Source organism: Streptomyces sp. NPDC001933 (genome assembly GCF_042890955.1).
GTDB lineage: Bacteria > Actinomycetota > Actinomycetes > Streptomycetales > Streptomycetaceae > Streptomyces.
This window is the reverse complement of sequence record NZ_JBIASS010000020.1, coordinates 115,344-171,852: the sequence shown is the minus strand read 5'-3', so window position 1 is coordinate 171,852 and position 56,509 is coordinate 115,344. Positions and strand designations below refer to the sequence as shown.

At 70.0% G+C, this 56,509-nt stretch carries 48 protein-coding genes, 5 tRNA genes and 3 pseudogenes (2 of these 56 only partly in view); 37 read left to right on the top strand and 19 right to left on the bottom strand.

Annotated elements, in window-relative coordinates; genetic code table 11:
• Positions 1-1,573, top strand: partial view of a citramalate synthase gene (gene cimA, locus ACFYY7_RS36050; RefSeq protein ID WP_388667979.1) — the 3' portion only. The gene continues 35 nt to the left of window position 1, outside the view; 1,573 of the gene's 1,608 nt are visible here — the last part of the coding sequence; its start codon lies beyond the left edge, outside the window; the stop codon is at positions 1,571-1,573.
• 76 nt (positions 1,574-1,649) lie between these two features.
• Here cimA and ACFYY7_RS36045 read toward each other — a convergent pair whose 3' ends face one another.
• Positions 1,650-1,955, bottom strand: a complete 306-nt coding sequence (locus tag ACFYY7_RS36045) for a hypothetical protein (protein ID WP_388667978.1) — start codon at positions 1,953-1,955, stop codon at positions 1,650-1,652.
• Between the two features lie 652 nt (positions 1,956-2,607).
• Between ACFYY7_RS36045 and ACFYY7_RS36040 the strand changes: the two are divergent.
• From ACFYY7_RS36040 to ACFYY7_RS36025, 4 genes and pseudogenes are all read left to right on the top strand, one after another.
• Positions 2,608-3,444: pseudogene (locus ACFYY7_RS36040) on the top strand (glycoside hydrolase family 1 protein); the annotation flags it as partial.
• Positions 3,445-3,497: 53 nt separating this feature from the next.
• Complete coding sequence (locus ACFYY7_RS36035; RefSeq protein WP_388667977.1) at positions 3,498-4,880, top strand: hypothetical protein; 1,383 nt, start codon at positions 3,498-3,500, stop codon at positions 4,878-4,880.
• Between the two features lie 60 nt (positions 4,881-4,940).
• Entirely contained in the window at positions 4,941-7,730 is a 2,790-nt protein-coding gene (locus tag ACFYY7_RS36030; protein ID WP_388667976.1) for a SpoIIE family protein phosphatase, read from the top strand.
• Positions 7,731-7,838: 108 nt separating this feature from the next.
• On the top strand, positions 7,839-8,849 hold the full coding sequence (locus ACFYY7_RS36025) for an NAD(P)/FAD-dependent oxidoreductase (protein ID WP_388667995.1): 1,011 nt from the start codon (positions 7,839-7,841) through the stop codon (positions 8,847-8,849).
• Between the two features lie 177 nt (positions 8,850-9,026).
• On the opposite strand, the gene ACFYY7_RS36020 is transcribed toward ACFYY7_RS36025, so the two are convergent.
• On the bottom strand, positions 9,027-9,650 hold the full coding sequence (locus ACFYY7_RS36020) for a YceI family protein (RefSeq protein WP_388667975.1): 624 nt from the start codon (positions 9,648-9,650) through the stop codon (positions 9,027-9,029).
• A gap of 249 nt (positions 9,651-9,899) precedes the next feature.
• Between ACFYY7_RS36020 and ACFYY7_RS36015 the strand changes: the two genes are divergently transcribed.
• Positions 9,900-10,424 (top strand): hypothetical protein, encoded by a 525-nt coding sequence (locus tag ACFYY7_RS36015; RefSeq protein WP_351254722.1) that lies wholly within the window; start codon positions 9,900-9,902, stop codon positions 10,422-10,424.
• A 157-nt stretch (positions 10,425-10,581) separates the two neighbouring features.
• Positions 10,582-10,827, top strand: a complete 246-nt coding sequence (locus ACFYY7_RS36010) for a hypothetical protein (RefSeq protein ID WP_388667974.1) — start codon at positions 10,582-10,584, stop codon at positions 10,825-10,827.
• 1 nt (position 10,828) lies between these two features.
• On the opposite strand, the gene ACFYY7_RS36005 is transcribed toward ACFYY7_RS36010, so the two are convergent.
• Positions 10,829-11,116: a DUF1905 domain-containing protein gene (locus tag ACFYY7_RS36005; RefSeq protein ID WP_388667973.1), complete on the bottom strand. Its 288-nt coding sequence runs from the start codon at positions 11,114-11,116 to the stop codon at positions 10,829-10,831.
• 77 nt (positions 11,117-11,193) lie between these two features.
• On the opposite strand from ACFYY7_RS36005, the gene ACFYY7_RS36000 reads away from it, so the two are divergent.
• The 5 genes from ACFYY7_RS36000 to ACFYY7_RS35980 all read left to right on the top strand — a co-directional run bounded on the left by ACFYY7_RS36000 (position 11,194) and on the right by ACFYY7_RS35980 (position 14,690).
• Positions 11,194-11,589, top strand: a complete 396-nt coding sequence (locus tag ACFYY7_RS36000) for a VOC family protein (RefSeq protein WP_388667972.1) — start codon at positions 11,194-11,196, stop codon at positions 11,587-11,589.
• Positions 11,590-11,723: 134 nt separating this feature from the next.
• Positions 11,724-12,953, top strand: a complete 1,230-nt coding sequence (locus ACFYY7_RS35995) for a hypothetical protein (RefSeq protein ID WP_388667971.1) — start codon at positions 11,724-11,726, stop codon at positions 12,951-12,953.
• The gene (locus ACFYY7_RS35990; RefSeq protein ID WP_388667970.1) at positions 12,937-13,707 is read left to right on the top strand and encodes an alpha-ketoglutarate-dependent dioxygenase AlkB; all 771 of its coding nucleotides are present in this window, start codon (positions 12,937-12,939) and stop codon (positions 13,705-13,707) included. Before ACFYY7_RS35995 ends, ACFYY7_RS35990 begins: the two co-directional genes overlap by 17 nt.
• A gap of 115 nt (positions 13,708-13,822) precedes the next feature.
• On the top strand, positions 13,823-14,212 hold the full coding sequence (locus tag ACFYY7_RS35985; RefSeq protein ID WP_388667969.1) for a hypothetical protein: 390 nt from the start codon (positions 13,823-13,825) through the stop codon (positions 14,210-14,212).
• Between the two features lie 73 nt (positions 14,213-14,285).
• Positions 14,286-14,690 carry a hypothetical protein gene (locus ACFYY7_RS35980; protein WP_388667968.1) on the top strand — a complete coding sequence of 135 codons (405 nt, stop codon included), beginning with the start codon at positions 14,286-14,288 and terminating at the stop codon, positions 14,688-14,690.
• Positions 14,691-14,737: 47 nt separating this feature from the next.
• On the opposite strand, the pseudogene ACFYY7_RS35975 reads toward ACFYY7_RS35980, so the two are convergent.
• From ACFYY7_RS35975 to ACFYY7_RS35965, 3 genes and pseudogenes are all read right to left on the bottom strand, one after another.
• Positions 14,738-15,951 (bottom strand): annotated as a pseudogene (locus ACFYY7_RS35975) (glycoside hydrolase family 64 protein).
• Positions 15,952-16,123: 172 nt separating this feature from the next.
• Positions 16,124-16,327, bottom strand: coding sequence for a DUF397 domain-containing protein (locus ACFYY7_RS35970; RefSeq protein ID WP_388667967.1), 204 nt, complete (start codon positions 16,325-16,327; stop codon positions 16,124-16,126).
• Positions 16,324-17,148, bottom strand: a complete 825-nt coding sequence (locus ACFYY7_RS35965) for a helix-turn-helix domain-containing protein (RefSeq protein ID WP_388667966.1) — start codon at positions 17,146-17,148, stop codon at positions 16,324-16,326. Before ACFYY7_RS35965 ends, ACFYY7_RS35970 begins: the two co-directional genes overlap by 4 nt.
• 111 nt (positions 17,149-17,259) lie before the next feature.
• Here ACFYY7_RS35965 and ACFYY7_RS35960 point away from each other — a divergent pair.
• Positions 17,260-17,667 (top strand): annotated as a pseudogene (locus ACFYY7_RS35960) (ATP-binding protein); the annotation flags it as partial.
• Positions 17,668-17,762: 95 nt separating this feature from the next.
• Positions 17,763-18,635, top strand: a complete 873-nt coding sequence (locus ACFYY7_RS35955; RefSeq protein WP_388667965.1) for an MBL fold metallo-hydrolase — start codon at positions 17,763-17,765, stop codon at positions 18,633-18,635.
• On the opposite strand, the gene sigJ is transcribed toward ACFYY7_RS35955, so the two are convergent.
• A complete protein-coding gene (gene sigJ / locus ACFYY7_RS35950; protein WP_388667964.1) occupies positions 18,616-19,581 on the bottom strand; it encodes an RNA polymerase sigma factor SigJ in 966 nt (321 codons plus the stop codon). The two genes, ACFYY7_RS35955 and sigJ, sit on opposite strands and share 20 nt — an antisense overlap.
• A gap of 118 nt (positions 19,582-19,699) precedes the next feature.
• Between sigJ and ACFYY7_RS35945 the strand changes: the two genes are divergently transcribed.
• From ACFYY7_RS35945 to ACFYY7_RS35905, 9 genes are all read left to right on the top strand, one after another.
• The gene (locus ACFYY7_RS35945; protein WP_388667963.1) at positions 19,700-20,125 is read left to right on the top strand and encodes a hypothetical protein; all 426 of its coding nucleotides are present in this window, start codon (positions 19,700-19,702) and stop codon (positions 20,123-20,125) included.
• Positions 20,126-20,249: 124 nt separating this feature from the next.
• Positions 20,250-24,125, top strand: a complete 3,876-nt coding sequence (locus tag ACFYY7_RS35940) for an endo-alpha-N-acetylgalactosaminidase family protein (protein WP_388667962.1) — start codon at positions 20,250-20,252, stop codon at positions 24,123-24,125.
• A 185-nt stretch (positions 24,126-24,310) separates the two neighbouring features.
• Complete coding sequence (locus tag ACFYY7_RS35935) at positions 24,311-25,693, top strand: serine protease (RefSeq protein WP_388667961.1); 1,383 nt, start codon at positions 24,311-24,313, stop codon at positions 25,691-25,693.
• Positions 25,690-28,035, top strand: a complete 2,346-nt coding sequence (locus ACFYY7_RS35930) for a tetratricopeptide repeat protein (RefSeq protein ID WP_388667960.1) — start codon at positions 25,690-25,692, stop codon at positions 28,033-28,035. Before ACFYY7_RS35935 ends, ACFYY7_RS35930 begins: the two co-directional genes overlap by 4 nt.
• Positions 28,036-29,445 (top strand): hypothetical protein, encoded by a 1,410-nt coding sequence (locus tag ACFYY7_RS35925; protein ID WP_388667959.1) that lies wholly within the window; start codon positions 28,036-28,038, stop codon positions 29,443-29,445.
• Entirely contained in the window at positions 29,442-30,449 is a 1,008-nt protein-coding gene (locus tag ACFYY7_RS35920) for a hypothetical protein (protein WP_388667958.1), read from the top strand. Before ACFYY7_RS35925 ends, ACFYY7_RS35920 begins: the two co-directional genes overlap by 4 nt.
• Positions 30,446-31,705, top strand: a complete 1,260-nt coding sequence (locus ACFYY7_RS35915) for a carbohydrate ABC transporter substrate-binding protein (RefSeq protein ID WP_388667957.1) — start codon at positions 30,446-30,448, stop codon at positions 31,703-31,705. Before ACFYY7_RS35920 ends, ACFYY7_RS35915 begins: the two co-directional genes overlap by 4 nt.
• Before the next feature lie 153 nt (positions 31,706-31,858).
• Positions 31,859-33,442 carry an acyl-CoA carboxylase subunit beta gene (locus tag ACFYY7_RS35910; RefSeq protein ID WP_388667956.1) on the top strand — a complete coding sequence of 528 codons (1,584 nt, stop codon included), beginning with the start codon at positions 31,859-31,861 and terminating at the stop codon, positions 33,440-33,442.
• A 66-nt stretch (positions 33,443-33,508) separates the two neighbouring features.
• Positions 33,509-33,712, top strand: coding sequence for an acyl-CoA carboxylase subunit epsilon (locus ACFYY7_RS35905; protein WP_388667955.1), 204 nt, complete (start codon positions 33,509-33,511; stop codon positions 33,710-33,712).
• Between the two features lie 46 nt (positions 33,713-33,758).
• Here ACFYY7_RS35905 and ACFYY7_RS35900 read toward each other — a convergent pair whose 3' ends face one another.
• The 9 genes from ACFYY7_RS35900 to ACFYY7_RS35860 all read right to left on the bottom strand — a co-directional run bounded on the left by ACFYY7_RS35900 (position 33,759) and on the right by ACFYY7_RS35860 (position 46,118).
• The gene (locus ACFYY7_RS35900) at positions 33,759-35,444 is read right to left on the bottom strand and encodes an IS1182 family transposase (RefSeq protein ID WP_388667954.1); all 1,686 of its coding nucleotides are present in this window, start codon (positions 35,442-35,444) and stop codon (positions 33,759-33,761) included.
• 139 nt (positions 35,445-35,583) lie between these two features.
• Positions 35,584-36,165, bottom strand: coding sequence for an ATP/GTP-binding protein (locus ACFYY7_RS35895; RefSeq protein WP_014048542.1), 582 nt, complete (start codon positions 36,163-36,165; stop codon positions 35,584-35,586).
• Positions 36,146-36,772 carry a DUF742 domain-containing protein gene (locus tag ACFYY7_RS35890; protein WP_388667953.1) on the bottom strand — a complete coding sequence of 209 codons (627 nt, stop codon included), beginning with the start codon at positions 36,770-36,772 and terminating at the stop codon, positions 36,146-36,148. Before ACFYY7_RS35890 ends, ACFYY7_RS35895 begins: the two co-directional genes overlap by 20 nt.
• 89 nt (positions 36,773-36,861) lie before the next feature.
• Positions 36,862-37,275, bottom strand: coding sequence for a roadblock/LC7 domain-containing protein (locus ACFYY7_RS35885; protein ID WP_006127847.1), 414 nt, complete (start codon positions 37,273-37,275; stop codon positions 36,862-36,864).
• Between the two features lie 10 nt (positions 37,276-37,285).
• Complete coding sequence (locus tag ACFYY7_RS35880; protein WP_388667952.1) at positions 37,286-40,507, bottom strand: nitrate- and nitrite sensing domain-containing protein; 3,222 nt, start codon at positions 40,505-40,507, stop codon at positions 37,286-37,288.
• A 347-nt stretch (positions 40,508-40,854) separates the two neighbouring features.
• Complete coding sequence (locus ACFYY7_RS35875) at positions 40,855-41,436, bottom strand: ATP/GTP-binding protein (RefSeq protein ID WP_072487286.1); 582 nt, start codon at positions 41,434-41,436, stop codon at positions 40,855-40,857.
• Positions 41,417-41,824 (bottom strand): DUF742 domain-containing protein, encoded by a 408-nt coding sequence (locus ACFYY7_RS35870; RefSeq protein ID WP_030978706.1) that lies wholly within the window; start codon positions 41,822-41,824, stop codon positions 41,417-41,419. Before ACFYY7_RS35870 ends, ACFYY7_RS35875 begins: the two co-directional genes overlap by 20 nt.
• A gap of 133 nt (positions 41,825-41,957) precedes the next feature.
• Entirely contained in the window at positions 41,958-42,371 is a 414-nt protein-coding gene (locus tag ACFYY7_RS35865; protein WP_259934900.1) for a roadblock/LC7 domain-containing protein, read from the bottom strand.
• A 9-nt stretch (positions 42,372-42,380) separates the two neighbouring features.
• Positions 42,381-46,118, bottom strand: a complete 3,738-nt coding sequence (locus ACFYY7_RS35860; protein WP_388667951.1) for a nitrate- and nitrite sensing domain-containing protein — start codon at positions 46,116-46,118, stop codon at positions 42,381-42,383.
• Between the two features lie 579 nt (positions 46,119-46,697).
• Here ACFYY7_RS35860 and ACFYY7_RS35855 point away from each other — a divergent pair.
• From ACFYY7_RS35855 to ACFYY7_RS35815, 9 genes are all read left to right on the top strand, one after another.
• Positions 46,698-46,883: a hypothetical protein gene (locus ACFYY7_RS35855; RefSeq protein WP_351254763.1), complete on the top strand. Its 186-nt coding sequence runs from the start codon at positions 46,698-46,700 to the stop codon at positions 46,881-46,883.
• A 130-nt stretch (positions 46,884-47,013) separates the two neighbouring features.
• Positions 47,014-47,790 (top strand): fumarylacetoacetate hydrolase family protein, encoded by a 777-nt coding sequence (locus tag ACFYY7_RS35850; protein WP_124716171.1) that lies wholly within the window; start codon positions 47,014-47,016, stop codon positions 47,788-47,790.
• The gene (gene gltX / locus ACFYY7_RS35845; RefSeq protein WP_388667950.1) at positions 47,783-49,255 is read left to right on the top strand and encodes a glutamate--tRNA ligase; all 1,473 of its coding nucleotides are present in this window, start codon (positions 47,783-47,785) and stop codon (positions 49,253-49,255) included. Before ACFYY7_RS35850 ends, gltX begins: the two co-directional genes overlap by 8 nt.
• A 264-nt stretch (positions 49,256-49,519) precedes the next feature.
• Positions 49,520-50,239, top strand: coding sequence for an HAD family hydrolase (locus ACFYY7_RS35840; protein ID WP_388667949.1), 720 nt, complete (start codon positions 49,520-49,522; stop codon positions 50,237-50,239).
• Between the two features lie 87 nt (positions 50,240-50,326).
• Positions 50,327-50,398 (top strand) — tRNA-Gln (locus tag ACFYY7_RS35835).
• Positions 50,399-50,423: 25 nt separating this feature from the next.
• Positions 50,424-50,496: transfer RNA gene (locus tag ACFYY7_RS35830), tRNA-Glu, on the top strand.
• Positions 50,497-50,556: 60 nt separating this feature from the next.
• Positions 50,557-50,629 (top strand) — tRNA-Glu (locus tag ACFYY7_RS35825).
• Between the two features lie 12 nt (positions 50,630-50,641).
• Positions 50,642-50,713 (top strand) — tRNA-Gln (locus ACFYY7_RS35820).
• Positions 50,714-50,739: 26 nt separating this feature from the next.
• Positions 50,740-50,812, top strand: a tRNA-Glu gene (locus tag ACFYY7_RS35815).
• A 96-nt stretch (positions 50,813-50,908) separates the two neighbouring features.
• Here the strand turns inward: ACFYY7_RS35815 and ACFYY7_RS35810 are convergent.
• A complete protein-coding gene (locus tag ACFYY7_RS35810) occupies positions 50,909-51,550 on the bottom strand; it encodes a MerR family transcriptional regulator (protein ID WP_376416518.1) in 642 nt (213 codons plus the stop codon).
• Positions 51,551-51,638: 88 nt separating this feature from the next.
• Here ACFYY7_RS35810 and ACFYY7_RS35805 point away from each other — a divergent pair, with 88 nt between their 5' ends.
• Positions 51,639-52,136, top strand: coding sequence for a DUF4188 domain-containing protein (locus tag ACFYY7_RS35805; RefSeq protein WP_266729465.1), 498 nt, complete (start codon positions 51,639-51,641; stop codon positions 52,134-52,136).
• Between the two features lie 57 nt (positions 52,137-52,193).
• On the opposite strand, the gene ndgR is transcribed toward ACFYY7_RS35805, so the two are convergent.
• Positions 52,194-52,910, bottom strand: a complete 717-nt coding sequence (gene ndgR, locus ACFYY7_RS35800) for an IclR family transcriptional regulator NdgR (protein WP_376685104.1) — start codon at positions 52,908-52,910, stop codon at positions 52,194-52,196.
• Between the two features lie 174 nt (positions 52,911-53,084).
• On the opposite strand from ndgR, the gene leuC reads away from it, so the two are divergent.
• From leuC to ACFYY7_RS35780, 4 genes are all read left to right on the top strand, one after another.
• On the top strand, positions 53,085-54,509 hold the full coding sequence (gene leuC, locus ACFYY7_RS35795) for a 3-isopropylmalate dehydratase large subunit (protein ID WP_376627164.1): 1,425 nt from the start codon (positions 53,085-53,087) through the stop codon (positions 54,507-54,509).
• Between the two features lie 5 nt (positions 54,510-54,514).
• The gene (gene leuD, locus ACFYY7_RS35790; RefSeq protein WP_388667948.1) at positions 54,515-55,108 is read left to right on the top strand and encodes a 3-isopropylmalate dehydratase small subunit; all 594 of its coding nucleotides are present in this window, start codon (positions 54,515-54,517) and stop codon (positions 55,106-55,108) included.
• Between the two features lie 104 nt (positions 55,109-55,212).
• Entirely contained in the window at positions 55,213-55,440 is a 228-nt protein-coding gene (locus ACFYY7_RS35785; RefSeq protein ID WP_072487271.1) for a hypothetical protein, read from the top strand.
• A 143-nt stretch (positions 55,441-55,583) separates the two neighbouring features.
• A complete protein-coding gene (locus ACFYY7_RS35780; protein ID WP_356086592.1) occupies positions 55,584-56,252 on the top strand; it encodes an HU family DNA-binding protein in 669 nt (222 codons plus the stop codon).
• Positions 56,253-56,377: 125 nt separating this feature from the next.
• Here the strand turns inward: ACFYY7_RS35780 and ACFYY7_RS35775 are convergent, their stop codons facing one another.
• A protein-coding gene (locus ACFYY7_RS35775; RefSeq protein ID WP_266729460.1) for a hypothetical protein crosses the window boundary here: on the bottom strand, positions 56,378-56,509 show its 3' portion. 72 nt of this gene lie beyond the right edge of the window; the window shows 132 of its 204 coding nt (coding positions 73-204); its start codon lies off the right edge, out of view — the gene reads right to left on this strand; its stop codon occupies positions 56,378-56,380.

Here is a 56,509-nt window from a genome sequence, read left to right as displayed (position 1 = left end):
CCATGTCTTCGACACCACACTGCGCGACGGGGCCCAGCGTGAAGGCATCAACCTGACGGTCGCGGACAAGCTGACCATCGCCCGGCACCTGGACGACTTCGGCGTGGGCTTCATCGAGGGCGGCTGGCCCGGCGCCAACCCCCGCGACACCGAGTTCTTCGCCCGCGCGCAGCAGGAGATCGAATTCAAGAACGCCGAGCTGGTCGCCTTCGGTGCGACCCGCCGGGCAGGTGGCAGGGCCGCCGAGGACCCCCAGGTCAAGGCGTTGCTGGAGTCCGGCGCCCCGGTCATCACGCTGGTCGCCAAGTCCCACGACCGCCATGTGGAAATGGCGCTGCGCACCACCCTCGAAGAGAACCTGGAGATGGTCGTCGACACCGTCTCCTACCTCCGTGAGCAGGGCCGCCGGGTCTTCGTGGACTGCGAGCACTTCTTCGACGGCTACCGCGCCAACCCCGAGTACGCCAAGGCCGTCGTGCGCGCCGCCTCCGAGGCCGGCGCCGATGTCGTCATCCTCTGCGACACCAACGGCGGCATGCTCCCCGCCCAGGTCCAGGCCGTCGTCGCCACCGTGCTCGCCGACACCGGTGCCCGGCTCGGCATCCACGCCCAGGACGACACCGGCTGCGCCGTCGCCAACACCCTCGCCGCCGTCGACGCGGGCGCCACCCACGTCCAGTGCACCGCCAACGGCTACGGCGAGCGGGTCGGCAACGCCAACCTCTTCCCCGTCGTCGCGGCCCTGGAACTCAAGTACGGCAAGGCGGTCCTGCCCGAGGGCGCGCTCGCCGACATGACCCGCGTCTCGCACGCCATCGCCGAGGTCGTCAACCTGACGCCCTCCACCCACCAGCCCTATGTGGGTGTTTCTGCCTTCGCCCACAAGGCCGGACTGCACGCCTCCGCGATCAAGGTCGACCCCGACCTCTACCAGCACATCGACCCCGCCCTGGTCGGCAACACCATGCGGATGCTGGTCTCCGACATGGCGGGCCGCGCCTCCATCGAGCTCAAGGGCAAGGAGCTCGGCATCGACCTCGGTGGCGACCGAGCGCTCGTCGGCCGGGTCGTCGAGCGGGTCAAGGAGCGCGAGCTCAAGGGCTACACGTACGAGGCCGCCGACGCCTCCTTCGAACTGCTGCTGCGCGCCGAGGCCGAGGGCCGGGTGCGCCGCTACTTCCGCACCGAGTCCTGGCGCGCCATCGTCGAGGACCGCCCCGACGGCACCCACGCCAACGAGGCCACCGTGAAGCTCTGGGCCAAGGGCGAACGCATCGTCGCCACCGCCGAGGGCAACGGCCCCGTCAACGCCCTGGACCGGGCGCTCCGCGTCGCGCTGGAACGCATCTACCCCCAGCTCGCCAAGCTGGAGCTGATCGACTACAAGGTCCGCATCCTCGAAGGTCGCACCGGCACCGAGTCCACCACCCGAGTCCTCATCACCACCGGCGACGGCGCCGGTGACTGGGCGACGGTCGGCGTCGCCGAGAACGTCATCGCCGCGTCCTGGCAGGCCCTGGAGGACGCGTACACCTACGGGCTGCTGCGCGCGGGCGTCGAGCCGACGGAGTAGGTCTCGCGAGGGACGGGCCCACGGCACTGTTGCCGTGGGCCCGGAATTCCTCCGCCCGGGAATCCGGTTGTCCGCGTCACGGTGCCAGGCCGTCGCCCTCCGGCGGCGTGGAGGGACCGGACCCGGTGTTCCCGTACGTGCCCGGGTCCTCCGCCCCCGGCACGTACCGCCATGTGTCGTCGGTCTCCGTGCTCACCGGTGTGGGGGCCGACGGGTATGCGAACGGGCCCGCGCGAAGATGCATGAGCAGGAGCATCCCGCCGACGAGCAGGACGCTGATGACGATCAGGGCGAAGCCGATCGGATTGCGGGGGTTGTACTCGTAGCGGTTCGTCCCCAAGCGGCTTTTCCTGAACACCGGTTCGTCGTCTTCGAAGTGCATGACGCGACCGTACGCGGGCGCACCACCACCTGGTAGGCCGCACATCGGCAGTTGAGGAGCGGGCTTCATTGCCTGCTTCGCCTTCCTCCCTGATCAGCCATCGAGTTCGCCGCGGCACGGGCCGGGGCGCGGGCCGGGGCGCGGGCCGGGTCGGAGCTCGCGTTCAGAAGCTGAACGCACAACATGCCCTGCCTGTACGGGAGATGGGTGCGGACCAATGTCGGCGTGAAGTATTGACGGCACTGTTCCGGCGGAGTCGGCTCCGGCCCGTACAAGCTCAAGAGCCGAGTACTCCACCAGGAACTGGGTGGGCTGGCCCCCCGAGGCCGACCCGTACGCGCCGCCGCAGCACACCCAGCCGTCGGCGCTCCAGATCGTGCTGAAGCTCAAGCCCGCCAAGTAGCGCCAGGGGCAAGGGATACGGGACACAGGGGACACAGGGACACAGGGGCCGGCCATGTCGAAACAGCCCGCACGGAACCATGCCGTGCTCGAAGCGCGCTCAGTCACCAAGCACTTCCCCGTACGCCGCACCGGACGCGACCTCGTCACGGGCACACGCCGTACCGTCCACGCCGTCGACGACGTCTCGCTGGAACTGCGGCGAGGCACCGTCACGGCGCTGGTGGGGGAGTCGGGCTCAGGGAAGTACCAGGCGCCCGGCCGGCAGGACTTCGGCGACGCGATCAGGGCCGTCCACCACCTCCTCCTCGGCCACGGCCTCGCCGCGCGGCACCTCCGCGAGACCGCCGCGGCCCGGGGCCACGGGCTCGAACTCGGCATCACGCTCAACCTCGGCACGGCCACCCCCGAGACCGCCAGCCCCGAGGACGCCGAGGCCTGCCGCCGCGCCGACGGGATGGGCCGCCGCCTCTACCTGGACCCGCTCGTCAGGGGCGGCTACCCCGAGGACGTCGTCGCCGACCTCGCCCTGCGCGACGCCGTGCTCCCGGTCGAGGAGGGCGACCTGGCCGTCATCGCCACCCCGATCGACGTCCTCGGCGTCAACTTCTACCGGGGCACCCTCTTCTCCGGCGTCACGGAGGAGGGCTCCCCGGTGGACGCCGAAGGGCTGCCCGTCACCCGTGGCGTGGAGCGCGATCTGCCGCGTACCGCGATGGACCGGGAGATCACCCCCACCGCCCTCACCGACCTGCTGGTCGGCCTGGAGCAGGAGTACGGCGTCCCCACGGTCGTCACCGAGAACGGCGCCGCGTTCGACGACACCGTCTGCGAGGACGGGCAGATCCACGACGCCGACCGCACCGCCTACCTCGCCGACCACATCGCCGCCGTCGCCGCGGCCCGCGCCGCCGGGGCCGATGTCCGGGGCTACTTCGCCTGGTCGCTGATGGACAACTTCGAGTGGTCCTACGGCTACGACAAGCGGTTCGGCATCGTTCGCGTCGACTACGACACCCAGGAACGGACACTGAAGGACAGCGCCAAGTGGTACCGCGACACCGTCCGTCTCACCCGGGGCGGATGAGCGCGGCGGACCGGGCTGTCGCACTCGCCACCCATCCGGGTTAACTTCGAACTATGCGGAACAGGCTGTTCCCGGCGATGCTGGTCGGCCTGCTGCTGATCCTGGCGGCGGCCGTCCTCGGCATGGCGCCCGGCGCGCCCGCGTCGAGCGGTGCGTCCACCGTTGCCGCGTCCACCGTCGACGACGTCGCGCAGGCGCTGCGCAAGAGCCCGGTGTACGTCGACCCGGCGGCGTCCGGCCAGCTCTCACCGGCCGAGGCCGCCGCCCTGACGAAGAAGATCAAGGACGCCGACAAGCCGGTGTTCGTGGCGGTACTGCCGCAGACCTCCGCGTTCCCCGCGAAGACCCTGCTGGCCACCCTGCGCACCGACACCGGAATCACCGGCGTCTACGCGGTCCGCCTGGGCAACGGCTTCGACGCGGGCGCCGACCCCCAGGTGATGTCCACCCGGGCGGTCGACAACCTCACCGCCGCGGTGACGGCACCCGGCGCGGACACCGACGCCGCGACGCAGCTGAACGCCTTCGTCGACCGGGCCGTGGAACAGGCCCGGGGCAACGCCCCCGCCTCCTGGGGCGGCTCGTCCGGCGGCGGAACGTCGTCCGTCGTCGGGCTGATCACGGTCGGCGCGGTGCTGGTGCTGGGCGGCGGAATGGCGTACGCGGTCGTCCGCCGCAACCGCAAGCGCAAGGAGGCCGAGGAGCGGGCCGCACTCGACAAGCTCCGGGTCGTCGTGGACGAGGACATCACCGCGTACGGCGAAACCCTGGACCGGCTGGACTTCCACCCCGCCGAGGCGGGCGCCGACGACGTCATGCGGGCGGACTACGAGCGGGCGCTCGACTCCTACGAGACCGCGAAGTCCCGCATGTCGAAGGCCCGCCGCCCGTCCGACGTGCGCGGGGTCACCCGGGAGCTGGAGGACGGCCGCTTCTCCCTCGCCGTCCTGGAGGCCCGCCGGACCGGCGGCGAGCTGCCGGCCAGGCGGCCGCCGTGCTTCTTCGACCCGCGCCACGGCCCCTCGGTCACCGACGTCCGGTGGTCCCCGTCCGGCGGAACGAAACGCGAGGTCCCGGTCTGCGCGGCGGACGAGGTCCGGCTGCGCGCGGGCGAGGAGCCGCTGAGCCGCACCGTCGAGACCGGCGAGGGCCGCCGCCCGTACTGGGAAGCGGGCCCGGCGTACGGTCCGTGGGCGGGCGGTTACTTCGGCGGCGGCCTGCTCCCCGGCCTGCTCGTCGGCACCGTGCTCGGCTCCATGCTGTCGAGCCCCGCGTACGCGGCGGAGTACGGCGGCGGCGACTTCGGCTCCGGCGGGGACTGGAGCGGCGGAGACTTCTCCGGGGCCGACTTCGACCCCTCCGGCTTCGACGGCGGCGGCTTCGGAGGGGGAGGTGACTTCGGGGGCGGCGGAGGATTCGACGGGGGCGGGTTCTGAGCCGCTGACCGGCTACCGGCAACCGCTCGGGCAGGTGCGATTCATGCTAGACCTGAAGTTATGTCTGGTATCGGCCGATTCCGGGCGCGGCTGCGACGCTCCGCCCGGCGGTCACATCGGCACGATGGCGGAGGCCTGGGCCAACAGGCGCCCGCGCAGTCCGGCCGGGACCACACCCGCTGGTCCCTCGGCCGAGAGCTGCGCTCCCTGTTCAGCCTGCACACCTTGGCCGGCCAGGTCTTCGTCTTCGTCCTCGGGCTCGTGCTGCTGCTCGTCGCGGCGGGGGCCGTCGCGCTGGTGGTGCAGGGCCGCCGCGACACCATGGACGAGGCCCGCGCCCAGACCCTGAGCGTCGCCGAGACCTTCGCCTACGCGCCCGGGACCGCCGTCGCGCTGGACAGCAGGAACCCCACCGCGATCCTGCAGCCGCGCGCCGAGGAGGTGCGCAAGCGGACCCACGTCGACTACGTCGTCGTGGCGAGCCCCCAGGGCATCCGCTACACCCACCCTGACCCCGATCTGATCGGCAAGCACATCCTCGGCCCCTACAAGGAAGCGCTGACCGGGCAGGGCTTCACCCGGACCGTCACCGGAAGCCGCGGACCCGCGGTCAACTCGGTCGTGCCCGTGCCCCGGGCCGACGGCTCGGTCGCCGGAGTGGTGTCGGTGGGGATCACCGTCGAGTCCGTGAACAGCGTGGCGGACCAGTCCATCCCGCTCGCCGCGCTCGCCGCGGCGGTCGCCCTCGCGCTCACCGCGGGCGGCGCGGCGCTCCTGAGCAGACGGCTGCACCGCCAGACCCACGGCCTCGGGGCCGCCGAGATGACCCGGATGTACGAGCACCACGACGCGGTGCTGCACGCGGTCCGCGAGGGCGTCCTGATCATCGGGGCCGACCGGCGGCTGACCCTCGCCAACGACGAGGCCCGCCGGCTCCTCGACCTGCCCCCGGACGCCGAGGGCCGGGTCGTGGCGGAACTCGGGCTGACCCCGGACACGGCAGAGCTCTTCGTCTCCGGCCGGACCGTCACGGACGAGGTGCTGCGGGCCGGCAGCCGGATGCTGGCCGTCAACCTCCGCCCGACCGACGCGCACGGCGGTCCGCCCGGCACCGTGGTGACGCTGCGCGACACCACTGAACTCCGCGCGGTCACGGGACAGGCGGAATTCGCTACCGAACGGCTGCTGCTCCTGTACGAGGCCGGTGCACGGATCGGTACCACCCTCGATGTGACCCGGACGGCCCAGGAGCTGACGGGCGTGGCGGTCCCCGGCTTCGCCGACGCCGCGACGGTCGACCTCGCCGACCCCGTACGGCGCGGGGACGAGCCGGTCACCCCGGACGGCGGCACGCTGGCGATGCGCCGCACCTCCGTCGCGGCGGTCCGCGCGGACCATCCGCTGTACCCGGTCGGCCATGTGGTGGGCTTCGTCCCCAACCGGACCCGGGCCATGCGGGTGCACAGCGACGAGTCCGATCTGAAGAGCGACTTCACGGCGCTGGGCTGGCGGGACTGGGATCCCGACGTGGCCGAGCGGCTCAGGGAGCAGGGATTCCACTCGCTCATCTCGGTGCCGCTGCACGCGCGCGGCACGGTCATGGGCATGGCCAACTTCTGGCGCTCGGGAGAGTCGGAACCCTTCGACGACGACGACATGTCCTTCGCGGAGGAACTGGTGGCGCGGGCCGCGGTCGGCGTGGACAACGCCCGCCGCTACACGCGGGAGCACGCACTGGCCGTGACGCTGCAGCGCAGCCTGCTGCCACGGGGCCTGCCCGAGCAGAACGCCCTCGATGTCGCCTACCGCTATCTGCCCGCGCACGAGGGGGTGGGCGGCGACTGGTTCGACGTGATCCCGCTGTCCGGCGCCCGGGTGGCGCTGGTCGTCGGCGACGTGGTCGGGCACGGGCTGCACGCCGCGGCCACCATGGGGCGGCTGCGCACCGGCGTCCACAACTTCTCCTCGCTGGATCCCGCCCCCGACGAACTCCTCGGCCATCTCGACGAAATGGTCATGCGGATCGACCGGGACGAGGCCGCCGACGACGGCGGTGCCGAGGTCGCCGGGGCCACCTGCCTGTACGCGATCTACGACGCGGTCTCCGGGAACTGCACGGTGGCCCGCGCCGGTCACCCCGGGCCCGTGCTGGTCCTCCCCGACGGCACGGTCGGATTCCCCGAGACCCCGACCGGACTTCCGCTGGGTATCGGCGGCATGCCCTTCGAGGCGGCCGAGTTCCACGTACCCGAGGGGAGCCGTCTGGTGCTCTACACGGACGGCCTCGTCGAACGGCGGGGCCGGGACATCGACACCGGTCTCGCCCTGCTGCGCGACAGCCTCGCCGGCCGCGACCGGACGTCGGAGGAGACCTGCGACGACGTGCTCGACGCGCTGCTGCCCGACCAGCCGGACGACGACATCGTGCTGCTCGTGGCCCGCACCCGCACGCTCGATCCGGACCAGGTCGCGCAGTGGGCCGTGGCCACCGATCCGGCAGCCGTCGCCGGGGTCCGCAAGAACGTCTCCCAGTGGCTCGCGGACCGGGGTCTGGAGGAGGAGGCGTTCGCCACCGAACTGATCCTGAGCGAACTGGTCACCAACGCGGTGCGCTACGGCACGGCGCCCATCGAGGTCCGGCTGCTCTACGACCGCAACCTCATCTGCGAGGTCTCCGACAGCAGCAGCACCTCCCCGCACCTGCGCTACGCGGCGACGATGGACGAGGGCGGCCGGGGCCTGTTCCTCGTCGCCCAGTTCGCCGAACGCTGGGGGACCCGCTACACGGAGACGGGCAAGGTCATCTGGTCGGAGCAGACGGTCGGCGATCCGGAGGAGGACGCCTTCTAGGGTCCGGGCGGCCCGCGCAGTGATTTGCTGCTACGGCAATGAAAGTTGCCGATATGGCGCCATGTCGCGCACGCTCCGGGTGAAAGGGAGGTGCTCCTCATGAACGACATGACCAGCAATGCGACCGGTGACGCGACCGGCGGCCGAGGCGCGGACGGTGCCCCGGACCGCCCCTACGACGTGGTGGTGATCGGCGGTGGCGCCGCCGGACTGAGCGGAGCCGTGACCCTGGCCAGAGCGTGCCGCTCGGTGCTGGTGATCGACGCCGGACAGCCGCGCAACGCCCCCGCCGCGCACATGCACGGATACCTGGGACACGACGGCGTCCCGCCCTCGGAGCTGCTGGCCATCGGCCGGGACGAGGTGACCCGTTACGGGGGAGAGCTCGTCCAGGACGCCGTGGTGGCTGCCGAGCGGCAGCCCGGTGACGCGGGATTCCGCGTCGTACGGAAGGACGGGCCCCCGGTGGTGGCACGCCGGCTCCTGGTGACCACCGGCCTGGTCGACGAGCTGCCCCCGGTGCCCGGCGTGGCCGAGCGGTGGGGGCGCGACGTCCTGCACTGCCCGTACTGCCACGGCCGGGAGGTCGCCTCCCGCCCGATCGGCATCCTGTCCACCGGCCCGCTGGCCGTGCACCAGGCACTGATGTGGCGCCAGTGGAGCGAGGACATCACCCTCTTCCGCCACACCGGGCCCGAGCCCACGGACGAGGAGTACGAGCAGCTGGCCGCCCGCGGCATCGCCGTGGTCGACGGCGAGGTGGCCGGCCTCGAAGTGACGGACGACCGGCTCACCGGGGTGCGGCTGGCGGGTGGCCGGGTGATCCCGCGCGAGGCCGTCGTGGTGCACCCCGGCTTCACCGCCCGCGCAGACTTCCTCGCGGGCCTGGGGCTGGAGGCGGCCGGGCTGGAGGCGGAGGGCCAGGTGATCGGGACGTACGTCGCCGCCGACCCGGCCGGGGCGACGGAGGTGCCCGGCATCTGGGTGGCCGGCAATGTCGCCGACCCGAGGGGGAAGGTCGTCGCCGCCGCCGCTGCCGGGGTGCAGGCCGCCGCGGCCATCAACGCGGACCTGATCACCGACGACGTGAACCGCGCGGTCGCCGCCCGCCGGGCGTGACGGGGCCGCGCCGCGCCGCCGGGGCAACGCCGAGCGCCCGCCTCCCTCCCCGGCGGGGGAGGAGGGGGCGGGCGCGCTCGGGTTCAGGCGTGGTGCGGTGCCGAAGGTGTCGGCCGGCGGTACGCGTCGGACGGCGGCAGGCGCCGGGGGACGGTACGCGTCGGGCGGCGGTACGCGTCAGGCCTGGGTCGCGGCGGACTTGATCGCGGAGATGTCGAAGTTGAGCTTGACCTTGTCGCTGACCATCACGCCGCCGGTCTCCAGCGCCGCGTTCCAGGTCAGGCCCCAGTCGGAGCGCAGGATGTTCGTGCTGCCCTCGAAGCCGACCCGCTCGTTGCCGTAGACGTCGGTGGCGGAGCCGTTGAACTCCAGGTCGATGGAGAGGGGGCGGGTGACGTCCTTGATGGTGAGGTCGCCGGTGACGCGGTACGTGTCGCCGCCGAGCTGCTCGGCCTGCGTGGAGCGGAACATCATGAGCGGGAACTTCTCGGCGTCGAAGAAGTCGCCGCTGACCAGGTGGCCGTCGCGGTCGCCGATGCCGGTGTCGACGCTGGCGATCTTGACGTCGATCGAAGCGGTGGAGTTCGCCGGGTTCGAGCCGTCCAGCTTCAGCGTGCCCTCGTGCTCGCCGAAGGAGCCGCGCACGTTGGTGACCATCGCGTGGCGCACGGTGAAACCGATGCTGCTGTGCGCCGGGTCGATCGTGTACTCGCCGGTGAGGGCGGCCAGGGCCGGGTCGACGGCGGGGGCGACGGTGGTGGTGGCGGGGGCGTTGTTGTTCTTGCGGCCGAACAGAGCCATGGCTCCTCCTTGGGGACGTGATCGAGCGGGGTCGAAGTGATTGTTTAATCTTCAACGAGATTGACTGTAGCGCAATCTAGTTCAACGTTCAACATCTAAGTCGGAGTGTGTTTCGGGGTAGCTCATGAACGTCGGCCGAACGCCCGCTCAATTACTGCCCGCCATTGCCGCCCCCCCTCTGGCGGACGCGCGTAGAACTCGGGCAGTATCTCCCTGCACTTACTTGTCATGAGCAGGAGGAGTCCCCCCATGGTGTCCCGTATGAGACTGCGCCCCGTCCTGACCGCCCTCGCCCTCGTCCTCGGCGTCCTCTTCGCCCCGGGCGTCGGCGTCCTCGGCGGTGGCGCCACCCAGGCCCACGCCGTCACCAAGCTCACGCACGCCCAGGCCACCGCCCGGTTCAGCTCCTCCGGCGTCACCTGGTCGTCCTCCGGCGGCTGCTCCAACCGCAACGTCGCCACCTGCACCTCGTTCGACCAGCTCAACCTGGCCACCGCCCAGGGCGCCCAGACCCTCAAGAGCGCCACCGGATGCGCGCTGAACATCACCGGCGGCACCGAGACCGGGCACGCCGGCGGCACGTACTCGCACTGGAACGGCTACAAGCTCGACTTCGCCAAGTCGACCTGCCTCACCAACTACGTCCACAACGTCTTCACCTACATCGGTGTGCGTGGCGACGGTGCCCCCCAGTACCAGTCGGGCTCCGGCAACGTCTACGCCGACGAGGGCAACCACTGGGACGTGACGTACTACAACTGCGGCGGCTGCTGACCTCCGCACGCATCGCCTCGCACTGGGTGCCCCTGTCCGCCGGACAGGGGCACCCCGTGCTGCTTCCTGCGGCCGGATTAGCATGGCCAACTGCCGAGGTACTGCCCCGGGCTGACCAGCCATCGCGATCACCAGAACCCGGAAGGGCGAGGTACCAGTGACACACTCCGCAGGCCCGCCGCCGCCCGGCCGCCGCCGTCCGAACCTGTGGCACTGGCTGAGCCCCCGGGGATCACGGTCGTTCGTCCTCGGCCTCTGCATGGCCGTGGGCGGGCTCGCCGGCGGGGTGCGCGCCACAGTGGCCGGGGAGGGGATCTGGAAGGCCGTCGGCATCTTCGGCGTGGGGGTTGCCGGTGTCGTACTCGCCGTCGCGTGGGTCGTGACGTATGCGCGGGAGCGCTGAGTTACACGCGGACGGTCACGGTCACGGTCACCTCGTCGCCCGTCGAGAGCCCCTGCGGCTTGCGGACCGCGCTCTTGAGCGGCAGCAGGTAGCTGCCGTCCTTGGGGAAGAGTGACGTGGTGAACGCGGTCTCGCCGATGCGCGCGTCCACGGGGACCGCGCCCCAGCCGTACGTGGCCAGCGCGGCCACCTCGCGGATGTCGGCGGCCTGTTCGGTCGGCACGGCGGCGAAGTAGAACGGTGAAGGCCCCCGCCACTCGATGACGCGGCCGGTGAATTCAACGTGCACGTGGTCGATCCGTTCATCGAGGGACCCGAATGCCGGGCAGCGTACCCTGAGGCCCGTCCGTGCTATCCGGGAGAGACATGACAAGTAGGTTCACCGAGCTGGCAGTTGACTGCCATGATCCGGAGAGGCTCGCGGCCTTCTGGTGCGAGGTCCTGGACTTCAAGGTGATCGACCGGAGCGAGGGCAAGGTCGAGATCGGCTCCTGGGTGCCGACCGTCGAGGATGTCCGGGCCCGCCAGATGCCGCCCACCCTGCTGTTCATCCAGGTGCCCGAGGGCAGGACCGTGAAGAACCGGCTCCACCTCGACGTCAGCCCGATCGACGGCAGCACCGATGACGAGGTGACCAGAGTGCTCGGCCTCGGCGTCACCAGGACGGATGTGGGCCAGGGCTCGGACCGGAACTGGGTGGTCATGGCAGACCCGGAGGGCAACGAGTTCTGCGTCCTGCGCACCCTCGCACCGCAGAGCTAGGACCTCTCGTCCGGCCGTGAGCGGGCACCCGCACCCCGTCGCACCCGGACAGCGCCGTCGCCCAGGGCGCCTATCGGGTCGTGATCACGGTTTTGAGTAATCCAGCAGGATCTGCGAATGGGAGGTGCCGTTTGATGTACGCGACAGAGCTGTCAGAAGCCCGCATCGAGCATGCGAGCAACATCTTGGTCGCACCTTCGATGTTGCAGGACAATGACTTGATCAGGGACTTCTTCGGGTCCACGATCACGCCGGAGGACCTTGCTTCCGGTTCGCCCGACCTCGCGCAGAAGACCGTCTACCTGTGTGGCGACATATCCGGGATCAGTGGCAGCCAACTGCATTCGGCTGCACGGGTGTTCGTAATCCGGGAGCTGTCGCACGGCTACCACGAGGACGCCGACAGATTCTGGACCCTCGTCGGCCTCGGCCGAGTTCCCATCCGCGTACACGGCGTCGGCGTGTACTACCGCCGCTTTTTCGGACCCGACGCCGATCACTTCGGACGGATCAGTGCGGAGCACGCGTTCCAGTCCCTGACGGAGTCCACCAAGCCTGGAACGGCCCATCGCAGCGGGATCTATCTGACGCCCGTCACACGGAACGGTGACGAACTGCATTTCCGCCTGCTCCGGTGCTCGACGAATCTCTCGGGGCCGACCGAGAGCTTCGGCCCGACCGACATGCACATCGTCGATGCTCTGAACCGCGAGGCCGCCGCGGCCTTCCGGAACCAGGCACCGCTGAATCATGTCCTCGCTCAGATCTACCACAACACCCTTGCCACGGCCGAGCGCAAGCAGTCCAAGGCCAAGATCTCGGCCCATGCCGACAAGACCAAGGACATGCCCGTCAACGGCATCATGGCCTTCTGCACCTTCTACGACCAGCTCGAAAAGCTGCAGCCCCTGGCTGTAGACGCCTTCGACTACGGCGTGAAGGGCACCAGCGGGCTGACCAGACTCCATTTCCGCCTCAAGGAGCCGACCGAAGAACACGACGGGGTCGCGCTCCCTCCGCAGTTCACCGTGACGCTCTATCCCGGCTCCGTGTTCTTCATGCCGCTGTCCACCAACCGCCTGTACACGCACGAAATCCGGCCCTCGGCGTTGGATGCTGACTTGCTCCCGACCCGCTTGGGCTATGTGGTGCGCTGTTCGAACGCCGAAGCAGTTCACAAGAACGGCCACACGTTCCTCAAGGTGGCCGGGGATCTGGTGCAGCTGGAGCCACCCACACCGGCCGGCATGGACGATCTGCGCAGGCTGTACGCCGAGGAGAACAGGACCTCGGCCTTCATCGACTACGGCGATGATTTTCTCTTCAGCATGAACACGGGAGACTACGTTGCCCCCCGAGCCTAGGATCTCGGACGAGATCATCTCGTGCGCCTTGCCAAGCGAGGAAAATCTCTTTGCGGAGCTGTCCGCGTCGGCTCGTTGGGAAGACGTGGGAAAGGGCCGGCGAGGCGCCGTGCTTACCAAGATCGACGATGCGGGTGGTGTGCCTCTCGTACGCACGACCACTCGATACGGCAGCCCGGCGCAGCGTTTCCGGGCTGTGCACGAACGGCTGGCGCGACAGATTCAAGAACGTGCGGCGATTTCGGTCGGCTTCAACAACGCTCTCATCGAGAGCTACACCAACGCTTACAAAACCATGGGCAGCCATTCCGACCAGGCCCTCGATCTGGCCGACGAGTCGTTCATCGCCGTCTTCTCCTGCTACCAAAATCCCGAAGCGGGCCCGCCGAGGAAGCTGATCTTCGAATCGAAGGGGTCCGGTAGCGAGAAGTTCGAGATCCCCCTTGCCCACAACAGCGTCGTCGCGTTCTCTGTCGAATCGAATCGGCGACTCAAGCACAAGATCGTATTGGACGCGCCCGCCCAGGCGGCGGAAAACCAATGGCTGGGCGTGACGTTTCGAACGTCAAAGACTCTCGTTCGGTTCCGCGACGGACATGCAGACCTCCCGCAGGGTACGCGCCTCATGCCGGCCGACGATGAGCAGCAGCGCGAGTTCTACCAGCTACGGCGCCGTGAGAACAATGAAACGGACTTCATCTACCCCCTGCTGACGTACACCATCAGCGAGAGCGATCTGATGCCGCCAGTCTGACCTTGAGGGGTTTTGAATAACCCTCAAGGTCTGCGCCTCGCGATCCACCCGGTGCGAGGTGTCTTTGGAACGCGCTGGTTCCCGCCTAAAATTTGGAACTCTTCGAGAGTGGAAAATGGATGCCTTTATCCCGGTGAACTCCGGCCTCAGTCATGATCTTGTGATGGAACTTACTGTCTATGACGAGAGTCTCGATGGCTTGTCTGCCGGGGCATTCGGCTGGCTTACTGAGGGAGTCGCCAAGTCTGCCATCGGCGGCGAATTGAGTAGGCTCCAGCAGGGGTTTCGAGTTTCAGTGAATGGATTCTCGCGAGCGCGCGACAGCATGCCGACGCGAGGGAATTCCGGACTGTGGGGTTCTGTATCCGTTGCTCCCCGGGGTACGTTCGATGTGCTGTATAACCCTTACGTGAGGGATGCCCTGCCGTGGTTGATGAATCGCCTCATTGAGAAACCGGAATCGGCTGATGTCAAGAGCGGTGAGTTTTCCGCAGGTGGCGGCTGAGGCGATCGACGGGATTGGGTATGGCGGGGACTGGCATGGAGTTGCTCGCAGTGAGAGCCGGGAGGGTTGAAAGATGTACACCTACATGCTGCATGTTGGATTCAGTGGCGAGCTGCGTGAACGCTGGCAGCAGGCCGGGATGGCTCCCAGGTTCCTGTTTGAACGTCTCGTTGGAGTGATTTCGCCCGCGCTTTCTGCGGAGCCCACGATGCATGGCGATGGTCTGCACTTCCTCGGTGCAAACTTCGACTCAGAAGATTTCTTTGTACAAGTCCTAGTGGACGACGGAGTAAATTCCGGGTGGCCATACCGGATGGTTCCAGCGCACGTGAGAATTCTTCCCCGAGGTGAACATGAAGAGGATTATTTCGCGAAGCGCATCTATGATGAATTCATCGCGAGCGGGGAATACTTCGTGCTCCTCGAAGAAGAGGATGCGGGGGTGTTCATTTCCTCGAACTTTGCGGACGGCTTGTAGGGCTCAGGGCCCACCGGCGTGCCTCGGTGCGGGCCGGAGCCGCCGGGTCAGGCCCCCACGGTCACCGTGAAGCGGCGTGGGTTGCCGTCGTTGGCGGCGCCCGAGACGTCGGGTTCGCCGTCGGGGCGGACGTCGTCGTAGGGGAAGGCGTAGCCGATCGGGGTGTTGGTGTGGACGACGCGGGACCAGTGGCTGGTGGCCGGGTCCCGGTAGTAGTCGGCGGCCGAGGTGCCGTTCGGCTGGTTGGGGTGGGTGAGCATCAGGGAACGGTTGAAGCCGGAGGCCAGCCGGGCCAGGAGGGCCTTCTTGTCGTCCGGGTCGCCCGGGTTGTTGGCGAACGGGCCGTGGTTGCAGGTGAAGACGTCCTTGGAGACGGGCTTGGTGAAGGTGTGCCCACCCTCGAAGGTCAGGACGTTCCCGCTGACTCGGCCGGTGCGTGCTCCCCGGCCGCCCTGGAGGTCGATCCGCAGGTCGGTGGAGCGGTACTTCTCCCAGACCCGGTCGATGTAGGAAGTGAACACGTCCCGGAACGGCATCTCGTCCGGGCGGTCGAAGAACGGTGCCATCAGGTTCTGCGGTGAGATCACCCGCAGCACGTTGCCGTCCGCCCCGCGGATCACCAGCTTGTCCCACGGCTGGCCGTCGGCGGCGGCCTGGGCGGTGAGGCCGTCCGCGATCCGCTGCACCGCGCCGTCCGGGAGCGGCGCCACGGTGTGCGTCGCGTCGCCGGCCAGGGTCAGGCCGATCGGCAGCGCGGTGACCAGGTCGACGTAGCTGATGTTCGCGTAGAGCTGCTGAGGGTTGAAGGTGAACTCGCAGAACGACCAGGTGCGGCCGTAGTTGGCGTCTGTGGACGTCGCGAACGCCGGCTCGACCAGGGCGGGGCCGGGGTTGAGATAGAACGTGAGCGTGTCGTCGCGTACGAAGTAGACGCGGGCGCCGTACATCTGGGGGAGGGTGAGCACCACCGGTCCGCCGCCCGCCGCGTTCAGTGGGATGGCGCAGTCGACGGGCAGCGGGGTCTGCGGGGCGGCGGGGAGTCGGGGCGGTAGACGCTGCCGTCGGCCCGCAGCAGCACCCAGCGGTCGGTGCCTTGTTCATGGCCGGTGACGTAGGCGTTGACCCTGCCTGGCAACGAGCGGTTCTCCAGGGCCAGTTCGCAGGTTGCGGGGGCAGCGGATGCGCTCGGGCTGAGGGTGCTGCCCCAGAGGGGGTAGGTGAGGGCGGTCGCGGTCGTGGCGGCGCCGCCCGTCAGGAACATTCTGCGCGAGATCACGAGAGACTCCCGAGGTTTGTGGGGGGTCAACCACTCTCGTGAGGGCCGCATCGGGCGTCAAGACTTATGACTGAGAGCGCTCTCAGAAACGGGAGGTCTTCACAACTCGATGCCATCCGGAGGAGGTTGCGGCCCGGCGTGCCGGGCCGTAACGCGGTCAGACCGTGGCGTTCAGGAACGCGGTCCAGGCGGTGGGGGGAACGGTGAGGACGGGGCCGTCGGTCACCTTGGAGTCACGGATGTGGACGGCGGCGGGGTGGGCGGCCACCTCTACGCAGTCGCCGCCCTGGGGGCCGCTGTAGCTGGACTTGAACCAGGAGAGGGTGGCGGTGCGAGTGGCCGGGTAGGCTGCGCGGGTCATGTCTCTCCAAGCAGTTCGTCCAGTAGGCGCGCGCTCTTCTCGACGGAAAGCGCCTGCGAACGAAGCATCCCATAAATCTGCTGGAGCACACTGACGTCGTCGGGGTCGTCGTGCAGGTAGCTGGTCAGCTGCCCCTCCACATAGGCGAGATGGTCGTGGTCGGGGGTCTCCAGCAGCACCATGGGCCCCTCAAGTCCGGCGTGCTTCGGCAGCCTTCTCGGCATGATCTGGAGGCCAAGGAAGGGGTACTCCATGCAGCGGCGCAGGTGGGCGATCTGCTCCCGCATCCTGGCGGGATCGCCGATCTCGCTGCGCAGGATGCTCTCCTCCAGGATGAAGTGCAGCATCGGGCGGGGCTTGCGTTCCAGGAGGCTCTGTCGGTCGAGCCGGGCGGCCAGCCGCTCCTCCAGTTGGTCCTCTTCGAGGGGCGGGTACTGGCAGGAGAAGAGGAAGCGGGCGTACTCCTCGGTCTGGAGAAGCCCCGGCACCACCTGGTTCTGGTACGAGAGCAGCGTCAGCGCCCCCTGCTCGTATTCGATGAAGTCCTGGACGAAGGCCGGAAAGCGCTCCTTCTTCGGCACCTTCTCCACGGCAACCTGCAACGCCCCCTTCGTGTCCAGCAGTTCGTCCAACTGAACCGCGAAGTCCCATTGCAGAGCCCTGCGTCCCTGCTCGATCGACGCGATCGTGTTGTCACCCACTGAGCACCGCTCGGCCAGGGCCGCCTGTGTCATTCGGGCCTCTTTGCGGAACGTCGCCAGCTGGGCGCCGATCAGGTGCCAGGACGTGATCCGCTTGCTCTTCTTCTTTGCCGGTTGCATGAACTGCCTCTCCCCGTCACGAACCCCGGATGACCCGTCAGGAGTCGTACAACGGAGATGTACGACTCGACGCGCTGCTCAACCGTAATGACTATGTGTGACGTTGGCTGCGTGAACGAGACAACCCAACTCCCCCACATCCGCGAGGCCTTCCACCGCCGGGAACGCCGATCCGTGCCGCTCGTACGACAGTTCGTGCGTGAGGCGCTCGTCGACTGGGCGTGCGACGGCCGGGTCGACGACGTGTTGCTCTGCGTGAGCGAACTCGTCACCAATGCCCTGCTGCACGGCGTCCCGCCCGGTCGTGGGTTTCGCCTCCGGCTCCAGCTGGAACCGGACGGCGGGACCCTGCGCGTGGAGGTCCACGACAGTGGTGACGGGGAGGTCCGGATCGTCGATTCCTGGGCGGATTCCGAGGAGGAAGGGGGCCGTGGGCTGCGGCTGGTGGCGGCGGTCGCCGACAAGTGGGGGGTGGGGGAGCGGAACCCCGGCAAGGTGGTGTGGTGTGAGTTCGAGGTGTCGGTGCGGTCTACCGATTCCGGCGGTGCGTGGGCTATTCCTGGAGCGGCGGCCCTCGACGGGGTCGCTTCCCGTGGAAGTGAAGGAGCCCTGCCGTGGATGGCTGGTACGTGGACGATCGTTGCACCAACTGCGACGTCGCCCGACAGTTCGCGCCCGAGCTGATCATCGAGGAGGAAGGGGCGTCGCGGATTCTGCGGCAGCCGGATGATGACGCGGAGAACCGGCGCTTACACGCTGCCGTCTTTGCCTGCCACACCCGGTCGATCCGGCCCGCGTCCGGACAGCCCGACCCCTCGCTCGACCCGTTCCCGATGGCGCTGGACGACGGTGTGCTGATCTGCGGGCACAACTCCACGCACACCGCCGGCGCCAACTCCTACCTGCTGCGGCGCCCGTCCGGCACGGTCATGATGATCGACACCCCGCGCTGGAGCCCGGGACTCGCCGAGCGGTACGTGGCGGCCACCGGGCCCGTCACCGACGTACTGCTCACCCACCGCGACCATGTCGCGCACGGGCGCCGTTACGCCGACCACTTCGGGGCCAGGCTGTGGATCCACGAGGGCGACCTGGACGCGGTTCCGGACGCGGACCAGGTGATCCGGGGGCTCGACCCGGTGGAGATCGGCGAGGGCGTCACCGCACACCCGCTGCCCGGCCATACCCGGGGCAGCGTGCTCTACCTCGCGGACGACCGGTACTGCTTCAGCGGCGACAGCTTCTACTGGTCGCGGACGACCGAGGACCTCGAAGTCGTGGAGAGCGTGACCTGGTACTCGATCGAGGAGCTGGCCGCCTCCCTGGCGCGGACGGCGGGGAAGCTGCGGTTCGAGTGGGTGCTGCCGGGCCATGGTGACCGGCGCCGGCTGGACGCCGACGAGATGTCCCGGCGACTGGTCGCACTCGCGGAACGCGCGGCCGAGCTGCGCCCCCAGCCGATCGACTTCACGGCCCTGCGCTGGTGAAGGACGGTCCGGCGGAAGGCTCGCCCGGGGTCCACAGGCGCAGCTTCTCCGGGTTGCGGACCACCCAGATCCGGGTGGCTCGGCCACCGGAGGCGTCGAACGCCGCCACGGTCGCGGTGACGCCCGCGTGCTGGGCGATCAGGCCCGGCGCGCCGGCCACCGAGCGCTCCAGGAGCCGTAGGCCGGGAGCCTTGTCGGCGATCGCGATCATGTACTGGGCGATGCGCGCGCCTCCCTCGACCGGGCGCAGCACGGTGCCGACCAGGCCCCCGCCGTCGGCGGTCATCACGGCGCCGGGGTCCAGGAGGCCGACGAGTGCCGTGATGTCCTTGGCCTCCCACGCCTCCTTCACCTGCCGCACCACCTCGGCCTGCCCCTCCGCCGTGGCCGCCGTCGCGCCCGCCGGAGCGCGCTCGGCGCGCACCCGCCGCCGGGCCGAACTCGCCAGCTCCCGGCAGGCACCCGGGGTGCGGCCGACGATCCGGGCGATCTCGGAAAAGGAGTAACGGAACACGTCGTGCAGCACGAAGGAGACCCGCTCGGCGGGCGTCATCGACTCCAGGACGACGAGGAAGGCCATGGTCACCGACTCGTCCAGGGTGATCTGGTCGGCGGGATCACCAACACCAGTACCGCGCCCGTCGGCCCACTCCCGGCGGTCGGGCAGCGGTTCGGGCAGCCACGCGCCGACGTAGCGCTCGCGCCGGGCCCGCGCGGAGCCGAGCATGTCCAGGCAGATGCGCCCGGTCACCGTCGTGAGCCAGGCGCCGGGCGACACGACGGCCGCCCGTTCGCTCCGTGACCGCGCGTACCAGCGGGCGTACGCCTCCTGCACGGCGTCCTCGGCCTCGGCCAGCGAACCGAGCAACCGGTAGGCGATGTTGATGAGTTGGCGTCGCTCGCCGGCGACGTCCGCCGCGCTCCACGCGGGTGCACCCCTGGCCATGACCACTTCCCCCCGGGCCCGCCGTTCTCGTTCCCGCCTTGCATTTCGCGGAGCTGTGTCGTCGGGCTGGTGAGACCTTATCGATCCACTGCTTCCGGGCGGACAAGGGGACGACGTCATGACCACGCAGACGACAACGGCAACGGCAATGGTGAGAACGACGAAGGCTGCCGCGTTCCTGCGGATATCGGTCGCGCTGCAGACCCTGACCATCTTCCTCCAGGCGGTCAGCGCCGGTCTGCTGCTGTCCTCGTCGCACGGTGAGCTGCTGCACGGCATCGGGGCGCGCGTGATGTACGGGGCGTCGATGCTGTACGTGCTCGCAGCGGTGCTGGCGTGGCGGCCGGGCGGCGGTCCGGCCCGTCCCATCGGGTACGCGTCCGGGTTCCTCGTCCTCGCCTCGGTGCAGGTCGTGCTGGGTATCGCGCGTGTCCCGTCGGTCCATGTCCCGCTGGGCGTCCTGATGTTCGGCCTGAGCGTGCTGGCGCTGGCCCACCACACCATGGGAGCTCCGCGCGGCCGGGCCGATGGGAGCCGCCGCTGAAATCTCGTACCGGACCGGACACCTACCGTCCACTTGGACTTACGCAACGCGGTTGTTGGACTGGAGGGCTCCGAGTCGCCGCAGGTCGTTGACGGTGTCCGGTCACGGCGACTACTCAGGGCACATGTCGCGAAGATTCACTTCGGCGGGCGCTGTCGCCGCCGCCTCAGCCGCCGTCCTGGCGCTGGTGGGGACCGCGCTCCCCGCCACCGCCGCCTCCGCCCCCGCACCCGCCGCAGTCGGGCCGGCCGTCCCCGCGGGCGCCACCGTCATCGGGTCCGGGCAGCTCTCGGTCGCCGTCGCCGACGACTTCCCGCGCGTCCTTGCGTACACCGACAAGGCCACCGGCAGTCAGCTGTTCGGCAGCACCCAGCCGGTCACCGCCGTGACCCTGAACGGCACCGCGCACCCGGTGAAGCTCAAGGGCGCCCCCGTGATCACCGCCTCGGCCGCCCGCTACACGCTGGTCTTCACCGGCCTGCCCGGCATCGAGATCGACGCCTCGCTCTCCGTCTCCGGACGCGCCACCACCTTCAAGGTGACGGCCGTCCGCGACACCGAGGCGTTCCGCGTCGGCACCATCGACATCCCCGGCCACGACCTGGTCTCCGTCGGCTCCACGGACAACGGCGGGGCCACCGCCTTCACCCGGCTGGACAACGACTCGACGAAGACCGCCGACGTCTTCTCGAAGGTCACCGCGGACACCGCCGCCGACAAGGCGCCGGTCGGTGCCTCGTACGCCATCGTGAACACCGGTTCGCTCGCCGCGGCCGTGGAGTCCAACTCCTCGTACGACAAGCCGTCCGGCGCCACCGGCGGCGACGACGCCCGGTTCTGGCACCAGGCCCGCAAGGCCGACGACGGCAGCGTCCGGGTCGGCGTCTGGTCCGGGCAGTGGACCTACCGCGGGGGCGGGGCGCCGAAGCCGGAGAGCGGGAACAACCTGCCCTGGGCGAAGGTCGTCGTCACCCCCGACGCCAACGGTGACAAGGCGGTCGACTGGCAGGACGGCGCCGTCGCGTTCCGCTCCATCGGCGTCGTGGCGCCCGGCAGCAAGGACACCCCGGACCGGGTCGTCACCCACATCCCGTTCAACTTCGCCAGCCAGGCCACCCACCCGTTCCTGCGCACCCTCGACGACGTCAAGCGGGTCTCCCTCGCCACCGACGGCCTCGGGCAGCTCGCGATCCTCAAGGGCTTCGCCTCCGAGGGCCACGACTCCGCCCACCCCGACTACGGCGGCAACTACAACAAGCGCGCCGGCGGGCTGAAGGACCTCAACGAGCTCCTGAAGGACGGCAAGAAGTGGGGTGCCACCTTCGGCGTCCACATCAATGACACCGAGGCGTACGCGGAGGCCAACGCCTTCGACGAGAAGCTCGTCGACAAGACCAAGCCGGGCTGGAACTGGCTGGGCCAGAGCTACTACATCGACCAGCGCCGCGACGTGAACAGCGGCGACCTGGCCAAGCGGATACAGCAACTGCGCGACGAGACGGACCGCAACCTCAGCCTGCTCTACTTCGACGTCTACTACACGCACGGCTGGATCCCCGACAAGACCCTCCAGGAAGTGCAGCAGCAGGGCTGGAACGTCGCCACCGAGTGGGCCGACAAGTTCGAGCGCGGCTCGCTCTGGTCGCACTGGGCCAATGACCTCGACTACGGCGGCGCCACCAACAAGGGCCTCAACTCGAAGATCATCCGGTTCATCCGCAACGGCGAGAAGGACGTCTGGAACAACGACCCGGTCCTCGGCCAGACGGCCATCGAGGAGTTCGAGGGCTGGACCGGCGAGACCGACTGGAACGACTTCTCCAGCAACATCTGGCAGCGCAACCTGCCCGCCAAGTACCTCCAGCACCAGAAGATCACCCGCTGGGACGGCAACGACATCACCTTCACCGGCGGTGTCCGGGGCACGGTCGAGGACGGCAGGCGGACGTTCTACGACCACGGCCGCAAGGTCCTCAGCGGCACCGACTACCTGCTGCCGTGGGACGGCGGGAAGAAGCTGTACCACTACAGCAAGTCCGGCGGTACGAGCAGCTGGGCGGTGCCGTCGAACGGCACGTACACCGTCTACGAGCTCACCGACAACGGCCGGGTCAAGACCGGCACGGTCAAGCCCGTCGACGGGAAGATCACGCTGACCGCCAAGGCGGGCCAGCCGTACGTCCTCTACCCGCAGCAGGCCCCGAAGGCCGCCGACCCCCGGTGGGGCGAGGGCACCCCGGTCGACGACCCGGGCTTCAACGACAAGGCGCTGGCCGCCTGGTCGAAGACCGGCACCGTCGCCCGTGAGACGGACGCCAAGGGGCTCACCAGCGCCCAGCTCTCCGGCAGCGCCACCGCCGCGCTCTCGCAGCGCATCGACGGCCTCGCCCCCGGCAAGCGCTACAGCGCGTCCGCCCTCATCGAGGTCCAGCCCGGGAAGAGCCGGCACACCACGCTCTCGATCGGCGGGAAGTCCGTCTCGGTGGACCGCTCCACCGCGAAGGACTACGTCGCCGCGTCCGAGCGGCACGGCACGTACTTCCAGCGGGCCAAGGTGAACTTCACCGCCCCCGCGAACGGCAGCACCACCCTGCGCATCGAGGCGGCCGGGGGCAGCTCCGCGAGCGTGCGGGCCGATGACGTACGCATCGTCGCCAATGCCCCGGAGACAAAGGCGAACACCCTCTCCTACGAGGACTTCGAGGCCGTCGACCAGGGCTGGGGCCCCTTCCTCAAGGGCGACGCGGGCGGCTCCACCGACCCCCGCACCGTCATCTCCCAGCTGCACGCCCCGTACACCCAGGCCGGCTGGAACGGAAAGCTGATCGACGACGTGATCAGCGGCAAGGAGTCCCTCAAGTCCCACGAGGAGAACTCCGGACTCGTCTACCGCACCGCCCCGTGGACCGTGCCGATGTCCGACGGGCACCGCTACAAGGTCGAGTACGACTACCAGTCCAGCCACGCGGGCGCCTACGAGTGGGTCGACGGCTACGACCGGATCACCGCCGACGGCAAGCCCGGCTCGGTCGAGACCCGGACCACCGCCATCGGACAGCAGCGCACCACCGGCCACTTCGCCGAGACCGTCATCGCGGGCTGCGGCGACACCTGGACCGGGCTGCGCAAGCGCGGTGACGCCCCCGACGGCGCCGACTTCGTACTCGACTCCTTCACCGTGACCGACCTCGGCCCGGCCCCCGACTCCGAGCAGGCCGCCTGCGGCACCCTCGCCGTCGCACCGGCCGCCGAGACCCTGGAGCCGGGCACCGCCAACACCGTCAAGGTCTCGTTCACCAACTACGAGGCGACGGCGGCGACCGGCGTCGCACTGAGCCTGACCGTGCCCGAGGGCTGGCAGGCGGAGCCCACCGGCGCCGTCACCTTCGACTCCGTCGCGGCGGGCGCCCAGGTCACCGGCAGCTGGCAGGTCACCCCGCCGGTGGACGCCAAGTACCAGACGTACGGCCTGAGTTCCGAGGCGGAGTACACCGTCGGCGGAGCGCGGCGCACGCTCGGCGCGCAGACCTCCGTACGGACCCTGCCGCCGCCGCCCACCACCGACAGCTGGGCCAGCGACCTGGACTGGACGGCCTCCCAGAACGGCTGGGGCCCGGTGGAGAAGGACCTCTCCAACGGTGAGACCGGCACCGGCGACGGCTCCCCGCTGACCATCGGCGGCACCGTCTACACCAAGGGGCTCGGCAGCCACGCACCGGCGAGGGTCCGCTACTACCTGGGCGGGAAGTGCACCTCGTTCACCGCCCAGGTCGGCGTGGACGACGTGCAGAAGAGCGCCGGCAGCGTGCAGTTCTCCGTCACGGCCGACGGCACCGAGAAGGTGAAGTCGCCCATGCTGAAGGCGGCCGACAGCGCCTGGTCGCTGACGGCGGACGTCACCGGGGCCAAGTACGTCGAACTGGTCGTCGGCGACGGCGGCGACGGCAACGGCAACGACCACGCGGACTGGGGCGACGCCCGCTTCCACTGCGGCGGCTGACGCGATCCGATGCGGGGCGGGGCGGTCCCTGGCGGGCCGCCCCGCCCCGCATCACGCGTACGGTGGCGGCTCCCGCTCCCTGACACCGAGCGGCTCCCGCTCCGTGACATCGGATGGACATGGAGTGACCGGAGTGTGTCCGGGGTCTGGGAGCGGCCCCCGCTGCGCGCGTATTCTCGTGCGGCATGGGGGAGCTGAGGGCGGACTGGCGGATCCGATTACGGCGGGACGACGCGAACGGGCCGGTCTGCGGTGCCGGTGTGCTGCTGACCCAGGACCGGGCACTCACCTGCGCGCACGTCGTGGGGGAGCCGGACGCCCGGATCTGGGTGGAATTCGCCGAGAACCCCGCCATCGCCCCGGTCGGGGCCCGCGTCGCCGAGGGCGGCTGGCTGCCCGGTCTCGGCGCGACCCGCGAGGACATCGCCGTACTCGCCCTGGACAGCCCGCGCCCGCACGCCACCCCCGCGACGCTCGAACGGCGCCTGGAGCGCGGCGGCGAGGTGTGGATCGGCGGCTACGCGCGCTCCTTCGCCGACGGGATGTGGCTGACCGGGCGGATCAGCGGAGCGCACGGCGCCTGGATCCAGCTCGACGCCGCACGCAACGAACAAGTGGTGAAACCCGGGTTCAGCGGCGCCGCCGTGCAGGTGCGCGGCGGACCGGCCGGAACGCCCGAGCGGGTCGTCGGGATGGTCGTCAGCTGGCGCGGCGACCTCGATCTGGCGCTGCCCGCCGACAACGACCTGGCGTTCTCGTACATGATCCCGATCGACCGGATCGCCGAACTCGTCCCCCTGGTCGCCGAGTTGAGCGGCCCGGACGGCTGGGACCACGGCCTGGACCGGCGGCTGCGCAGATGGTTCGCCGGAGGTGAGGAGCCCGCGGTGCGCTTCAGCGTCGTACCGCACGGCGGCGGCCGCGACCGCACGCTCAGGCACCATCTGCACCGCGCCCATCTCGTCTACCGGGGTGGCCGCACCGTCCCCGAGGACTTCGTCGGTGAACTGGTGACCAGGCTGCGGCCGCCCCGCCACCAGGCCCAGGCGTACCGCGAGTGGCTGCTCTCGGGCGGCACCCCGCCCGAGCGGGCGGCGGACGGGGACCCGGGGAGCGCGGGGCCCACCCTCGCCGTGGTCGGGCTCGACGAGGACCGGCGGCCGCACCGGCTGGTGCCCCTGCTCGCCCGGGTGCGGACACTCGGCTTCCGGCTGCTCGTCATCGTGCGGGACAGTGGCGGCGACGAAGTGGACGAGGTGGTACGGCAGTTGCTGGTACCGGCCCTCGATGAACGGGCCGTCGAACTGGTCCGCCGCGTCGAGGAGATCGAGAAGCAGTGGGCCGGGCTGAACGGCCTGGTGGAATCCGCCTCCCTGGGCCCCCGGCCGCGCACCGAGGCGGCCCGCCACCGACAGCAGCTGGCCCGGCTGCGCACCGTCGGCGACCCGCGCGAACGGCTCACCGCCCTGCGCGCCCTGCTGCGTGAAGTCCGGGCGGAGCTGGAGCGGCACGGCCGAGCGGACGTACCCGGACCGCGCGGCGAGCACGGCCGGGCCGGCCGCCGATGAGGATCCCCTGCCCGCACCGCCGGTTCACCGGAGCCCCCTGCGACGGCGCGGTGCGGTCCACCGGCTACTGCGACACCTGCGGCCGCTCCGAGGACGGCCCGGGACTCCCGCCGCTGCCCACCGCCCCCGACCGGTGCGGCCCCCGGCAGCTGCTGGAACTGCCACGGCTCGACCCGAGCACCCCCGACCAGCGGCTGAGCGCCGCCGTGACCCGGGCCCACGTCCGGATGAGCTGCTCGTCGAAGTCCTGCGCCACCTACTTCGTCGCCCCGTACACCGCCGCCCCGCCGCCCGACGAGGGCCACTGCCCCAGGTGCGGCGCCCCCTACTCCTACCGCCCCGAACTCGACCGGGACGGGCCGCTGCTCCAGGGCCAGTACCGCATCCTCGGACCCATCGCCCACGGCGGCCAGGGCTGGGTCTACCTCGCCCGCGACACCCACCTCGAAGACCTCGTCGCCGTGAAGGGGATGCTGAACCGGTACGCGGAACGCGGCGCCGCCCAGGCCGCCGAGGAGCGCCGCAGCCTCGTCGCCATCCGGCACGAACGCATCGTCCAGATCCGGGACTTCGTCAGCACCGTCAGCGCGGACGGCACCGTCTCCGGCGGCTACATCGTGATGCAGGACGTCGGCGACCGTACCCTGTCCGCCGTCGTCGAGGCGACCCGGCAGGGCAACTTCGTCCTCGACATCGAACACGTCATCACCTACGGCTGCCAGATCCTCGAAGCCCTCGCCCATCTGCACGGCATGGGCTTCCTGTACGGGGACATGAAGCCGTCCAACGTCGTCCACCAGCACGACGGCGTGAAGGTCATCGACCTCGGCGGGGTCCGCAAGCAGGGATCCACCGAACCGCCGCCCGTCATCACCCCCAGATACGCCGCGCCCGAGATGGTCAGCGGCAGCCCGCTGACCGTCGCCCACGACATCCACACGGTCGGTGCGACCCTGGCCGAACTGGCGGGCTGGGCGGTCGGCGACGACGTACCCGGCCTCGGCACCAGCTCCTTCCGGCTGGTGGTGGAACGGGCGACCGACCGGGACCCGGAACGCCGGTTCGCCGACGCGGAGGAGATGGCGGGCCAGCTGCGCGGGGTGCTGCGGGAGATCCGGGCGCTGCGCGGCAAGCAGGACCGGACCGAACCCTCCGCCTACTTCACCCCGTCCACCCGGCTGCTCGGCGGGCGGCTGGGCGCCGTACCCGACTACGCGCACTGGCTGGAGCGCACCCCGCACCGCCGCGACCTGACGCCCAGGGCGCCCGCGCTGGACACCGGGCTCCCCACCCCCACCGAGATCGCCCGGCGGCTGCCGGTGCCCAGGCCCTACCCGGGGGACCCGGAGGCCGCCCGGTTCCTGGTGAGCAGCTACGACCCCGGACGGCTGCTGACCCAGCCCGCCGAGGGCGAACAGTCGGTGGAGATCTGTCTGCACAACGCCCGGCTGCTGCTCGGCCGGGAGGGCGCCGAAGCACTGAGCCTGGCGCGCGAACAGGTGGCGGCGGCGGACGCCATACCCGGACCGGGGCCGGTGCGGCAGTGGCGGCTCAGCTGGCACTGGGGGCTCGTCGCGCTGCGCAGCGCGGAGGTCCTGGACGACCGGCGGCAGCTGCTGGAGGCCGCCCTGGAGCACTTCGCCGCCGTCCACCGCGCGCTGCCCGGCGAGTACGCCGCGAAGCTGGCCCTGGCCTACGCCGCGGAACAGCTCGGCCCGGACCGCCCGGCCGGTCCGATCCCGTCGGCGTACGAACTCTTCCGGGCCGTGCACGCCCGCAACCCCTCCCACGTCGGCGCCGCGCTGGGCCTGGCCAGGCTGGCGCTGGAGCGCGGCGACCGGGACGCTGCGGCCGAGGTCCTGGACCTGGTGCCGGACGAGTCGCGGGACCACGCCGTCGCCCGGATCGCCGCGCTGCGCATCCGGGCGGCCCGGCTCGCTGCGGGCGGACGGCCGCTGCCCGGGACGCGGCGGATCGACGCCGTGCTCGCCGCGGTCCCGCTGCGCGAGGGCGGCCACGGACCGCATCCGGCGTCCGTGGTGACGGGCGACGAGTCCGCCCGGCTGCTGCGCACCGAGCTGTACGAGTGGAAGCTCGACGCGGTCCGGGCCGAGGCCGGCGACCCGCGCCACGACGGCCGCTGGTGGCGGCGGGGACTGCCACCGCCACCGGTGCCCGGGGAGCGGGCCGTACGGGAGGACCTGGCCCGGTGCTACCGCTGGATGGCCCGGCAGTGCAGGGACACCGCCGACCACGAGAAGCTCATCGACCTCTCGCACGCCGTCCGCCCGCAGACCCGCTACTGGTTCCCGCCCCGGCGCCGCACCCCTGGAGGCAGTTGAATGGGCCGCACCGCCGCGTCGCCCGGACTCGGAATCGGCCTCACCGTCCAGGTCGCGAAGAAGCAGCGGCCGGACCGGGACGCCCGGATCGACGCCCATGTGCGGGTCCGGGCGGTCGCCGCCGGGCCGCGCGACCGGGTGCCCGCAGTCGACATCGCGCTGGTCATCGCGGTGGACGTGGCCGCCGGGCGGCGTGACGCGGCCGTTGCCGCGCTGACCGGGGCGGTGGGCGCCCTGCCCGACGGAATCTCGTACACCGTGCTGGGCGGCGGCGGGGAGCAGTGCTACCCGCTGCGCGGCCGGTGGGCGCTGGCCGGGCCCGACGACCGGCGCCAGGCCGCGTTCAGCGTCGGACGGATCTCCGCGTCCGCCGAGGGGCAGGAGCCGGCCGGCTACACCACCTGGCTGGCCAGGGCGCGCGAACTCTTCGCCGAACGCCCCCTTCCTGTACGGCACCTGGTGCTCGTCACCGACGGCGGCAGCCGGGGCGAGGGGGACGACGCGACCCGCCCGGACAGTGCCCTGAGCATCGAACTGGCCGCATGCGAGGGCGAGTTCACCGCCGATGTCATCGCACCGGGAGCCGGCTGGGATCCGGCCCCGCTGCTCGCCGTCGCGGAACGGCTGCACGGCACCGCCGTGTCCTCGCCCGACGCCTTCGCCCCCGCCGTCGCCACTGCCCTGGTCAGGCTGCGCCGGGTCCGCAGCCCCGAACTCCCCATCGTGGTGACCGTGCGCCCGGCGGTGCTGGAAGTGACCCTGACCGAGATCGCACCGCACCAGCAGCGGCTGGAGCCGGACCGGGTCCGGGACGATCCGCACCGGCTGGAGTTCCGCACCCACCAGTGGCAGCCGGAGTCCCGCGACTACCTCCTCACCCTCCGGGCCGACGCGAGCAACGACCCGCTGGGCGTGCCCCTCCAGCTCGCCGCGGTCTCCGTCGGCGGCGCCACCGAGCCGGTCGTGGTCCGCTGGCTGCCGTCGGGCACCGCCGCGGCCACCGCCCGCATCTCCGGCGCCGTGGGCCGCAACATCCACACGATGAACGTCTCCACGCAGATGCGGACCGCCCTCAACCACGGGTACGCCGCCCTCGACCTGGAGAGCCGCGAGCGGGCCGAGGCGCAGCTCGGGCTCGCCGTCCGGCTCGCCACCGAGATCGCCGCCGACTGGGTCCTGGACGAGGTCCGCAAGGTCGCCCGCATCGTGGACGGCCCGCAGGGACGGGTCCGGATCGGGTCCGCCGTCGACCCGGGCGCCGTCCGCCAGGGGATGCTGAGCATCACCTCCGGACACCCCGTGGAACTGCCCGCCTTCCCGGCACCCGGGCCGGGGACCCGCTGCCCGCACTGCGACCACCCGGCCGGACCCGCGGCCGTGTTCTGCATCGACTGCGGGAGGCAGCTGTGAGCCCCGGACCGGTCCGCCCGCGCAGGAACACCTACCGCTCCCGGACCCGGCGGCTGCTGGAATGGCACCTGGCCGCGCTGCTGGTGGCCGCCCTGGTCTCGATGACCGCCCTGCTCGTCTCGTACCGGGAGGTCCAGATCTCGGCCGGCGAGATGCGCACCCGCGGCGCCCCGGCCGTGCAGGGCGTGGCCGCCACCCAGCTCGCCCTGCTGCGCGCCCACGAGGAGGCCCGGACATCCGTGCGCAAGCGCATCGCCGATGTGGTCGGCGCCGGCGCGCGGTACGAGAACCAGCTTGCTGCCGCCGACCAGGGCCTGTCCCGGCTCTCCGACGTACAGATCGACGGGGACCGCGGCCGCGGGGTGCTCGAAACCGTGAACGGGCTGCTCACCTCGTACAGCAGCTCCATCACCCCCGGCGCGGTGAAGTACGTGCGGGACGAGCCGATGCAGCAGGAGAAGTTCAAGGAGGCCGAGACCCTGCTCACCCGCAAGGGCACCGGTGTGGTGCCGCGTCTGGACGTCCTCCAGGGACACCAGATGGCCAGGGTCGACACGCTCGCCTCGATGAGCCCCCTGCGGTGGACCGGCTGGGCGGTCGCCGAACTCGGCCTGCTGGCCATGGCCCTGATCACCCTCTCCGCGCTGTGGACGCTGCGCACCCGCTGCGGGCACAGCCGCGATCTCTGCCTGCTGGTCTCGCTGCTGGCCGTCGTCTTCCTGGCGACGGTCCCGCTGATCGCGACGAGCAACACCCAGGACCGGCTGGGCGCGGCCCGCGACGGACTGGTCCTGATCGAACAACAGGCCCGGAACCACGCCGACCTGGCCGAATCCCAGCAGGACGTCACCGACACGGCGACCGGGGTGCGCGCCGGGCTGGCCGCCCAGGGCTGGCAGAGCGGCATCTACTACGGGGCGCTCGCGGCCGGCGCCCTGGTCGTGCTGCTGCCCGCCGTCGGCATCGGCCGGCACCTGAACGCCGACTACTGGAGGGCCGGATGACGGTGCGTGCCCGAGCACTCCTGCTCCTGCTGTGCCTGGCGCTGACCGCGGCGGGCTGCGGGCTCGCCGCACCCGGCGGCAGCGACGAACAGCCGAAGGTGACGATCCTCGGGCCGTGGACCGACATACAGGAGACGCAGTTCAAGGCGGTCCTGGACACCCTGGGCACCCCGTACTCCTACCAGGGCACCGCCGCCACCCGGGAGGTCCTGCTCGCCGCCGTGCAGGCCGGCAATCCGCCCGACATCGCGATCCTGCCCGGCGTCGGGGACCTCGTCGAGTACGCCGCGGAGGGGCGGCTGCGCCCGCTGGGCGGCAAGGGCGCGGCCGCGAAGTACGGCAGGCCCTGGCAACCGGAGGCGGAGGGCATAGAGGCCAATCTCTGGGTGCCGCTCAAGGCCGACCTCAAGTCCGTCGTCTGGTACCGCAAGGGCAGCCCGCCGCCCGCCCGCCCCGCGTCTTTCGCCTCCTGGTGCATCGGCATGGGCGACGACGGCGCGTCCGGCTGGCCGGGCAGCGACTGGATCGAGGACCTGATCCTCCAGACGGTGGGCCCGGTGCTGTACGAGCGCTGGGCGACCGGGGACCTGGAGTGGGCGGACGACCGGCTGGTCGACGCCTGGAGCCTGTGGGCCGGGCTGCTGGCCCAGGACAAGGAAGCCGCCGGCCGGGCCATGCGCGAGGACCACCGGGGAAAGCCCGGCGGGCACGGACTGCTCTTCGACGACACCAGGAAATCCGACGACAGCAAGAGATGTGCCCTGGAGCACCAGGGCTCCTTCGCCCGGTTCTTCTACCGGGACCGCAGCGGGCTGGCCGCCGTCACGGACTCCGCGCCGCTGCTGCCCTCGGGCCCGAGGCTCAAGGGCCGCGAGGTGTCCGCCGATTTCGCCGTGCTCTTCGGCGACTCCGCACAGGCCCGCGATCTGCTCACCCGGCTCACCTCGCGCGGGGCCCAGCAGGAGTGGGGCCGCAGGGCCGGGGTATTCTCGCCGAACGCCGACGTGCCCGCCCCGAAGGGGACGGTCGAGAAGCAGATCAGCGACCGCCTCACCGACCAGCGCGTGCCGCTCTGCCTGGACGCCTCCGATGTGATGCCCGCCGCCGTGCGGGACGCCTTCTACGAGGCGGTGCTGCTGACCATGGCCCACCCCGATGCCCCGGTGCGACCCCGGCTCAAGGACGTCCAACGGGTCCAGGAGGCCCAACCGGACGACACCCGGAGGCTGACAGGGGTGTGCAGCAGACCACAGTGAGTCTTTGTCGGACTCGCACAAAGACTGCCCCGTACTGGCTGGTACTTCGCCTGCACGCCGTCCGGGTTCTGTTGGGCTCCACCAGGAAACGGGTCACGAGACTGTACGGAGTCGACGGCAGGATTTGCTTGTCCGGCTTCGTAGGGTCGGTACATGACCGTTGTGGACGAAACCCCGGGCGAGCCGAGCGACACCCGTGGCCGGGTGGCCGAACTGCTGGCGCTGCGTGAGCAGGCCCGTCGCGGACCGAGTGACCGGGCGACCGAGGCGCAGCACGCCAAGGGCAAGCTGACGGCGCGTGAGCGCATCGCGCTGCTCCTGGACGAGGGTTCGTTCAAGGAGGTCGAGCAGCTGCGCCGGCACCGGGCGACGGGGTTCGGCCTGGAGGAGAAGAAGCCGTACACCGATGGTGTCATCACCGGCTGGGGCACGGTCGAGGGCCGCACGGTCTTCGTGTACGCGCACGACTTCCGGATCTTCGGCGGTGCGCTGGGCGAGGCCCACGCCACGAAGATCCACAAGATCATGGACATGGCCATCTCGGCCGGTGCGCCGCTGGTGTCGCTGAACGACGGCGCGGGCGCCCGTATCCAGGAGGGCGTCTCCGCGCTCGCCGGTTACGGCGGCATCTTCCAGCGCAACACCCGGGCCTCGGGTGTGATCCCGCAGATCAGCGTGATGCTCGGCCCGTGCGCGGGCGGCGCGGCCTACAGCCCCGCGCTGACCGACTTCGTCTTCATGGTCCGCGAGACCTCCCAGATGTTCATCACCGGACCGGACGTCGTGAAGGCGGTCACCGGTGAGGAGATCACCCAGAACGGGCTCGGCGGCGCGGACGTGCACGCCGAGACCTCGGGCGTCGCGCACTTCGCGTACGACGACGAGGAGACCTGCATCGCCGAGGTCCGCTACCTGATCGGGATGCTGCCGTCCAACAACCGCGAGAACCCGCCGACCGCCGCGAGCGACGACCCCGCCGACCGGCGCGGCGACGTCCTGCTCGACCTGGTCCCGGCCGACGGCAACCGCCCGTACGACATGCACAAGGTCATCGAGGAGCTCGTCGACGACGGCGACTACCTGGAGGTCCACGAGCGCTGGGCCCGCAACATCGTCTGCGCCCTGGCCCGGATGGACGGCCAGGTCGTCGGCATCGTCGCCAACCAGCCGCAGACCCTGGCCGGCGTCCTGGACATCGAGGCCTCCGAGAAGGCGGCCCGCTTCGTCCAGATGTGTGATGCATTCAACATTCCAATCATCACTCTTTTGGACGTACCCGGCTTTCTGCCCGGGGTCGATCAGGAGCACGGTGGAATCATTCGGCACGGGGCGAAGCTGCTCTACGCGTACTGCAACGCCACGGTGCCGAGGATCTCGCTGATCCTGCGCAAGGCCTACGGCGGTGCGTACATCGTGATGGACAGCCAGTCCATCGGTGCGGATCTGACGTACGCCTGGCCGACCAACGAGATCGCGGTGATGGGCGCCGAGGGTGCCGCCAACGTCATCTTCCGTCGGCAGATCGCCGACGCCGAGGACCCGGAAGCCATGCGCAATCGCATGGTCAAGGAGTACAAGGCGGAACTGATGCATCCGTACTACGCAGCCGAGCGAGGCCTGGTCGACGACGTCATCGACCCCGCCGAGACCCGCGAGGTGCTGATCGCCTCGCTCGCCATGCTCCGTTCCAAGCACGCAGACCTGCCGTCCCGCAAGCACGGCAACCCCCCGCAGTAGTCCGCACACCGCGCAGCACCCCTGCCGAGCCCGCGAAGACCTGCCGAGAAGACGGAGAAACAACCCATGAGCACTGCTGCCGAGTCCGTGCTGCGCGTCGAGAAGGGCCTTGCCGACCCCGAGGAACTGGCCGCGATAACCGCGGTCCTGCTCGCCCGCGCCGCGGCCCAGCCCGCCACGCCCCCCGCCCACCGGGGCCGCAGCACCGCCGGCTGGCGCCGCCTGGAACGCACGCCGGGCTTCCGCGCCCCGCACTCCTGGCAGGGCTGACACACCACGCGCGAAAGGGCCCCGCACTCCTTCGGGATGCTGTTGGTTAATTCGGGGCCGTCTGCTTCGCCCCGCTGGTCGTCAGATCGGCGGGGCGAAGTGCTGCGAAGTGGCTGGTGCGGGTGCGGGCTCGTGGGGTGCCGATGAGGTGGGCGTCGATGCGGGCGAGGTTGATCGCTGCTCCGGTTAGCTGGTGCTGGAGGCTGGTTTTGGCAAGCCCGCGGTAGCGGGATCTGCGCAGGCCGCAGCGGTTCACGGCCTGGGAGATGGCGCCTTCAACACCGGCGCGGAGCTTGTAGCGTTCCTTCCACACGTCGGTCTCCTGCTCGGCCCGGCGCTGGTGCAGGACCTCATGGATGTCTCGGTCCTGGAGGGTCAGCTTGCGGCGCGGTCCGCGGGTGCAGGAGTCCTTGACCTGGCAGGGGCCGCAGTCGGTCTTCGAGAACTGCACCCGGATCTCGATCTTGTCCCGGACGGGTTCCCTCGCCCAGCGGGTGCTGTGCTTCCCGCCGGGGCAGGTCACCGTCTGCCGGTCCCAGTCGATGCTGAACGCACCGATGGGAAAGCCTGTCCCGGCGGCTCCGGCCCTGTTCTGCCAGCCAGTGCCGGGCATCATCGGCCCCACCAGCTCCACGTTGTGCTCGCGCCGGGAGGCCACGATGTGGCGGGCGGTGGCATAGCCGGTGTCGACCAGGTGCTCGTCGGGAAGCAGCCAGCGCTCGGCGAGAGCGGCGTGGACGGCTGGGACCATGTCGAAGTCACTGACCGTCGCCTCGGTGGTGGCGACGTTCGTGATCAGGTCCGGCATGTCGGCCCCGCAGGTCTCGGTGAGGTGGACCTTGTATCCGTCCCACATCGTGTCGCGTTTGACGCTGCCGCGCGCTTCGATGTCATAGGGGGTGACCAGGCGAATCGCGCCCGGCGGCCGGTCTTTTGGGTCCCTGCGCCGCACCTCGCCCTCGACCAGATGGAAGTGCTGGACCCACATCTGGCGCAGGACCTCCACCTCTGGCACCGCCCGCAGTGCGGCAGGCGCACTGGGTGAGAAGACGGTCTCAAGCAGCTGCGTCCCGTCGGTTCCGATCCGCCGGCCGACCTCGTCCCGCTTGGCCGGAGTCTTGGGGAACCGTGAGTCCTCGGCGCGGGTGGCGTAGTGCCGGAACCACTCCGGCTCGGCGACCTCGGCCAGCCAGTCGGGAGCGGTGACGGCGAGAGTGTTCAGGGCCGCGCGCAGAGTTTCGGCGACCATCTCCAGCCAGCACATGTCCCGCGCCGCCGACAGCACGTGCGTGGAGTCGGTGCGGGCTTTGCCCCTGCCGGTGAGCAGCCCCTTGTCCCTGGCCGCAGCAAGGATGCCGTCCAGCACCCGCCGTCCGGCATCTGCCTGAACCAGCCGGTGCCGAAACTCCGAGAGGACGGAGAAGTCGAAGCCCGGATCATCCAGCCGGAGCCCGAGAGCGTACTTGAAGTCGATCCGGGCCCGGACCGCCTCCGCGGCCTGCCGGTCGGTCAGCCCCTCCACGAACTGCAACACCAGCACCAACGCAAGGCGTCCCGGTGACCAGGCAGGCCGCCCCCTTGACGGGAACAGGTCCGCGAACTCCTCGTCCGCGAACAGCGGTCCGAGCTCATCACGGACCCGGATCGCCAGGCTCCCCTTCGGGAACGCGGCCCGCGCCACCCGCACCGTCTCTGCCGGGATCTCCCCAGATCCCTCTGGCTGCATCGACATCCGCACCCACCCCATACGACAACGTCGGCCTTCAAGACCACAACCGGGTCTCGAAGGCCGACGTCACGCCAGGCCCCGAATTAGCCAACAGCATCCTTCGGGAGTGCGGGGCCCTTCCGATTGTCCGGACCGTGGGGCCCTACCGCAGGCGCGCCATGAGGGCGTGCTCCACGAGCGTGATCAGCGCACTCTTCGCGTCCGCGCGGTGCCGCGCGTCCGTCGTCAGGATCGGCGTGTCCGGGCCGATCTGAAGAGCTTCGCGGACCTCGTCGGGGGTGTAGGGCTGGTGTCCGTCGAAGCCGTTGAGGGCGATGACGAACGGGAGGCCGCTGTTCTCGAAGTAGTCGACGGCGGGGAAGCAGTCGGCGAGGCGGCGGGTGTCGACGAGGACGACGGCGCCGATGGCGCCGCGGACCAGGTCGTCCCACATGAACCAGAATCGGTCCTGACCGGGCGTACCGAAGAGGTACAGGATCAGGTCCTGGTCCAGGGTGATACGACCGAAGTCCATCGCCACCGTCGTGGTGGTCTTGTCCCCGGTGTGCGTCAGGTCGTCGATGCCCGCGGAGGCGGACGTCATCACGGCTTCGGTGCGCAGCGGATTGATCTCCGAGACGGCACCGACGAACGTGGTCTTACCCACGCCGAAGCCCCCTGCCACCACGATCTTCGCCGAGGTAGTGGAGCGGGCTGCTCCGCCGCTAGAGCTTGCGAAGTCCACTGAGCACCCTTTCGAGCAGTGTCACATCTGGCTGGCCGCCGGCGGACTCGTCGCCGCCGGGCTGATGGATAGCGACGAGTCCGGCCTCTGCCAGGTCGGCTACGAGGATCCGGGCAACGCCGAGCGGGATCGAGAGCAGTGCCGAAATCTCGGCGACCGACTTGATCTCGAAGCACAGCCGGCAGATCCGCTGGTGCTCGGGCAACTGCCCTTGCAGCCGGGACGGATCAGCCGTGGTACTGACCAACGCCTCAATGGCGAGTTGGTAGCGCGGTCGGGTCCGGCCGCCGGTCATGGCGTACGGACGAACCAGCGGATTGTGCGCGGCGGGCGCGGCAGGCTCGGGGGTCTGCCGCGGCTGCACCGGCTGGATACGGGGAGCCTGGGGCGAGTCGTAGCGGTACGGACGCTGCGTGGGCCACCCGGAACCCTGCTGGGCGTCGTGCGGCGGCCGCGGGGGCTGCTGCGGCTGCTGCTGATAGGGCCGGTAAGGCTGCTGGGCGCCGTGTCCGCTGGGTGCGGAGGGGAAGTTGAACCGGTTGTCCCCGTGCTCACCCGGTACCTGCTGGCCACCGTTGTACAGGTGTCCGCCCTGGGGTGTGTCCACGATTCCTCCTCCGACTACCGGTCCCGATCCCAGTGGGTCCGCGCCAACGCACCTTATGGCCCGGTGGCGCGAAACGCACTGTCTGTCTATTAGTTAAGAAGACTTCCCTGCAGTTCAGCACGGAGGTCCGGAGTGAGGACACTGCCCGCACGGTCGACGAGAAGTGCCATTTCGTACCCAACCAGACCGATATCGGCGTCCGGATGCGCGAGAACGGCAAGTGAAGATCCGTCGGAAATGGACATAATGAAGAGGAATCCGCGCTCCATCTCCACAACTGTCTGATTCACCGCGCCGCCCTCGAAGATCCGCGAAGCACCTGCGGTCAGCGAGGTCAGCCCGGAGGCGACGGCCGCCAGCTGGTCGGCGCGGTCACGGGGGAATCCCTCGGACATGGCCAGCAGGAGTCCGTCGGCGGAGACCACCACCGTGTGGGACACCCCGGGGGTGTTGTCCACGAAGTTGGTGATCAACCAGTTCAGATTCTGCGCCGCCTGGCTCATCGGGCTCACACTAACGCTCCTGGTTGTAGGTATTACTGTCGTCCGAACCCGCGCTGCGTCCCCGCAGCACGCCCCGCCGCAGGTTGCTCAACCTGCCGCGGACGTCCTCGGGGGCACGGGAAACCTGGGGGCCGCCCTGCAAGGTCTGCTCGGCCGTGCCCTCGACCAGATTGGCCTTGGGCACCCGCCGGGGGAGTCCGGACGGGGTGATCCCGCCCGCCTTCGGCTCCCGGAGCTTCTCGGCCCGCTCCCAGCGCTCGTCGTTGGCCGAGCGCCAGTCGTCGGAGCCGTCCGCGCCCGCCTGCGCGGGCTCCTGCTGCGGCGGTTCCTCCCGCTGCCGCTGCTGCTGCGCGGCGACGGGACGGCTGTTGCCGCGGCCGGTGGGCTGCCAGTGCTGCTGACCGCCCCGGCGCGGCAGACCGGCTTCGGTCAGCTCGGGACCGGAGTCGGGCGTGGGCCCCGGACGGTCGAAGCCTACGCGTTCCTGCGGCTCTGCGGGAGCGCTCGGGAAGGATTCCGCTTCCGCCGGCGCAGAAGGCTCGTACGCGCCCTGGTAAGCGCCCTGATCCGGCCAGTCGTCCTGGTGGGGCTGGGGAGCGAACTGCTCCTCGTAGGACGGCTGCGGGGCCTCAGCGGCCTCGTACACACCTTCCGTATAACCACCGGGCAGACTCTGGCCGGGCTGCTGGGCGAGGCCCGCGTCGGCCTGGTAGGGCTCGTAGCCGCCCTGGTACGGAGCCTGCTCGTACTGGCCTTGCTGCGGGAGCTGCTGGGGAGCCTGCTCGTACAGCTCCTGCTGCGAACCCTGCTGCGGCTCCTGGGCGTAGCCGGTCCCGGCGTACCCGCCGTCCCTGTACTGGTTGTCGGCGTACTGCTCCTGCGGGAACTGCTGGTGCTCGCCCGCCGTCTGCGCCTCCAGCGCCGCCCGGCGCTCCTCACGCATCAGCGAACGGCCCACCGGGTCCAGCTGCGCCGGGTCCGCCGAGGGCTGCTCGTAGCGCGAGTCGTCGAAGCCGAGCTCCGCCGCCGTGCGCATGTGCGGCTGGGACGGCTGCTGTTCGAAGCTCTGCTGCTCCGGAATGATCGAGGAGACGGTGAAGTCGTCCGTCGCGGCGGACGGTTCGCCGCCGCCGCCGTGGGTGATCGCGTCCGGCAGCATGACCAGCGAGGTGGTTCCGGCCTGCTCGCCCGAGGGGCGCAGCTGGACCCGGATGCCGTGCCGGTCGGAGAGCCGGCCGACCACGAACAGCCCCATCCGCTGCGACACCGCGGCGTCCACGGTCGGCGGGTTGGCCAGCTTGTGGTTGATGTCGGCGAAGTCCTCGGCGGTGAGCCCGATGCCCTTGTCGTGGATCTCGATCATCACGCGGCTGTCGGGCAGCCGGGTCGCGGTGACCCGCACCTTGGTCTGCGGCGAGGAGAACGTGGTGGCGTTCTCCAGCAGCTCGGCCAGCAGGTGCACGAGGTCGGTGACCGACTGGCCGTGGATCTCGGTCTCGGGCACCCCGGCGAGCTCGATGCGCTCGTACGACTCCACCTCGGAGGCGGCGGCCCGGAGCACGTCGACCAGCGGGACCGGCTGGTTCCAGCGGCGGCCGGGCTCCTCGCCGGCGAGGACCAGGAGGTTCTCGCCGTTGCGGCGCATACGGGTGGCCAGGTGGTCCAGGCGGAAGAGGTTCTCCAGCTGGTCCGGGTCGGCCTCGTTGTTCTCCAGGTCGGTGATGAGGGTCAGCTGGCCCTCGATCAGCGACTGGTTGCGGCGCGAGAGATTGGTGAAGATCGCGTTGACGTTGCCCCGGAGCATGGCCTGCTCGGCCGCCAGCCGGACCGCCTCGCGGTGCACCTGGTCGAAGGCGCGGGCGACCTCGCCGATCTCGTCGTGGCTGTGGATCGGGATCGGCTGGACGCGGGTGTCGACCCGGCCCGGTTCGGCCCGGGAGAGCTGGTCGACCAGCATCGGCAGCCGCTGCTCGGCTATCCCGAAGGCGGCGGTACGCAGTTGGCGCATCGAGCGGCTCATCTGCCGGGCCATGAGTCCGGCCAGGACGAAGGCGGCCAGCAGGGCGACGACCACGACGGCGGCGTTGATGACGGCGTTGTTCTTGGCGCTGGACGAGATGTCCGCGGCCTCGGTCACCGCCTTGTCGACGAGCTCGTCCTCGATCGTGGTGTAGCCGTCGAACTTGGCGGTGGCGGCCGCCATCCAGGTCTCCGGCGTGATGCCCTTCGCGGCCAGCTTCTCGGGCGACTTGCCCTGGCCGATCTGCTGGGCCATGCCGTCGAAGACCGAGCCGTCGATGCTCGGCGGGGCGACGAACGGGGTCCCCGCGGCGTCGGCCTCCTCCTTGGCCTGCTTCAGGTCCTTCGCGCCCTCTTCGGCCTTGGCGACCATGACCTGCTTCAGCCGGGCCGCGTCGGCCTCGGTGCCGCCGGAGTTGAACTCGCCGAGCGCGATCTGCTCCAGGTAGTTGTACGAGCCGAAGGCCTTGACCTGGGCGTCGAACTTGGCGCTCTCCTGGCTCGGACGCACCAGGAGGTGCATGCCGATGGAGCGCTGAAGCGATTCTGCAGCCTTGGCGAGCTCGATCGCGTAGACCGTACGGCCGTAGGCGGTGATGTTGCCGGTGCCCAGCCCCAGCTCGTTGCTGAACTCCATCAGCGAGTGCTGGACCTTGACGTAGCCCTCCTCCGTCTTCACTGGGTCCATGCCCTCGGCGAAGGCGGCCTTGCGCAGCTCGGGAAGGGTGGGCTCCTCCAGCTGGAACAGCTGAAGGCGCCGCTCCAGGCCCTGCTTCTTCGGCATGTCCTTCACGGCCGCGTCGAACTTTTCCGCGGCGGCGTCGGTGGTGGCCCGGACCTCCGCGATGATGTCGGCGTCCCGCTTGTTGGACAGCAGGGGCTGGGCGGAGAGGTCACGCTCGTTGAGCAGCGCCTGGCCGTACTCGGCGGCCGCGCGCACGATGAGCGCGGTCTTCTCGGCGTCCTGTGCCTCGCGCCAGGTGTCGATCGACCCCTTCACCTGGAATCCGCCCATGACCAGGCCGACCAGGACGGGGATCAGGAGGATCGCGTTCAGCCGGGTGGGAACCCGCCAGTTGCGCGGCGACAGCCGACTCGTGCTGCCACCGGGCACCGTGGCGTCGGACGCCTCCGCGGAGGACGCCGCAGCGCGCGGTGGCGGGGTGAAGTTGCCCCGCTCCCGCGCCGTGGAGTCCGCGTTCCTTCGCCTCACTCGACCAACAACCTCTCGGCGTCGGCACCTACGTTGTGCCGTATTTCGTTCAGGGCCGTACTACTCGGGAGTTCGACGAATTCCAGCACGGCGACCGGTCGCGTTCCAAACAGTCGGAATCTGTCATTCCGAGTGGCGCAGGCCTCGGATAAAACGGGCATAAAGAACGAGCCCCGCCAAAAGGCGGGGCTCATGTGAGCGCAGTGGCACCGTTCGGATGCGTCGGGTGTCGAACGCGGGGTAATTCTCTTTCGAAACGTTATGAACACGGGGGTGGATCGTGTCAAAGGACACAGTCCACCCCCGTCCGACTACGGTAACTACCGTACGGCAATACCGACTTGTGACTACTTGAGCCGGGCCATGAGGGCGTGCTCCACGAGCGTGATCAGACCGCTCTTGGCGTCCGCGCGGTGCCGCGCGTCCGTCGTGATGATCGGCGTGTCCGGGCCGATCTGGAGAGCTTCGCGGACCTCGTCGGGGGTGTAGGGCTGGTGTCCGTCGAAGCCGTTGAGGGCGATGACGAACGGGAGGCCGCTGTTCTCGAAGTAGTCGACGGCGGGGAAGCAGTCGGCGAGGCGGCGGGTGTCGACGAGGACGACGGCGCCGATGGCGCCGCGGACCAGGTCGTCCCACATGAACCAGAATCGGTCCTGACCGGGCGTACCGAAGAGGTACAGGATCAGGTCCTGGTCGAGAGTGATACGGCCGAAGTCCATGGCGACGGTCGTCGTCGTCTTGCCCCCGGTGTGCGTCAGGTCGTCGATGCCCGCGGACGCGGACGTCATCACGGCCTCCGTACGCAACGGGTTGATCTCCGAGACGGCACCCACGAACGTGGTCTTGCCCACGCCGAAGCCCCCTGCCACCACGATCTTCGCCGAGGTGGTGGCACGGGCCGCACCGCCGCTAGAGCTTGCGAAGTCCACTGAGCACCCTTTCGAGCAGTGTCACATCCGGCGCGCCGCCGGCCTCTCCATTGCCCGGCTGGTGGATGGCCACCATGCCGGCTTCCGCCAGGTCCGCGACGAGAATCCGGGCCACACCGAGCGGCATCGACAGCAGCGCCGACACCTCGGCCACCGACTTCACCTCACGGCAGAGGTGGCAGATCCGCTGGTGCTCGGGGAGCAGGGTCCCCAGATGCGCGGGGTCGGCCGTGGTGGAGACCAGTGCCTCTATGGCGAGCTGATAGCGGGGCCGGGTCCGGCCACCGGTCATGGCGTACGGGCGGACCAGTGGCTGGTCGCCTTCACCTTCGTACGACGCGTGGTGCAGTGCGCCGTACGGATCGGGTGAGGCGGGTGGCGGGGTCATGAATCCTCCGGGCGTGACAGCAGTACGTCGGCTTGCCGTCTGAAGGGGCCGGTGGGGGGCTCTAAGCGGCCTGACGGGTGAGGGATATGGGCATTACCTGGGGCAATCGAGTCTGTCATCGATCCATGGCCGCCTAGTGGAGCAGGCTGCCCTGGAGTTCGGCACGGAGGTCGGGGGTGAGGACGCTGCCCGCACGGTCGACCAGCAGAGCCATCTCGTACCCGACCAGACCGATGTCGGCGTCCGGGTGGGCGAGAACGGCCAGTGAGGAGCCGTCGGAGATGGACATCAGGAAGAGGAACCCGCGTTCCATCTCCACCACGGTCTGGCTGACGGCGCCGCCTTCGAAGATCCGGGAGGCACCCGCGGTCAGCGAGGTCAGCCCGGAGGCGACGGCCGCCAGCTGGTCGGCGCGGTCACGGGGGAATCCTTCGGACATGGCCAGCAGGAGTCCGTCGGCGGAGACCACCACCGTGTGGGACACCCCGGGGGTGTTGTCCACGAAGTTGGTGATCAACCAGTTCAGATTCTGCGCGGCCTGACTCATCGGGCTCAACTAACGCTCCTGCTGGTGAGTGGGGCCGAGTGGGAAACTGCCGGTCGACTGGCTGTTGTTGGCCTGCCGCCCTTGCTGGATGCCCCGGCGGAGATTGGTCAACCGCCCACGTACATCGTCGGGGGCGCGTGACACCTGAGGACCGGACTGATGGTTCTGCTGCTGTGCGGTGCCCGGCACCAGGTTGGCGCGAGGCACTCGGCGCGGCAGTCCGGAGGTGGTGACTCCGCCTGCCGCGGGCTTCTTGACCCGCTCCGCCTGCCGTACGAGTTCGTCGTTCGGCGAGGGGCGCCAGGAACTTGTGGTGCCGCCCGGATCGCCTCCGTCGCGGCGCGGTGCCGCGGGAGCCTCCGGGCCGGTCGGCCGCTGGGGGAGGGACGAGGGCGCCTGCGGCTCGGCGGGCGGCTGCTGGCCGCCCTGCTGCGGGCCGTGGAACCAGTTCGTCTCCAGGGTGTCGTACAGCGGGGTACGACCGTCGCCGGGGCCGGCCGCCGGAGGCAGCGCCTCGGGCTGCGGCTGCGCAGGCAGGACCGGACGGTACTGCGCGTCACCGGCGGGCGTCCGCGGGGCACCGAAGTCCTCGTCCTCCGGGCCGCGCCGGCGCGGGGCCGGCAGGCCCTGGTCCTGCGCCCGCGCGGGCTGCGGCTGGCCGAAGTCGGGGCGGGCGAACTGCGCGGTGCTCGCCGGGTCCTGCGCGGACGGGTTCTGCGAGCCGTAGGGCTGGGGGGCCGGGGCCGAGAAGTCCGGGCGGGCGAACTCGGCGGTGGAGCCGGGGCCCTGCCGGTCGTCCATGGGCGCCCGCGGCGTGAGCGGCGGGTTCATCGGCCGCTGGAACTGGCCGGTGGACTCGGGGTCCTCGTGACCGCGCGGGGCGTCCAGCGGAGTGTGCCGCGGCGCGGACGGCTCCTCGGTGCCCCAGCTGGTGGTCTGCGGACGCTGCGGCTGCGGATTGCCGCCGGGCAGCTCGGCACGGGGGCCGCCGACCGGGGGCAGCTGACGGCCGGGGCCGTCCTGGCCGGCCGGGTTCTGCCGGGCCTGCTGCGGCTGGGACGGCTGCCACGGGGAGGGGCCGTTCTGGTCCTGGCCCTGGCGGTTCTGGTCCTGACGGTCCGAACCCTGGCGGTTCTGGCCGAACAGGTCGGGACGGCCCGAATCCGTACGGCCCGGTCCGTCGCCCTGGCCGCGGGCGCCGAGGCGGGCACCGTTGCCGAAGGCGCCGGCGAGGCCGCCGCCCTGACGCTGCGGCTCCGGGCGGGAGGTGTCCTGCGGCCCGGTGCCGGACAGCCCGGCGGACTGGAACCCGGCGTTCTGCCGGCCCTGCTGGTTCTGCCGGCCCTGCTGGTTCGGCTGGCCCGACTGGTGGCGGGGGCCGCCGTCGCGCGAGGGCAGCGCGGCACGCGGCGCGGAGCCCGCACCGACCTGACCGCGCGAGGCGCCGGGACCCGAGGCGAGACGGCCCGCCGGGCCCGAGGCGGGGCCGCCGAGGCCGGGACGGGAGGCGTTGCCCGCGCCCGCCGGGCCACCGCCGAGCAGACCGCCCGGGGCGCCGGACTGCTGTCCGGGAGCCTGCTTGGGAGCCGGCTGCTTGCCGCCGTGCGCGACATCGACGGGCAGCATGACCAGCGCGGTCGTGCCGCCGGAGTCGGAGGGCCGCAGCTGGATCCGGATGCCGTGACGCAGGGACAGCCGGCCGACCACGAACAGACCCATGCGGCGGGAGACCGAGACGTCCACGGTGGGCGGCGAGGCGAGCCGCTCGTTGATCGCGGCGAGGTCCTCGGGGGAGAGGCCGATGCCGGTGTCGTGGATCTCGACCAGCACCCGCCCGTCGGGCAGCGCGTGACCGGTGACCCGGACCTTGGTCTGGGGCGAGGAGAACGACGTGGCGTTCTCCAGCAGCTCGGCGAGCAGGTGCACGAGGTCGTTGACCACGCGGCCGGCCACCTCAGTGGCGGGCACCGCGGCCAGTTCGATGCGCTCGTACTGCTCCACCTCGGAGGCGGCGGCACGGAGCACGTCGACCAGCGGGACGGGGCGGGTCCACCGGCGGCCCGGCTCCTCGCCCGCGAGGACGAGGAGGTTCTCGCCGTTACGGCGCATACGGGTCGCGAGGTGGTCGAGCTTGAAGAGCGAGGAGAGCTGGTCCGGGTCGGCCTCGCGCGACTCCAGTTCGGAGATGAGCGAGAGCTGACGCTGGATGAGGCCCTGGCTGCGGCGCGAGAGGTTGGTGAACATCGCGTTGACGTTGCCCCGGAGCAGGGCCTGCTCGGCGGCGAGACGGACGGCCTCGCGGTGCACGTCGTCGAAGGCCGCGGCCACCTGGCCGATCTCGTCCCGGGAGTGCACACCGACGGACTCGACCGAGGTGTCCACGTCCTGCGGGTCGGCCTCGGAGAGCTGCTTGACGAGCTCGGGCAGCCGGTCCTGGGCGACGCGGGTGGCCGTGTCCTGCAGCCGCCGCAGCGAACGGATCATCGACCGGGCGACGACGAAGGCACCGACCAGCGAGACGCCGAGCACCAGCAGGATGAGCGCACCGCTGATGATCGCTTCGCGCTTCGACTCGTCGCGGAGCTCGCGGGCCTTGCCCTCCATGTCGCTGAGGAGGGTCTCCTCGATGGTCTTCATCGCCTGGATCTTGGTCGAGCTCTGGTCGTACCAGTCCAGGTAGGAACGCCGCGCGGTGCCGGACATGCCCGTGGGGCTCTCCAGCACCTTCCTGGCGTAGGCGTCGGCGGCCTTGATCTCGGGGTTGCCCTCGTCCAGCGTGGCGGTCAGCTCATCGGCGTTGTTGCCGGTCGCCTTGTACACGGCCTTGAAGGAGGTGAGCGCCGACCGCTCCTTGCGCAGCGCGCTCTTGCCGAACTGCTTGTCGTTCTCGTCGAGGTGCGGCTGCTTGTTGTTCCCGCCGGGCAGGGCCGCGGCGATGATCGCGCGCTGGACCGAGGCGTACTCCTTGGCGGAGGAGAAGGCCGCCAGCGCCCGGGTCCGCTTGATCATCTCCGAGTTGCTGGTCGCCTGCGCCATGTCCTGAGAGAGGCTCAGCAGCGAGGTGATCAGCTGGCTGTACTGGTCGACGGTCTGAAGACTCGGGCTGCCCTTGACGTACGCGGCCTTGCGGATGTCACGGATCCCGGAGAGCTGGCTCGCGATCTGGTTGACGCTGGCGAAGATGCCTTCGAGGGCCTCGTCGCCGGAGGGGTCGCCGATCGAGGTCGTCGCGTCGAGGAAGGCGGTCTTCGCCCGGTCGGTCTTCTTGCGGGGCTCGGTGACCTTGAAGTCGTCGGCCTTCACCCCGTTGGCCAGCGGACCGGCCGACTGGTCTCGCTCCTGCTGGAGCGCCTGGGCGAGCGACGTCGCCTGCTTCGTCATGTTCGTCAGCAGCTGCATGTGATCCAGCTGCTGGATGTCGTTCATGGACTCGTTGATCCGCAGACCACCCAGAGTGGTCGCGGCGACCACGGGAAGGGCGAGCAGGGAGACCAGACGGGTGCTGATGCGCCAGTTGCGAAGCGCGACTCGCGAGCCGGTGCTGACGGACCCCCGGGACTTGAGCGACGAGATCGGATCGACGTCACCGTTCGCCGCGGCACCGGGGCGCTGAGCACTGTCGCCGCTGTCGCCGGCCGCGGCAGGCCCGGGGTTCTGGGCGTGCTGGGCCGAGGAGCCGCGGTCGGTCCCGCCGTGCGGCTCCTGCTCCGCCGCAGCGCTGCCATCCCTCTTGAAACGTCCCTGCACTAGCGTCGCAACCTCTGGACCAGGCGTCCCCCCGCGCTGGGCGGTCGGACGGTGTCGGCGTCGTGGGGCGTTGTGCCCGCCCCATGGTGGTCGTGAGTGACCGGCGTCCTTCCCCTTTCCGCCGCCACTCGGCGCTCCGTTGCGCCCCCTGCGCGCCGGCTTGAAACCCGCGGCGGTGCGTGGAATTCCAGCACAGTGCCGGATCTCCAACAAGGGCCCCGTGCCGGGCTGTGACTTGGGTGACGCGTTGTGATGACTGAGTAACAAGCCGTGGAGCGTGATCATGGATAAAACGGATGAATACCGGCGAATCGACGAAGCGCAAGAGGTGTCCCAGTCGACATGATCAGGAGCGGAATAGCTGATTCAGTTACGTAATGTCCGTTTCTGTCGACATGATCGGCTGCCTGGAATGGGGGAATTGTCTGTCAGTTCGTGAGCAAACTCACATGATGATCGTCGTCTCTTCCGGGCTTCCGGAGGGAATCGGATGTTTAGCCTGACCCTTTACAGGGATGGCAAATCCGACAACCGGCGCCCCTCCGGGCGGCGCCCGTACCGACAGGGTCCGAACGGCAGATGAAGACGACGATGATGTTCCGCAACATTGCCAACCCCCGGCGCACCACGCTGGCGCACCTCGACGGTGCCGACGGGCCGCGGACGCCGGAGCAGCCGGAGCACGCCGTGGACCTGCCCACCCAGACGGCCAACCCCCGGCGCACCGTCCTCATGGTCGCCCCGGTCACCGCCGCCGCGGAGTAGCGCGGACGCCGTCCCCCTCGGAGCCTGTCGGGTGACCCGCGCCGCCCGGTAATCGGAGCGGTTCCCGACGGGCGACGCGTTAGCCTGGAGCGTCAGTCTTCAGCCAGCAAGTGAGGGGCGACAGCATCCCGTGCGCATCGCCAGGTTCTCCATCGACGGCAATGTCGCCTTCGGCGCCGTCGAGGGCGAGGGGCCCGATGGTCTCGTCCTCGACATCATCAAGGGCATCCCGTACGCCGAGTTCGAGCTCTCCGGCACCAAGGTCCCGCTGAGCAAGGTCCGCCTCCTGCCGCCCGTGCTCCCCAACAAGGTCGTGGCCATCGGCCGCAACTACGCGGAGCACGCCAAGGAGCTGGGCAACGAGGTACCGGACGTACCCGTCGCCTTCTTCAAGCCCACCACCTCGGTGATCGGCTCCGGCGACGCCATCGAGTACCCCTCCTTCTCCAACGAACTCCACCACGAGGCCGAACTGGCCGTGGTCATCGGCCGCATGTGCCGGGAAGTTCCGCGCGAGCGGGTCAAGGACGTCATCTTCGGCTACACCTGCGCCAATGACGTCACCGCCCGCGACGCCCAGAAGCGCGAGAAGCAGTGGGCCCGTGCCAAGGGCTTCGACACGTCCTGCCCGCTCGGCCCCTGGGTGGAGACCGACCTCGACCCCCACGACCTCACCATTCAGGCGACGGTCAACGGAGAGCAACGGCAACTCGGCCGTACGAGCGACATGATCCGCTCGATCGAGGATCTGGTCGTCCACATCACGGAAGCCATGACGCTGCTCCCGGGCGATGTGATCCTCACCGGCACTCCCGCAGGGGTCGGACCCCTCCATGTCGGCGACGAGGTCGCCGTCACCATCGAAGGCATCGGCACTCTCACCAACAAGGTGATCAAGCGTGGTTAACGCACCCGTCCGTGTACGTTTCTGTCCCTCCCCGACCGGCAACCCCCACGTGGGTCTGGTCCGCACCGCCCTGTTCAACTGGGCCTTCGCCCGGCACCACGGCGGCACCCTGGTCTTCCGCATCGAGGACACGGACGCGGCCCGCGACTCCGAGGACTCCTACAACCAGCTCCTGGAGTCCATGCGCTGGCTCGGCTTCGACTGGGACGAGGGTCCCGAGGTCGGCGGCCCGCACGCCCCGTACCGCCAGTCGCAGCGGATGGACATCTACAAGGACGTCGCCGACAAGCTCCTCGCGGGCGGTTACGCATACCACTGCTACTGCACCACCGAGGAGCTCGACGCCCGCCGCGACGCCGCCCGCGCCGCCGGCAAGCCGTCCGGCTACGACGGCCACTGCCGCGAGCTGAGCGCCGAGCAGATCGCCGCCTACGAGGCCGAGGGCCGCACCTCCATCGTCCGCTTCCGGATGCCCGACGAGGCGCTCACCTTCAACGACCTGGTCCGCGGCGAGCTGACCTTCCAGCCGGAGAACGTGCCGGACTACGGCATCGTCCGCGCCAACGGTGCCCCGCTCTACACGCTGGTCAACCCGGTCGACGACGCGCTGATGGAGATCACCCACGTCCTGCGCGGCGAGGACCTGCTCTCCTCCACCCCGCGCCAGCTCGCCCTGTACAAGGCGCTCATCGAGCTGGGCATCGCCAAGGACACCCCGGCCTTCGGCCACCTGCCGTACGTCATGGGCGAGGGCAACAAGAAGCTCTCCAAGCGCGACCCGCAGGCCTCGCTCAACCTCTACCGCGAGCGCGGCTTCCTGCCCGAGGGACTGCTCAACTACCTCTCCCTGCTGGGCTGGTCCATCGCCGAGGACCGCGACATCTTCTCCATCGACGAGATGGTGGCCGCGTTCGACATCGGGGACGTCAACGCCAACCCGGCGCGCTTCGACCTGAAGAAGTGCGAGCACATCAACGCCGAGCACATCCGCAAGATGGACGTGAAGGCGTTCACCGAGGCCTGTGGCCCCTGGCTGAAGGCCCCGTTCGCCCCGTGGACCCCGGAGTCCTTCGACGCGGAGAAGTTCGCGGAGATCGCCCCGCACGCCCAGACCCGCGTCACGGTCCTCTCGGACATCACGGCCAACGTCGACTTCCTCTTCCTCGACGAGCCGGCGACGGACGAGGCGTCCTGGAACAAGGCGATGAAGGAGGGCTCCGACGCCCTCCTGACCACGGCCCGCGCCAAGCTGGCCGACGCCGAGTGGAACGCCGACGCGTTGAAGAACGCCATCCTCACCGCGGGCGAGGAGCACGGCCTGAAGCTCGGCAAGGCCCAGGCCCCGGTCCGCGTGGCGGTCACCGGCCGCACCATCGGCCTGCCGCTCTTCGAGTCCCTGGAGATCCTGGGCCGCGAGAAGACCCTGGCCCGGGTGGACGCGGCCCTGGCCAAGCTGGCCGCGTAACACCCGCACGACGCCCGAGGGGGCGGCCACCGGTTCATCCGGCGGCCGCCCCTCCGCCGTTTCTGCCGGACGTCAACTCCGTGGCAGAGCCGGGGCCATGGCGTCCGTCAGGCCGCACCAAGGTTCCTGCGCTCCCCGGGGGCCCAGGCCACGATCAAGGCCGCGACCGCGACCGACCGCGAGTGAAGTGATCCCGGCCGCCGGGACCCGGGGGTACCGCCCGACGCCCTCCCGTGCCCGGCACGTGACCGCTAGCCTGGCCGCATGGTCATCCGAGCCGTGCTCTGGGACATCGACGACACGATCTTCGACTACACCCACGCCGACCGCTTCGGCATGCGCAAGCACCTCGAACAGGAGGGCCTGCCCGACGGATACGAGAACGTCGAGCAGGCCCTCGTCGCGTGGCGGGAGCTGACCGACGTGCACTGGGCGAGGTTCGCCGCAGGGGAGACGGACTTCCAGGGGCAGCGCCGGGACCGGGTGCGGGAGTTCCTCGCGCGGGCGCTGGACGATGCCGAGGCCGACGACTGGTTCGCTCGCCACGTGACTCACTACGAGGCCGCCTGGTCGCTCTTCCCGGACGTGCTGCCGGCCCTGGACCTGCTCGCGGACGGTTTCCGGCACGCGGTGCTGTCGAACTCCAGCATCCAGAACCAGGACCGGAAGCTGCGCAGGCTCGGTGTGCGGGACCGGTTCGAGGCCGTGGTGTGTGCAGTGGAGCTCGGCATCTCCAAGCCCGAGGCCGGGGCCTTCCACGCCGCCTGCGAGGCGCTGGCGCTGGATCCGGGGGAGGTCGCGTACGTGGGGGACGAGCCCGACATCGACGCCCGTGGGGCGGTCGCCGCCGGGTTGATGGGGATCTGGCTGGACCGGCGCGGACGCGGTGGACGGCCCGAGCTGGTCCGTATCAGCGGGCTCGATCAGCTGCCTGATCTGCTGACGGGCAATACCCGTTTTGGAGCGCCGGACACCTTCGGGTAATGTTCTTCCTGCGCCGCCCGAGCGGGACGGAAGATCCGAACGGGAAGCGCAGCCGGAGCAAAAACCCCGCAAGGGGTTGCGTTCCATTGGGCTATGGTGTAATTGGCAACACTACGGTTTCTGGTACCGTCATTCTAGGTTCGAGTCCTGGTAGCCCAGCGCAGAAATGCAAAAGTAGTAACAAGCCCCCGTTGTGTAGCGGCCTAGCACGCTGCCCTCTCACGGCAGTAGCGCCGGTTCGAATCCGGTCGGGGGTACAGATCCTTCCCGCGAGATCATCTGGGTCGCACCCACGCTCTCGATGCAGGATCGCTAGGGCCCCCGTTGTGTAGCGGCCTAGCACGCTGCCCTCTCACGGCAGTAGCGCCGGTTCGAATCCGGTCGGGGGTACTTGTAACACCATGGGCTATGGTGTAATTGGCAACACTACGGTTTCTGGTACCGTCATTCTAGGTTCGAGTCCTGGTAGCCCAGCGCAGAAATGCAACAAGCAGTATCAAGCCCCCGTTGTGTAGCGGCCTAGCACGCTGCCCTCTCACGGCAGTAGCGCCGGTTCGAATCCGGTCGGGGGTACAACAGCAGGAAAGACAAAGGCCTTTCACTTCGGTGGAGGGCCTTTGTCGTTGCCTTGAGGCTTCGTGAGGTCCGCGCGAACCCGTGCGGAGTTCGTCAGAGACCGTAGCGCCGGGCCGACTCCTCCTCCTGGGCCATCCGTCGCAGGGACATCAGCAGCGGCTCGTAGAGCACGGCCGACGCGACCGCCATCTCCACCTGTTCCGACTCCGTGGGGTGCGTCTCCATCATGTCCAGGTCCTGGACGGCGACTTGGTGCATCAGGCGGGCCTGCTCGGCGAGGTAATCGACGTCACAGGGGTAGCCGAGGCGGATCAGTGTCGCCACCGACGACACCAGCGAGCGGTGCGCGGGGGAGAGGGAGCCGATCTCCTGCGACGTCGCCCAGCCGATCCGGTCCAGCAGCCGCTCGACGGCCTCGCGGGCGACCGCTGTTTCCGGTGCCTCCTCGTCCGGGTCCGGGCCGTGCGGGAGCGACCACAGTGCGGCGCCCAGCCGGATCGTCCGGCCCAGGGACTCGTCGTCGATGTGGGAGAGGACCTCGCGCGCCGTGGCCACGGGAAGGCGGCCCACCTGGATCAGGGCCCGCACCAGGCGCAGCCGGCGCAGATGGCTCGCGTCGTACTCGGCCTGTGTCGCGGTGACCCGGTGGCCGGGGTGCAGCAGCCCCTCGCGCAGGTAGTACTTGATCGTCGCGGTCTTCACACCGCTCTGCTCGCTCAGTTCCGAGAGTCGCATGTTCCGTGCCTTCCCTTGCGCCACCTCTTGGGCAGTGCCACTATCCAACCATTGGATAGTGGCACTCTCCAAAAGGGAAGGGGCAGTCATGTTCGCGAAGCCGATACCGGGACGGACCACCGCCGCGGCCGAGGGGGAGGTGGTCGTACTGCTCATCGGGATGCGCATCAACCACTTCTGGGGCGTGCACCATTGGCTGCCCGTGCTGCTGGCGATGCCTCGCATGCTGCGGGAGTTGGGCAAGGACAAGGGGCGCGGCCTGCTGGGGTACACGCTGTTGAGCGGCTCGCCGCGGACGTACTACGTCGTCCAGTACTGGGAGTCGAGGGAGAAGCTCTACGCGTACGCGAGCGCTCCCGACATGTTCCACCGCAAGGCCTGGGCGATCATGAACCGCAAGGAGAAGAAGTCTCGGCAGCACGTGGGGCTGTGGCACGAGGCGTACATGGTGCCCGAGGGCGGCTACGAATCGATCTACGCCGACATGCCGGCCTACGGACTGGCCGGGGCGACCGGGGTGCTGCCGCTGGAGGCGCGCGGTCGTCGGGGGGCGGACCGGCTGGCACACCGTTCGTCCGCGAAGTGAGGCGCTGGAAGGAGGCCGCCACGACGCTGGGGCGGCCGGGGGGATGTGCCGGGTGCGTCAGCCGTTGCGGCGCAGGGCCTCACTGAGCCGTGCCGCCGAGTCGATGACCGCCTGGGCGTGCATCCGGCCCGGGTGCCTGGTCAGCCGCTCGATCGGTCCGGAGACCGAGACGGCGGCGACCACCCGGTTCGACGGGCCGCGCACCGGTGCCGAGACCGAGGCCACCCCCGGCTCGCGCTCACCGATCGACTGGGCCCAGCCCCTGCGCCGTACGCCGGAGAGCGCCGTCGCCGTGAAACGGGCGCCCTGGAGGCCGCGGTGCAGGCGCTCCGGCTCCTCCCAGGCCATCAGGATCTGGGCCGATGAGCCGGCCTTCATGGTGAGCGTGGAGCCGACCGGCACGGTGTCCCGCAGGCCGGACAGCCGCTCCGCCGCCGCCACGCAGATCCGCATGTCGCCCTGCCGGCGATAGAGCTGCGCGCTCTCGCCGGTGATGTCCCGGAGGTGGGTGAGCACCGGTCCCGCCGTGGCCAGCAGGCGGTCCTCGCCCGCCGCCGCGGCGAGCTCCGCCAGCCGGGGGCCGAGAATGAAACGGCCCTGCATGTCCCTCGCCACCAGACGGTGGTGTTCCAGTGCCACGGCCAGTCGATGGGCCGTGGGTCGTGCGAGCCCGGTCGCCGCGACCAGCCCGGCGAGGGTGGCCGGACCGGACTCCAGGGCGCTCAATACCAGAGCCGCCTTGTCGAGAACGCCGACGCCGCTAGAGTTGTCCATACGACGATACTCCCGTCTCACTCTGTGAAACGCAAGTTCAATATTCGGCGGAAGTTGCGAACCTGTACTGGCGGCCACACAACGGCCCGTAGCCACCGCCCCGCACGGGGGTCCGGACGGCGGCGCACCGAATCTCTAGTTGGGCCGGCGAAGACGCCGGCCGGAGGGAAAGCGATGGGTAGGACACTCGCGGAGAAGGTCTGGGACGACCATGTCGTCCGGCGCGCCGAAGGTGAGCCCGACCTCCTCTTCATCGATCTGCACCTGCTGCACGAGGTGACCAGCCCCCAGGCCTTCGACGGCCTCCGGCAGGCCGGACGCCGGGTGCGGCGCCTCGATCTCACCATCGCCACCGAGGATCACAACACCCCGACCCTCGACATCGACAAGCCGATCGCCGACCCGGTCTCCCGCGCCCAGTTGGAGACCCTGCGCAAGAACTGCGCGGAGTTCGGCGTACGGCTGCACCCCCTGGGCGACGTCGAGCAGGGCGTCGTGCACGTGGTCGGCCCGCAGCTGGGCCTGACCCAGCCCGGCACCACGGTCGTCTGCGGCGACTCCCACACCTCCACGCACGGTGCATTCGGCGCGCTGGCGTTCGGCATCGGCACCAGCCAGGTCGAGCACGTCCTGGCCACCCAGACGCTGCCGCTGGCCCGCCCGAAGACCATGGCCATCACCATCGACGGCGAACTGCCCGACGGTGTCACTGCCAAGGACCTGATCCTCGCGATCATCGCCCGGATCGGCACCGGCGGCGGCCAGGGCTACATCCTGGAGTACCGCGGCTCCGCCATCGAGAAGCTCTCGATGGAAGCCCGGATGACCATCTGCAACATGTCGATCGAGGCCGGCGCCCGGGCAGGCATGATCGCCCCGGACGAGACCACCTTCGAGTACCTGAAGGGCCGCGACCACGCCCCGCAGGGCGAGGACTGGGACGCCGCCGTCGCGTACTGGAAGACGCTGCGCACCGACGACGACGCGGTCTTCGACGCCGAGGTCGTCATCGACGCGGCCGAACTGGCCCCGTTCGTCACCTGGGGCACCAACCCCGGCCAGGGCGCGCCCCTGTCGGCCAACGTCCCCGACCCCGCTTCGTACGAGGACGCCTCGGAGCGCAACGCCGCCGAAAAGGCCCTGGAGTACATGGGGTTGACCGCCGGGCAGCCGCTGCGCGAGATCAACGTGGACACCGTCTTCGTAGGCTCCTGCACCAACGGCCGGATCGAGGACCTGCGCAACGCGGCCGCGATCCTGGACGGCCGCAAAGTCGCCGACGGGGTACGGATGCTGGTCGTCCCGGGCTCCGTCCGGGTCGCCCTGCAGGCCGTCGAGGAGGGCTTGGACAAGGTCTTCACCGCCGCGGGCGCCGAATGGCGGCACGCCGGCTGCTCGATGTGCCTCGGTATGAACCCCGACCAGCTGGCCCCCGGCGAGCGCTCCGCCTCCACCTCGAACCGCAACTTCGAGGGCCGGCAGGGCAAGGGCGGCCGTACGCACCTGGTCTCCCCGCAGGTCGCCGCCGCCACCGCCGTGCTGGGCCACCTGGCCTCGCCCGCCGACCTGTCCGACGTCCGTACGCCCGCCGGAGTCTGAGAATCATGGAAGCTTTCACCACACACACCGGCCGGGCCGTCCCGCTGCGCCGGAGCAACGTCGACACCGACCAGATCATTCCCGCCCACTGGCTGAAGAAGGTCACCCGGGACGGCTTCGAGGACGGGCTCTTCGAGGCCTGGCGCAAGGACGAGAACTTCGTCCTCAACCGCCCGGAGCGCAAGGGCGCCACGGTCCTGGTGGCCGGCCCCGACTTCGGCACCGGATCGTCCCGCGAGCACGCCGTGTGGGCGCTGCAGAACTACGGCTTCAAGGCCGTCATCTCCTCCCGGTTCGCCGACATCTTCCGCGGCAACTCGCTGAAGAACGGGCTGTTGACCGTCGTGCTCGACCAGAAGGTGGTCGACGCGCTCTGGGAGCTGACCGAGACCGACCCCACGGCCGAGATCACCGTCGACCTGGAGGCCCGCCAGGTCCGGGCCGAAGGCATCACCGCCGACTTCGAGCTCGACGAGAACTCCCGTTGGCGACTGCTCAACGGGCTGGACGACATCAGCCTCACCCTTCAGAACGAAGCGGACATCGCGACTTATGAGGCGGCAAGGCCGGCCTTCAAGCCGCGTACAATTAACGCCTGAGCAGCGCGTTTACAGGACTGCGCCCCCCACCATCTGGTAGGGGGCGCAGTCGCTTGTTGAGACCCCGTCGGGCGACAACTCGCCCCAGATGGCACAATCGGTGCATGGAACGCGACAGCCAACTCAAGCTTTACGGCCAAGTCGCCGACCGATTGAAGGAAGCGCACACAAGAGTGCGCGCACTGCAAGTCCCGGAGGGCGTAAGGATGGCGCTGTCCCGGAAGCTGTTGGTCATCACGGCCGCGGCTAAGCACGATCTCCCGGATGCGGCAAGGCGTCTGGACCGGTTGATGAAGGACCTCGATGAGGGCCGATTCCCCGAAGGTGACTGACTCTGCGGAACTGCGCAGCGGTCGACTTCGTTGCGGCACTAGGGTGATTAGCCCGTTTCGTGTTTGATTTGCGGTATATATCTGCCTAACGTGCGAAAACGCTTGAACACTTTCGTTCTGGCAATGTCTCCGAAGGGGAAGACGTGAACAAGGCGCAGCTCGTAGAAGCGATTGCCGACAAGGTCGGAGGCCGCCAGCAGGCCGCCGACGCCGTCGACGCGGTACTCGACGCGATCGTCCGTGCGGTTGTCGCGGGGGACCGTGTCTCGGTCACCGGCTTCGGCTCGTTCGAGAAGGTCGACCGCCCGGCCCGCTACGCCCGCAACCCGCAGACGGGTGAGCGCGTGCGGGTCAAGAAGACCTCGGTTCCCCGTTTCCGTGCGGGACAGGGCTTCAAGGACCTGGTGAGCGGCTCGAAGAAGCTCCCCAAGGGCGGCGAAGTGTCCGTGAAGAAGGCGCCCAAGGGCAGCCTCTCGGGCGGTCCTTCCACCCGGACGACGACCAAGGCCGCAGCCAAGAAGGCCGCCGCCAAGAAGGCCACGGCGAAGAAGACCGCCGTCAAGAAGACCACGGCGGCGAAGACCGCGGCGGCCAAGAAGACCACGGCGAAGAAGACCACCGCGGCGGCCAAGAAGACCACGGCGGCCGCGAAGAAGACCACCGCCGCGGCGGCGAAGAAGACGACGGCGGCCAAGAAGGCCACCGCCAGCAAGACCGCGCCCGCGAAGAAGGCCACGGCGAAGAAGGCGCCCGCGAAGAAGACCACGGCGCGCAAGACCACGGCGAAGAAGGCCACTGCACGGAAGAAGTGAGACCGAGCAGCGTAGGCTACTCACACGCGCCGGGCCGGGCTCCCCTCGGGGAGCCCGGCCCGCGGGCTTTCATGGGGGCGGTGCGCCGGGTGCCTGCCGTGTGCCGGAGCTGTGCGTCCGGCGGCTCAGAAGGTCTGGAGGGTCACCAGGGTGATCCGCAGCTCCGCACCCTCGCCGCTGCCCTCGATCCGTACCCGCTGGCCCGGACGCAGCAGCCGCAGACCGCCCGCGTCGAAGGCCCGGGCGTCGAATTCCAC

What these genes read in the sequence shown, in the direction of transcription:
- ACFYY7_RS35995 (WP_388667971.1), top strand. Translation starts at nt 11,724, where the DNA reads ATGTACGCGACAGAGCTGTCAGAAGCCCGCATCGAGCATGCGAGCAAC.
- ACFYY7_RS36000 (WP_388667972.1), top strand. Translation starts at nt 11,194, where the DNA reads ATGACAAGTAGGTTCACCGAGCTGGCAGTTGACTGCCATGATCCGGAG.
- ACFYY7_RS35885 (WP_006127847.1), bottom strand. Translation starts at nt 37,275, where the DNA reads ATGAGCCAGGCGGCGCAGAATCTGAACTGGTTGATCACCAACTTCGTG.
- ACFYY7_RS35915 (WP_388667957.1), top strand. Translation starts at nt 30,446, where the DNA reads ATGACGGTGCGTGCCCGAGCACTCCTGCTCCTGCTGTGCCTGGCGCTG.
- ACFYY7_RS35810 (WP_376416518.1), bottom strand. Translation starts at nt 51,550, where the DNA reads ATGCGACTCTCGGAACTGAGCGAGCAGAGCGGTGTGAAGACCGCGACG.
- ACFYY7_RS36020 (WP_388667975.1), bottom strand. Translation starts at nt 9,650, where the DNA reads ATGGCTCTGTTCGGCCGCAAGAACAACAACGCCCCCGCCACCACCACC.
- ACFYY7_RS35910 (WP_388667956.1), top strand. Translation starts at nt 31,859, where the DNA reads ATGACCGTTGTGGACGAAACCCCGGGCGAGCCGAGCGACACCCGTGGC.
- ACFYY7_RS35865 (WP_259934900.1), bottom strand. Translation starts at nt 42,371, where the DNA reads ATGAGTCAGGCCGCGCAGAATCTGAACTGGTTGATCACCAACTTCGTG.
- ACFYY7_RS35905 (WP_388667955.1), top strand. Translation starts at nt 33,509, where the DNA reads ATGAGCACTGCTGCCGAGTCCGTGCTGCGCGTCGAGAAGGGCCTTGCC.
- ACFYY7_RS36030 (WP_388667976.1), top strand. Translation starts at nt 4,941, where the DNA reads ATGTCTGGTATCGGCCGATTCCGGGCGCGGCTGCGACGCTCCGCCCGG.
- ACFYY7_RS35925 (WP_388667959.1), top strand. Translation starts at nt 28,036, where the DNA reads ATGGGCCGCACCGCCGCGTCGCCCGGACTCGGAATCGGCCTCACCGTC.
- ACFYY7_RS35935 (WP_388667961.1), top strand. Translation starts at nt 24,311, where the DNA reads ATGGGGGAGCTGAGGGCGGACTGGCGGATCCGATTACGGCGGGACGAC.
- ACFYY7_RS35940 (WP_388667962.1), top strand. Translation starts at nt 20,250, where the DNA reads ATGTCGCGAAGATTCACTTCGGCGGGCGCTGTCGCCGCCGCCTCAGCC.
- ACFYY7_RS35945 (WP_388667963.1), top strand. Translation starts at nt 19,700, where the DNA reads ATGACCACGCAGACGACAACGGCAACGGCAATGGTGAGAACGACGAAG.
- ACFYY7_RS35805 (WP_266729465.1), top strand. Translation starts at nt 51,639, where the DNA reads ATGTTCGCGAAGCCGATACCGGGACGGACCACCGCCGCGGCCGAGGGG.
- ACFYY7_RS35985 (WP_388667969.1), top strand. Translation starts at nt 13,823, where the DNA reads ATGGATGCCTTTATCCCGGTGAACTCCGGCCTCAGTCATGATCTTGTG.
- ACFYY7_RS36045 (WP_388667978.1), bottom strand. Translation starts at nt 1,955, where the DNA reads ATGCACTTCGAAGACGACGAACCGGTGTTCAGGAAAAGCCGCTTGGGG.
- ACFYY7_RS36035 (WP_388667977.1), top strand. Translation starts at nt 3,498, where the DNA reads ATGCGGAACAGGCTGTTCCCGGCGATGCTGGTCGGCCTGCTGCTGATC.
- ACFYY7_RS36025 (WP_388667995.1), top strand. Translation starts at nt 7,839, where the DNA reads ATGACCAGCAATGCGACCGGTGACGCGACCGGCGGCCGAGGCGCGGAC.
- sigJ (WP_388667964.1), bottom strand. Translation starts at nt 19,581, where the DNA reads ATGGCCAGGGGTGCACCCGCGTGGAGCGCGGCGGACGTCGCCGGCGAG.
- leuD (WP_388667948.1), top strand. Translation starts at nt 54,515, where the DNA reads ATGGAAGCTTTCACCACACACACCGGCCGGGCCGTCCCGCTGCGCCGG.
- ACFYY7_RS35870 (WP_030978706.1), bottom strand. Translation starts at nt 41,824, where the DNA reads ATGACCCCGCCACCCGCCTCACCCGATCCGTACGGCGCACTGCACCAC.
- ACFYY7_RS35785 (WP_072487271.1), top strand. Translation starts at nt 55,213, where the DNA reads ATGGAACGCGACAGCCAACTCAAGCTTTACGGCCAAGTCGCCGACCGA.
- ACFYY7_RS35980 (WP_388667968.1), top strand. Translation starts at nt 14,286, where the DNA reads ATGTACACCTACATGCTGCATGTTGGATTCAGTGGCGAGCTGCGTGAA.
- ACFYY7_RS36015 (WP_351254722.1), top strand. Translation starts at nt 9,900, where the DNA reads ATGGTGTCCCGTATGAGACTGCGCCCCGTCCTGACCGCCCTCGCCCTC.
- ACFYY7_RS35900 (WP_388667954.1), bottom strand. Translation starts at nt 35,444, where the DNA reads ATGTCGATGCAGCCAGAGGGATCTGGGGAGATCCCGGCAGAGACGGTG.
- ndgR (WP_376685104.1), bottom strand. Translation starts at nt 52,910, where the DNA reads ATGGACAACTCTAGCGGCGTCGGCGTTCTCGACAAGGCGGCTCTGGTA.
- ACFYY7_RS35965 (WP_388667966.1), bottom strand. Translation starts at nt 17,148, where the DNA reads ATGCAACCGGCAAAGAAGAAGAGCAAGCGGATCACGTCCTGGCACCTG.
- ACFYY7_RS35855 (WP_351254763.1), top strand. Translation starts at nt 46,698, where the DNA reads ATGAAGACGACGATGATGTTCCGCAACATTGCCAACCCCCGGCGCACC.
- ACFYY7_RS35970 (WP_388667967.1), bottom strand. Translation starts at nt 16,327, where the DNA reads ATGACCCGCGCAGCCTACCCGGCCACTCGCACCGCCACCCTCTCCTGG.
- ACFYY7_RS35930 (WP_388667960.1), top strand. Translation starts at nt 25,690, where the DNA reads ATGAGGATCCCCTGCCCGCACCGCCGGTTCACCGGAGCCCCCTGCGAC.
- leuC (WP_376627164.1), top strand. Translation starts at nt 53,085, where the DNA reads ATGGGTAGGACACTCGCGGAGAAGGTCTGGGACGACCATGTCGTCCGG.
- ACFYY7_RS35840 (WP_388667949.1), top strand. Translation starts at nt 49,520, where the DNA reads ATGGTCATCCGAGCCGTGCTCTGGGACATCGACGACACGATCTTCGAC.